This is a genomic window from Sporichthya sp., assembly GCF_013815995.1.
Taxonomy (GTDB): domain Bacteria; phylum Actinomycetota; class Actinomycetes; order Sporichthyales; family Sporichthyaceae; genus Sporichthya.
In genome coordinates this window covers 1-57,671 of sequence record NZ_JACDFE010000003.1, presented here as the reverse complement: position 1 = coordinate 57,671, position 57,671 = coordinate 1, and the positions used below count along the sequence as shown (strand labels likewise).

Genomic DNA, 57,671 nt, shown 5'->3' with positions numbered 1-57,671 from the left:
GGCGCGCACGTGGCGCACGATCTCGGCGATCACCCGGCCGAGCTGGTCCCCGATCGGGATCACCCGGGCCCGGCCGAACTTGGAGGGTTTGATGTGCAGCAGGTAGTACAACCGCCCATCGGGCAGCTGGCGGCGCAGCACATCCAGGGTGGTCAGCTCACAGGCCTCTTCGATGCGCAGCCCGCTGGTCAGCAGCAGCTCGAGCAGGGCCCAGTCCCAGAAGGCGATCCGCTCCGCTCGCACCTTCTGCGCATCAGCGCCGGCGGAATTATCGGCGTCGGAGTCGGTGGCCGGGTCGTCGGTGGCGGCGGTCTCGCCGGCGAGCATCTGTTGCGTCTCGTGCCAGCGGCGCAGCCCGAACGCGCGGATGTTGGGCAGCTCGCGTTCCAGGTCCAGCACCAGGCGGGTCGTGCGGGCCTGGCTGCGGCGTCGGGCCTTGGCGAACCCGGCCGTGGCCAGGTCGTGGCGGGTCAGCGGGACCACCGCTGGGCGGTGGGCGGCGAAGGGGGAACCGTCCTCGCTGCCCCACGCGCCGATATCGGCGAAGAAGGTGCGCACATCGATCAGCCACGCGTGCGCGGTCGTCGAGTCGCCCTCACCGGCATGGCGGCCGCGGCGCACCTGGCGGGAGAGCTCCAAGGCGTGGGTGACGAAGCCGCGGGCCTGGGCCGGGGTCAGCTGCGAACAGCTGGTGACCTGCGGGTGGGTGGCCAGGAGCCAGCTGAAGAAGTGGCCCAGCGCCCCGGCCTTGTGTCGCAGCGTGGGGTAGGTGTCGGACAGGCGCCGGGCGTAGTGCTCCAGGTAGAGCCCGACCAGGTCGGTGAACGGTGCCGGCACCCCGTGCACCACGGCCAGCTGCGCGGGGCTGTGCCGGGGTGTGGTCGCCATCCGGGCCGAACCGCGTTGCGGGGTCCGGTCCAGCACACCCATCTGATGGAGCATCACCTCAAGGGTGTCCGCGCCCTTGCCGCCGGTCACCGCGTGCAGATCCTCATCGGTGAGCTGCTCCAGTTCATCGCAGCCCGTCAGCAGCAGCAGGCGCAGGCCACGGTTGATCGCCGTCGCGCGGATCGGGGTGCTGCCCAGCTGCAGACCGGTGGCGGCCTGACGAAGCCGGTCGTGCGCGGTGATCAAGGGGTCCTCAGCTGGGAGTCGGGCGACCCACTGGCTTGTGCGGGTCTGGCTCAGCAGCGGCCAGGAGGGGCGGACCAGCCGGGAGGTGATCAGGGCCCACGCTCCCCAGGTCCATCTCTCGCCCAGCACCGCCGGGGTGTTCCCGCCCGTCCAGCCCGTCCAGGTCTCGGCCTCGAAGCGCTGCCAACGCTGCCTCAGATCCTGCCCTGGCAGCCGATCCAGCTCACCGACGGTGAAGCCCGCCGCGCGCAGCATCCGGGCCCGGTCACAACGTTCGCGGAACCGGTAGAGGGCGATCTCGTTCTCCAGGTGCCCCAGCACCGCGGCACGGTCGTAAGGAGTGCTCGACAACGCACGGGCGCCGACCAGCTGCCCGGCCCGGCCGCTCACGGTCCGGCTGCTCACGATCCGTCCTCAACGACGCGCGGATGCGCGATCTCGTCCAGCACAGCCAGAGTGGAGGGGTCGTAGTGGAACACATACCGTTGCCCGCTCGCAGCGCTGCGGGCTTCCGCGGGTGTGGGCCGGTCCTCGAAGGCGGCCAGCGCGGCCACCAGCGCGACCCGGTCCACGTGGACGTAGCTGTCGATCGTGGTGCCGACGTGGCGGTGACCGAGCACCCGCTGGGCCACCGCCGCGCCGCCGTGCTCGACCAGGGCCGTGGCGACCGTGTGCCGAAACATGTGCGCGCTGACCGTGACCCCGACTCTGGCGCCCAGGTGCCGCAAGCCCGCCTCGAAGGCCGCGTAGCTCAGCGGGCGGCCCCGTCCTCGCCGGGTGCCGACCCAGGCCGCGTTCGTGGGCGGATCCCCACGTTCCTCGGTCAGGTAGCGATCGAACGCGGTCCAGAACGGCGCGGAGACCGGCACGCAGTGCTCGTCGCGGGCGCCCTTCAACCGGACGATGACCGTGCCGGTGCGTCGATCCAGATCGGCCAGCTCCATGCCCAGCGCGCCGTGCCGGCCATGCAGCTCGCTCCAGTCACCGATCCGGGCCCCGCTGCGCGAAAGCAGCAACAACAACGCCCGGTCCCGCCACGACGGCGCGGCCTCGACCAGGCGCGCGATCACCGCCGGATCGAGATCGCGCGCGATCGCCTGCGGTTCCCGGCGACGCAGCTCCGCGCGCGCCCGGACCGGGACATCGCCACCGCCGGGGCGACCGTGCCGCGGTCCGGCCTGCGGAGCGGCCGGCACCGGGCTGACCCGCTCCCGGGGCCACACCCCGTCAAGGCCGCTCTGGGCCAGGAACTCGAAGAACGCGGCCAGCACGCTCAACCGGTGGTTAACCGTCCGAGCGGCCCGACCCGGGCGCGCCACCGGGCGCCCCGAGTCCAGCTCAACCACGACCGGATCGGTGACCGCGTGTGGCGCCCGGCCCGCGCCGCGCTCGCCGTCGGCGAAGGCCCCGATGTAGTCCTCGATATCTGCCCTGGACACCGAACCCAACGGCTTGTCTCGCTCGGCCAGCCAGCGCCCGAAGTCCAGCACGCCGTAGCGGTAAGCGCGAAGAGTGTAAGAACCGCAGCCCTGACGGGTCAGCTCCGTCAAGAACGCATCCACGACCTCGACCCCAACACCAGACCCGGCCATCGCCGCACCTCCTGCATACCTGACGCTACGAGCCCGCCGCCCAGCCCAGCGCGTGCGACACACCGCGACCGAATCTCAAGAGAAGATCTCGCGCAGACCGAAGGGGAGCCGCTCCCCGAGTGCGGCCCTGAGTTGCTCGCCGGAGATGCCCCCGGACTGCTCGTCACGCGTCTCGTGGAGAGCATCCAAACCTTCGGGTATGCGGTTCGGCGCGGCCCGTGCAGCGGCGGCGCCAATGGCATCACCGACTTCACTGCTCGCACCGTCGTCGTCCGCGACGACGTGTCCGACGCCCAAGCTGCCAAGACCCTCGCCCACGAGCTCGGCCACATTCGCGCCGACCACGAGACCCGGTTCCTCGCCGAGTACGGAAGCTCGCTGGGGTGTCGTGCCCAGGCCGAGGTCGAGGCGGAGTCGATCGCCTTCCTGGTCACCCACGCCGCCGGGTTGACCAGCGAGGCCTACTCGGTCCCCTACCTCGCTGGCTGGTCCGGCGGCGACTCCTCGATGCTTCGGGACGCCGCGACCCGGGCGATCGGCACGGCCCGCGGCATCGTCACCGATCTTCGCCTCGACTGTCCCGCCGCTGATCTGGAGCCACTGCTGCCGGAGTACGACCGGGCGCCGCGCGCTCCTCAGCCGCACGCGGCAGAGCGGGATGGGCCAAGCCCGTGCTGACCGCCACGTCGTCCACAACCCGATCTGCCCCGGCCGGTCATCCACAGATCCGGGCCGCGCCGGGTCTGCGCTCGCCGATTCGCGTCCACCGTCGTCGAAACACACCCCCAACCGAGGAGCACAGATGAACCCGGAACCGATCTTCACCGACCCGCCCGAGGTCGTGCAGTTGGCGCGGCTGGCCCTGGCGAGCGCCCAGCTCCGGCTCGCCCTGGACGAGCACCCGCTGGACCCCTGCTGCGATCTCACCGCGATCGGGCTTGCGTTCCTGAGCTTGGAGTCGGTGTACCCGCCTTACCCGCCTCTGACCGACATCGAGGATTCGGACGACCAGGGGTTCGACATCGCCGATGCCGTCAGGCTTCTCGGAGCGGCCATCGTCTACGCCGACACGGCCGCGGACGTGGCCCGTTATGCGGCGACGATCGCCGACCTCGCCGAACTCGACCTGCTCGCCGACAACCCCGGCTTCGACGTGGGCGGTTGTTCGGCGCAGTGGCCGTGACCGCCTGGGACGAGGTCGTCCTCCGCAGCGCCGTCAGTCTGGCGGCGCTCGCCGGCCGCGGTCCTCGGAGCGGTGACCCCGCCGCTATGGATGTCGAGGTTGCCGTCACCGCGCGGGCCGCGGTCCTGGCCGGTGCCGCGGTCGTCCTGCGGGATCTGGCGCCGGCCGGTGGGGACCGACTTCCGCACGGGCAGCGGGACCTGCTCGCGCTGACCGAACGCCACCCCGTTCGGGCGCTCGGAATCCTCCTGCAAGACCGAGGGCGTCCGCGGGTCTCCAGGGCCCCGAGTGACCTGCTCGATGCCGCCGCCCCCGGAAGCGCAGCGACCCGGCAGTGGGCCGCTGTCGGGCGGGACGCCCTGGTGGCCGACCGAATCTGGTCCGCCGTACCGCGGCAGCCCGAGGGCGATCAGGCCTGGCACGCCGTGCGGCAAGTCGCCGCTCTCACAGAGCTCGTCGCCGCCCTGGACCCCGTGCTCGCGGGGGCGGCGGCAGCGGCGTCCCGGTCTGACGTCGTCGCCTACCTCGACCGCACCGCGGGCCTTCGGCTGGTCGCTCGCGAGGTGCGCAGTCTCGCGGACGCGCCGACCGGCGCCGGCCAGAGCCAGGCGGTCCGGGCCCTGACCATCGGCGGCCCGGAATCGCGTCGGGTCATCACCCCGACCGACGGGCAGTCCGCGGCTGCGGCACTTCGTCGCCTGACGACCCAGATCAAGGCCGCGGACGAACTCGCACCGAACCACGTTCGGGTCGTCGCCACCCTTGGCCGCGACCTGAGCATCCTCGCCGCCAAGGCCGGCGCAATTGAACCTTCGGGCCGGCCGCTACGGGACGATCTCGGCGGGCTCGCCGTGACGCTCAATCAGGTCGTCGCGGGCCGTCACGGTGAAGCGATGCTCGTCGAGTGCCGAGCACCCGCGCTGGAGCATCAGATCCGCGAGCTCTCTTGCTACACCCGCGCGGCCCTCGGCGGCCGCGCTCCGCTGCCCGCCGTTGACGAGGCTTCACGCTTGGCGGGCCGCCTCCCTCGGCTGCTGACCGCCCTCGCTGACAAGGCTCGGGAGCAGGTCGAGCTTCGGCACTGGGCCATACCCGACCGAAGCCAGCAATCCCACCTGCGGCACACCGTCGCGACGACGCAGGACCCGGACCGCACACCGCGGATGCTCACGCAGCTCGACCGCGCGGTCGTCGCCGCTGAAACGCTGCGACCCCACATCGACAGTCAGACGGACGCGGCGGTCCGGGTTGGCGCGCCGTCGGTTCGCTCCGCTCGTCAGTTCCCGCAATCTCCCGCTTACCTGCTGCGACCGCCACACCCTGCCGCACCACAGCGGGAGCACCTGCCGCCCTCGGCGTAACGCCAGCTTGCCCCTCCGGTCGCACTCTGCCTACTGACCGGCTGGCTGCGGATGACTGCCCGGGCACGCGGTGGTGGTCGGAGGGTCCAAGGTGATGATGGGGTCGGACAGGTTTCCTCAGCATCGGTAGATCTCGGTTTGGAGACCAGCGAGATGCTGGACCTCGGTTTCTCGAATGCGCTGTTGTACAGCGCTCTTCGTCTCTCGGTCGTCTTCACGTTGCGGGACGGCAGTAGCGCAAGCGGAAGTGGCACTGGGTTCGTCGTTGAGAATGGGGGTGCTGGCTATTTCCTGGCAACAGCCCGTCACGTCGTCGATCCTCGGCTGGCGATACCCAAACACGTGGGGGCACAGCTCCACGAAGTCGGTGTGTCCGGCTGGAACCATCTCGCGGAAGAGGAGGAGCACTGGATTGAGTTCGTGCCGGTCGCTGCGCCGATCTTTCCGGCTGCGGGCGACCTCGATATCGCGGTGATCCCGCTCAGTCCGCTAGCAACGGCCTCAACGTTCACGGGCGCGCTCCCGCTCCACTGGATCCGCAGAGAGATGTTGGCGTCTGAAGGCGAGTTCGGCGCAGACGTTAGAGCGGGAGACTTCATCGCCTCTCCCGGGTACGCGAGCTTGCCGGGCGTCACGTCAGATCGCCCGGTTCTCCTGACCGGATTGATTGCAGCCGACCCGCGTCATCCAGTGACTGTCGAGCGCGCCGCAGGTGACGCCCGAGCAGTGCTGTATCAGTCCCTGAGCCGTTCCGGCCTCTCCGGTGCCCCCGTCTTTGCGACGCAACGCGGACTGTCTCTTGGAGGGGGTTTGAAAGGGCCTCCACACCGCCCGCTCCGGCTAATTGGCGTGAACACAGGTAGCTTTCGCGACGCACAGGAGCAGCCGTTGCAGTTCTCGTACTTCACTCGATCTTGTGACTTGCTGGACCTTCTCGATTCGTGTGCACCCGGCTGACCTTCCCGTCCAGCCTGGATCTGATGCGCGCGACCGCAAGCCTCGCGATGCGATGAATCGAGTCAGCGGTCCGGTCGGTGGGTCCCAGTACGACAGCCAGTGCGCGACGCCCAGTCAGTCAGTCTTTGTCGGGCGCCGGCGAACTGTGCGTGCCACTCCAGGGGTGCCTCAGGTCGACCGGTGACATTGAACGCAGCGATCCACGCGGTTCGCAGCGCGGACAGCTCTTCGACCAGCGCCCCGTGGTGCTCCCAGCACGGCGGGACGGTGCGGTGGTCGAGGGTGTAGCGCTCGACGAGCCAGGTGATCCAGTCTTCCAGTTCCTCGAGCGAGTCCTCGGTCTCGAGGTCGCTGAGCGTGGCCCAGCAGACCGGGAAGGTCGGGAACAGGTCCGGCGGCAGGTTCTCGGTGTACTCGGGGCTGGTCAACGCTGGATCCCTTCGTGAGTGTGGTGGGCCGGGGTGGCTGGGTGGCATGCGGGCCGGCTGTCCTGGGCTCGCCGGGCTTGTTCTGCCCGGAGTCGAAGAAGGTGCCGGATCTCGTCGGCCGATCGGCCGGTCTCACCGTCGCCTGCCTCGGCCGCTGCGGTGAGGGTGTCGCGGATCGGCAGCAGGTGGCGCAGCGAGGTCGCGTCGTTCTGGCGGCGGCGCAGGGTCGCGGTGGCGGACAGTTCGGCGCCGTCAGTGGCGAGCACCTTGTCCATCATCTGACGCACCGTCGGAATGACGTGCTCGTCGGGTTGCTGGGGACAGGTCGGGTCGAGTCCGTCGAGCGCGACGTAGGCGTGGTTTGCGCCTCGGCCGCGGGTCATCGCGACGTAGAGCTGCTGGCGGGTCATCCCTTCCTGGATGACGGCGTGGCCGCGGTCGACGGTTGTGCCCTGGGCGCGGTGCACGGTGGTGGCGTAGCCGAGCTCGACGTGCGCTTGGACGTACTCGGCGGGCAGGTGGATTGTGTTGGCGGACGCGTCGGCGTGGCTTTCGGCGTTGTGGGCGTCGTCGCCGGTGCGGGGGAGTGGCCGGACCTCGATCGACCCGTCGGGGCTCGCTGCGGTGATCTGCCACAGGGCGCCGTTGCGGACGTGACCGTCGGGGGCCGGGATTCTCCTGTCGTTGCGTCGGGTGACGACGATGTCCCCGACTCCGCCGCTGGTCTCATCGGCGAGCGCGATGCCGTCAGGGTGCACGAGCCCCGCGTCGACGCGGTCGTCGTGGGCACGCCGGTTCAGCGCCGCGACGGTGCGGCGGTCGGTGGCGACCAGGACGGCGGTGCGCCCGGCGGCGATGTCCGCGGCCCACGCGGTGTAGGCGGCGTCCATCATCAGCTCACCGGGCCCGCCGCGCAGCCGATCATGCTCGGCGTAGGCGTCCAGGACGCCGGTGCGCCCGTCCCGCAGGCCACGGGTCGCCTCGGCCTCCCATTGGTGCTCGAACCGCCACAGCGCGCTGAGGTGCACAGCCTGCTGCTGTTCGGCCAACAGCGCGAACGCGCCGCCGGCGCCGACGGCGCCGAGCTGGTGATGATCACCGACCAGGACCAGCTTCGCCCCGGCGGTCGCGGCCTGGGTGGCCAGGGCGTCGAGATCACCGGTGGCGACCATGGACGCTTCGTCGAGGACCAACAGCTGTCCGCGCCGCAGGACCCAGCGCGGGTCGGGGTCGTCGCGGGTGGACTCGTGCAGCCACTTCGCGGTGTTCTCGCACGTCACCCCGAGAGCCGCGGAGAGTTCGGCGGCTGCAGTGGACGAGGGCGCCAGCCCGATGACCGATCCGCGACCGTGAACGTGTTCCCAGCCGGCCCGCAACGCCCGAAGGGTGCGGGTCTTCCCCGTGCCGGCCGGGCCGACGAGCACATCGATACGGCGCCCGGACGAAGCGATCGCGACGACCGCCGCCTGCTGGTCCGCCGACAGCCGCCGCCCGGGTGCCCCCGGCGGGATCCTCGCTGCCGCGGCGGCAAGGTCCTCGGCGTCCACGCGCGCTGCGTCGAGGAGGGTGGTGCCCGCCAGCAGCCGCGCCTCGGCCGCCAGCACCGCGGCGGTCGTAAAGGCGTGCTCGTCGGGACGGGTGAAGGCGCTGGTCCCGTTCGCACGACGGAACCGGGCCGGGGTGTTGAACACCTCGGGTGGATCCAGCGCAACGCACGCGGACAGTGCGGCATCGACGACCCGGTCCAGCAGCGCGATCCGCTCGCTCGGTTCGGCGACGCGCAGCAGGCGTGTGGCGCGGGCGGCTTCGGCGAGCAGGTTCGGCCGGGTCCAGGTCGAGCGGCGTTCCCCGAGCGCGACCAGCGTCGCCTGCGCGAATCGCTCGATCAACTCGGCCGGGACCGCGTCGGCCTGAACCGGGGAGGCGGCGGCGTGAAGCGCGGACGCGGTGATCTCCTCGATGGGCCGACCTGTTGCCGCCGCGGCCTGGGTCCGCCAGCGGGTGAACAGGTCCGGCAGTGGCGCGACGGTCTTTTCCGGGCGGGAGGCCAGGGTGGACTGCTGGCGCAGCCGCAGCATCTCGCGGCGGGTCGGGTCACGTCCGTACTCGGCGCTGAAGTCGGCGAGCAGACCGCGCAGGTGTGCCTCGATCTGGCTGCTGCGCGCGGAGAACAGCGTGAGCAGCACGTCGTCCACGCCGTCGATCTCGAAGGCCGGGTTGCGGCGATCTCCGCGGTCCCGCAGTCCCCAGGTGAGAGGGAGGCGAGCGGCCAGTGCGTCGGCGAGCAGGGTGTCGTACACCTCGGAGCACGCGACGGCGGCGTGATAGATCGCTTGCCCGTCGACCGAGCGCCAACGCCCGTCGGGTCCTTGCACCTTGTTGGCGATCACGACGTGCGTGTGCAGGTTGGGATCGCCGGTCCGGGTGTCCCAGTGTTCGAAGCCGGCGGCGAGCATCCCGCGAGTCGCGACCTGCGCGCACGAGTGGGCGCCGGTGCGGGTGTGCAGGAAACGGTCCTCGATCAAGGACAGCACCGAGGTGACCGCGTCGCGGTGAGCGTCGGCGATGGCCTGCTGCGTGCCCGGGTCGCCGAGCGCCCACAGCACGCTCGCCGACTTCGGCGCCGTGAACGTCAGGTCGAATCCGGCAACCGCAGCCTTCACCGGGCGGGCGCGCTCGCGGGTCTCGATCGCGTCGGTCGCGGCTTGGCGCTCCGCGCCGGTGAGGGTTTCGGGTAGTCGATTGACCGCGTCGGCGATCCGGTCGTCGGCCGTCCGGTACGTGGGGTAGGCGCGGCCGAGTGCCGCCCCGCTGACCGGGTCGTGCCCGCGACCGTAGAGCGCCGCCATCGCCTCCTCGGTGACGGCCGTGCCCGCGGTCAGCCCGCGCCCGCCGTTGAGCCCGGCCAACCCGGAGCCGAACCACCGGCCGGCCGGGTAGCCCGACTCGGCGTAGTACGACGTCAATGACGTCCCGGCATCGCGGGCGCAGTCCCCGCACGCGGTGTGCTTGAGCAGGTACCGGTATCCCGACCCCGCCGACAGGCGCGCCAACGACATCACCGCGGCCACCGGGCTGATGGGTTCGGCGCGAGGCGCGTTTGGGAGGGCTCCACGTCCTCCCTGTGTGCGCGATCCCGGCCAGATCGACGGCGGCCTCACCTTGAGCAAGATGAGTATTCGGCCCGTACGCACTCCGTTCGTCGGCCAGGCTGATGCGGGCGGGCACCCTTCGGCTGGGTGCGCTGGCGGGGGCGAGGTGCCGACGAAGGTGGATCGCAGTGCCCGGCGGCGCCGTTGTCGGCCGTGCGGGCCGTCTCGGCGCGGGGTCCGTAGGGCTGACATTGTCGTCAAAAGACGTGGAGCGGATCAATTCGGATATCGTCCGTGACGATCCGTCAGAGTCCATACCCGTCCGTACTTCGCTGCCGGTATCCGGGGTTGGCCTTGGGCGTCCGCGGTGGTCGGGGCGATGATGGCGGGGTGTCGCCCGGCGACGTCGACGCACTCTGGTGCTGCGGTTCAAGCCCGTAGACGCTCCTATGTCAAAGCCGCCACCGGAACTGGTGCCTGCAGGTCGTTGTGTGCATTGGCGGGGCTTCCGGTGACGCGGGCGGGCTCGTCGGCGCGGAGCGCGGCGAAGACGGTGTCGGAGAGCCGGCGGCGCAGCAGGCGCAGCGCTTCGGTACGGGTCTTGCCGGTGGCCTGGACCTTCTCGATGTAGTTCTTGCCGGGGCCGATGCCGCGGGCCTGGGTGACGGCGATCATGTGCAGAGCGGTGTTGATCGCGCGGTTGCCGCCGCGGTTGAGACGGACCTTGCCACGGCTGGCCCCGGACCAAACCGGGACCGGCGCGGTGCCGGTGAAGCGGGCGTAGGCGTCCTTGTTGCGGAACCGTTGAGCGCCTGCAGTTTCGCCGAGGATCATCGCCGCGCCCAGGGCGCCGCAGCCAGGAACTGTGAGCAGGGTCGGTGCCAGGCGGTGGACCAGGATCCGCAGCTCGCACTCGATCGCGTTGATCGTCTCGGTGAGGTCCCGGCACCGGGTGAGCAGGTCCCGGGCCAAGCGGGCGACGGTGCCTTCGCGTCCGGCCAACCGGGCGGCGAGGGCGTCGATGTGCACGAAACGACGCAGGCCGCGGGCCGGGATGTCCAAGGTGGGGTCGAGTTCGTGCAGGTGCCAGCGCAGCGACCTTCTCGTACATCGTCACGACGCACGCGCCGCCGAGGCCGAGGTTGTGTTGGAGCGCCAGCCGGGCGCCGTCCACCTGACGATCGCCCGCCTGTCCCCGCAGCTGCTGGACCAGCTCGAAGCACTGGGCGAGCCCCGTCGCGCCGATGGGGTGTCCCTTGGAGAGCAGCCCACCGGACGGGTTCGTGACGACCCGGCCGCCGTAGGTGTTCTCACCGGTCATCACGAACTTCTCCGCCGTGCCGGGTGCCGTTAGGCCGAGCGCCTCGTAGGTGAGGACCTCGTTGCTGGCGAAGCAGTCGTGGAGCTCGACCACAGGAATCTCCTCGGGACCGACCCCGGCCGCCTCGTACACCTGGGTGGCCGCAGCCCGGGCCATGTCGTAGCCGACGACGCTGCGCGTGTCCCGCGCCTCGAAGGTGCGCGTGGTGTCCGTGGTCAGCGCCTGGGCGCGGATCGACACGGTGTTCTCGACACCGTGGGCCCGGGCAAAGTCGGGCGTGCAGACGACGGCGGCCGCGGCCCCGCAGGTGGGCGGGGGCAGCACATCAGCCGGGTGATCGGGCCGGCGATGTGTGGGGACTCCAGCACCTGCTCCAGGGTGATCGGATCGCGGAACACGGCGAAGGGGTTGCGCACGGCGTGGGCGCGCGCTTTCACCGAGACCCGGGCGAACAGTTCCGCGGTGCCCCCGAACTCGTCGAGGTACGCCTGTCCCGCAGCGCCGAAATAGGCGGCCGCCAGCGCGTCCGTATTCACGTCAGGGGGCAGCAACTCGGCTGCCGCCGCCTGGAAGCGGTCCATCGGCTGGGGACGGTCGGTCCACATCGCGCTCAGCGCGCCCGGCTGCATCTGTTCGAACCCGAGGGCCAGGGCGCAGTCGACGGTCCCGCTGGCCACGGCCTGGCGCGCGAGGTAGAGCGCGGTCGAACCGGAGGAGCAGTTGTTGTTGACGTTGACGATCGGGATGCCCGTCTGCCCCACGCCGTACAACGCCGCCTGGCCGCACGTGGAGCCGCCATAGCTGTACCCCACGAAGGCCTGCTGCACGGCGGAGTACGCGATCCCGGCGTCGGTCAGGGCGGATCGGGCCGCCTGCTCGCCCATCACGTCGTACGACTCGCTGCGACCGGGCTTGGTGAACGGCACCATGCCGACACCGGCCACGATGGTGGGTGAACCCATTGCTGCTCCGTTCCGCGCCGCGGTTGCGACGGCGATGTGATGGTCGAGGGAACTACCGCGGTCGATCAGGACTTCGGGCCGCCGGCGGCGTAGATGACCTGGCCGGAGACGAACCCGGCCTCCTCGCCGACGAGGAACGCGGTCAGCGCGGCGATGTCATCGGGGCGACCGACGCGGCGGACCGGGGTCTGCGCGGCGACCTTGGCCTGGAACTCCTCCGGGGTGACGCCAAGTCGGACCGCGGTCGCGTCGGTCATCTCCGTGGCGATGAATCCCGGTGCGATCGCGTTGACGGTCACGCCGAACGGACCGAGTTCGAGGGCCAGTGTCCGGGTGAGGCCCTGCAGCCCGGCCTTCGCGGTTGAATAGTTCGCCTGACCGCGATTGCCCAACGCCGAGACGCTCGAGATGTTGACGATGCGTCCCCATCCAGCCGCGGTCATGGACGCCTGGACGGCCTGGGTGACCACGAATGCGCCGCGCAGGTGCACGTTCAGGACCGCGTCCCAGTCCTGCAGGCTCATGTTGTGGAACGAGCTGTCGCGGGTGATGCCGGCGTTGTTGACCAGGATCGTCGGCGGTCCGAGACGTTCGGACAGGGAGGCCACCGCCGCCTGCACCTGCTCGGGATCGGTGATGTCGACGCCCCACGAGTCCGCGGACAGACCACGTCCCCTGAGCTCCTTCGCGGTGGCTGCGGCGGCGGCTTCGTCGAGGTCGAGGAGGGCCACGCGGTGACCCTCGTGGGCGAGCCGGTCCGCGATGGCCGCGCCGATTCCGCGCGCGGCTCCGGTGACGACCGCCACGCGGCCGTTGGATTCAGTCATAGGTGTCTTCCGTTTCGGTGTCAGAGCCGCTCGATGACGGTGGCGTTGGCCATTCCGCCGGCCTCGCACATCGTCTGCAGGCCGTAGCGCCCGCCGGTCGCCTCAAGGTGGTTGAGCATCGTGGTCAGCAGTCGGGTCCCGGACGAGCCGAGGGCGTGGCCCAGGGAGATGGCGCCACCCCACGGGTTGAGCTTGGCGGGATCGGCGCCCAACTCGTGGGCCCAGGCGAGCGGCACCGGCGCGAAGGCCTCGTTGACCTCGTAGATGTCGATGTCATCGATGCCGAGACCGGCGTTGGCCAACACCTTGCGGGTCGCCGGGATCGGGCCGGTGAGCATCAGCAGGGCGTCGTCCCCGACGACGGCGAAGGCGTGGAACCGAGCCCGTGGGCGCAGGCCCAACCGGTTCGCCCGCTCCTCGCTCATGATCAGGACGGCCGAGGCGCCGTCGGTCAGGGGAGAGGAGTTGCCCGGCGTGATCACCCAGCCCAGGTCGGGAAATCGCGCCGCCATTTCGTCCGTGTGGAACGAGGGCCGCAGGTCGGCGAGGCTGTCGGGCGTGGTGGAGGCGCGCACAGTCTCGTCGGTCGTGTGCATCTGACCATCCGTCAGCGGCACCGGCACGATCTCGGGATCGAAGGCTCCACTGCTGATCGCCGCCGCCGCCCGTCGGTGCGACTCCGCAGAGTAGGCGTCCAGGACGTCGCGGTCCAGCTTCCACCGCTGGGCGACGAGTTCCGCCGCGACTCCCTGGTTCACCAGCCCCGCTGAATAGCGCGCGTCGAAGCGCCGACCTCGACTGGCCGGCCGGGCGGAGCCAAGGGGAACCCGACTCATCGACTCCACGCCGCAGGCGATCGCCACGTCATAGGCGCCGGCGAGCACGCCCTGCAGACCGTGCCCCCGGGGGTGTGACCGCCCAGCACAGGCCTTGGCAATCTCAGACTCGGCGGGGCGACACCTGTCGACCCTCGGGTCGGACCGCGCCGTGAGCGCCTCGGTGCGCCCCGCCACCCGGCCTTGTTCAGCAGGCTCCTAGCTGAACGCGGCCTCCAGACATCTGGTCGATGACGGCCACACGTTCCGCGAACTCCACCGGGTTGTACAGCGGCAGCAGAGAGATGGAGGTGCCCAAGGTGATTCGGCTGGTGACGGCGGCGAGGCCGGCTTGGATGATCAGGGGGTCGGGCCAGTCCACCACCCGGGACGCATGATGCTCTCCGAAAGAGACACCGCTGAAGCCGAGACTCTCGGCCAAGATGACCGCCTCGGTCACTTGCGGGAACGTCCCACGGATCCCGAACAGCGATACCGGTACGCCGAGGAATCCCTTGACGGGCGCAGCGGGTGCTTGCCTTGTGAGCGGTTCAGCGACCGACATGGTGCAGCGCCTGCTCCCGCGCCTCGGCGTCCAAGCGCTGCGACTTCAGGCGCGTCAGCAAGAGCCACGACGTCACGGCCATCCATAGCCCGAAGATGGGGAACGGTATCCAGAACGGCAGGAGACCGTTCCAGGTGAACAACCCGCTCTTGGCGTTGTAGGCGAGTGCGCCGGTCTCGAACGTCATTGCCGACCATGCTGTGAAGTAGCCGTACCAGCGGGAGAAAGGCGAGTGCGCTGCGGCCTGCGGACGGAAGCAGATGACCGCCAAGGCCACCCAGGCGAAGATGTAGAACTGGTCCGTGGTGATGAATGTGAGGCACCCCAGTTCGTGCATGAGCTGGGTGACTTCGGGATCCCGGTCCGGCGTGAACGCCGCAACGCCCCAGAACACCGGGGGGAGGACTATGACAACCGTCATCAGCGCCCCGCCGACCACAGCCAGCACGGACCAGATCGGCCGGCCGCGCTCCTGTCGGGACATCTGAATACCGATGACCGCCCAGAACGGGATGAGAAAGGCCGCGGTCCAGGAGGGGCGATGGTCGCGCCGATCTTGATCTGGGTGTCCTGGCCGCGATACCACTGCGCGACCTCCTCCGCGCTCAGGTCCGGGTCGGGTGGCGGGAGCATGTTGAGCAACCAGATCAGTGCTACGGAGAAGATCGCACCGAAAGCGAGTGCCCACCACACGACGATGGTCTGACTCCGCGCCGAGAAGGCAGTGTCATCTCGGTGAGAGTCGGCTGGCTCAGTACGAGGCGGGGTGTCGTACATCCGGACCTTCCGTGTAGGCATGTTGTCTCACGTCAGCGACCCACATACTGCGGTATTCGCTTCTCCACGAGAGCTGCCACGGCCTCTTGGTGGTCGGCGGTCTCCAGGAGTCGGACCAGTTCCGTCGCGCACCAGTGACCGAGGCTGGCCAGGTCGGGGTCGAGCGCCCGGCGTAGGCCGGCCTTGAGCGCTGCGACCGCCAACGGCGGTTGGGCGGCAATCTTGTGCGCGAGCGCCATGGCGGCCGGCATGAGTTCGTCGTGCGGGACCACCGACCGCGTCAGGCCCAGCCGCAGCGACTCCTGCGCGTCGATCTTCGCTCCGGTTAGCATTGCCTCGGTGGCAGCCTCTCGACCGATCAGCTGGGCCAATCGGCTCAAGCCCATCGTGCTGCAGATCAGGCCCCGCTGGGTGAAGGCCGGGTGGAAGACCGCGCGTTCGGACAGAACTCGAAGGTCAGCCATGAGGGCAAGTTCGACACCCCAGCCCACGGCGGCGCCGTTGACGGCGGCGATGACCGGCACATCTGTGTGCTGGAGGGCTTCGGCCGCAGGGATGAGGGCCTTGTGCCTCATGATCTGGGCGACTGCCCCGGGCACAGCGAGGAGAGCGGCCACGTCGTCGCCCGAACAGAAGCCCGGATCAGCTCCCGTGATCACGATGCAGCGCGCATCCGCCCCGCGGACGGCATCGGCCAGCTCGTCGTAAGTCTGAGGCCGCAGCGCGTTCCGAACCTCGGGTCGGTTCAGCGCAATGGTCACGACGTGACCCTCCCGGCTGACAATCAGATCCTCGGGCACACCGGGCTCTCTTTCCATCACGATTGACACCGCGAGTCGGGACCGTACTATATACAGTACCGATTTAGTAGGTCGAGGAGACTGGCTCGTGGACGATCAGAGGTCGCACATCGCGCGGCCCACCGGGTGGTTCTGCATCGGAACGTCCGACGAGGTCCGGAGTGAGCCGCGGCCGCTGCACCACTTCGGTGTCGAGCTGGTTGTCTACCGCGGCGAGTCCGGCCAGGTCGTGGTCTTCGATGCCTACTGCGCGCACATGGGTGCGCATTTGGGGATCGGCGGTCGCGTTACCGGAGACGACATCATCTGCCCGTACCACGGGTGGCGGTGGGACAGGGGGGGCGAGGTTGTCGAGATCCCCTACAGCTCCCGGCTCAACCGGGCCCGCCAGCTCAAGGGCTGGTCGGTCCTTGAGCAGGACGGTCTTGTGTTCATCTGGCACGACGAGTGCGGGGGCGAGCCGGCGTGGGAGCCGCCCTCGTTCGCGGAGCTCGGTGCCGGCGGAGAACAGGTCATGAGGGAAGACACGGTCCGGATGTTCCCCGAGATGGCCGTCGAGACCGCGGTGGATCCGGCGCACGTGGCGTTCGCCTCTGCGACAGCCCTAGGTGCGCCGACGATCGTGGGCAAGGATGAGTACCTCGGAGTCACCCACCATTCGGTCGGCGGAGATGCCACCGCGCCGGTTGTCGTGGAGTGCTGGGGGGTCGGCGTCTCTCGGATGCAGAACGCGACGCCGATGGGCGGGACCTTCTTCACCTTGGCCACGCCGGTCGACGACGAACGAACAGTTCTCCGCACTATCGCCGTGGGCGCCACCGCTGCAGAGGTCCAGCGCCGCTGGGCCCAGCTGGATCGGGACATCGCCATCTGGGAGAACCAGCGTTGGGCTCGGACGACAACGACCGACTCCGAGGATGACGCGGACTGGGCGATTGTCGCCGGCTGGGCGGAGTCGCTCTACTCAGCTGGAGAGGTGGGCCGTAGGTGACCACCGTCCCGATCGAGCAGCGGGCTGACTCAGCAACGCCGTCCGGGCAGTTCCCATACAAGGCCTTCCCGACCGGCTGGTTCCAGGTCGCCTGGTCGGGGGAGTTGAAGCCGGGGGACGTCCGCCCGCTGCACTACTTCGCCCAAGACCTCGTCCTGTACCGGACCGCCGGCGGCGAAGCTCGCGTCGTGGACGCCCACTGCCCGCACCGGGGCGCCCACCTCGGACACGGAGGGGTCGTGCAGGCACAGACGATCACGTGTCCCAACCACGGCTGGCGATGGGACGGCGCCGGCCGCTCACCCGACGCACCCGCGGGGCGGTCGGACGAATGTCGGCTGCGGCACTGGCCGGTCCGCGAGGCCGGCGAGCTCATCTACCTCTGGTACGACGCCCTGAAGGGGCAGCCCACGTGGGAGCCGCTGGTCGTCGAGGCCTACGACAACCCCGACTTCTACCCCGCTTACCCGCACGGCATTGCGATCGATCAGGTCGGATTCCCGCCGCACCTTCTCGTGGAGAACATGGCCGACATGCCCCACGTGAAGTTCGTGCACAAGTGGGTCGACTTCCCCTCGCTCGACGTGTGGACGGAGACCGGGCCGCGGCTGCACACCGTGTTCAGCGGAGAAATTCCGACGGCCAAGGGTCCCACCCATCTCGTGCTGACGAACGACTCGTGGGGGATGGGCATCGTCTTCGCCCACTTCCACGGCCTGCGCACCACAATGCAGGTGATCTCGGTGATCCCGCGAGACCACCACAACTCGGACCTGCGGTTGTCGGTCTGGGTGCAACGTCCGGAGGGCGCCCGGACCGACGAGCCGGACAACCTGGCCCGCGCGATCTGTTTGGCGCAGCACCGGGAGGTCCTTGAGGCCCGGCCCGGGGTCGGTTCCGACCGGCCCATCTGGGAGAACATGCGCTACGTCGCTCAGCCGCCGCTGGCCCGTGAAGAGGCGAAGGTCGTGAGCCAGTACCGCCGGTGGATCAAGCAGTTCTACCCGTACTGACCCCGCGTCACGAACGAGTGGCGCGAGACGCTAGTGGTCCGTCTGCGAATTGATCTGGTTGAGCGTGGCGCGGCCGCGCCGAACCTTGGCGATGATCTCCTCCGCGGTCGCCTTCCAGATGAAGGGCTTCGGGTCGCTGTTCCAGTGCCCGGCCCAGTCGGTGATCGCGGCGGTGAGTTCGGCGACGCTGGTGAACCGCCCGCGGAGCAGACGCTTCTCGGTCAACTCCTTGAACCAGCGCTCGACCAGGTTCAGCCACGAACTTGAGGTGGGGGTGAAGTGCAGGTGCCAGCGGCGGCGGTCCTTGTGTGCGAGCCACTTGGCGATCTCCGGGGTGGAGTGCGCGGAAAGATTGTCCAGGATCACGTGCACGCCCAGTCCGCGCGGGACGGCGGCGTCGATCTGCTTGAAGAATCGCAGGACGTCGGTGCCGGTGTGTCCTTTCTGACAGTGGGTCAGGACCTGCCCGGTGGCGATGTTCATCGCGGCGACCAGGTCGACGGTGCCGTTGCGCTTGTAGTCGTGGGTCATGGTGCCCGCCCGGCCCGCCTTCATCGGCAGCGAAGGCTGAGTGCGGTCCAACGCCTGGCACTGGGTCTTCTCATCGAAACTGAACACCACCGCCCGAGCCGGCGGGTTGAGGTAGACCCCGACCACATCGACCAGCTTCTCCTCGAACCGGGGATCGTTGCTGATCTTGAAGGTGTCGAGCTTCCACGGCTTGAGGTTGTGGTCGGACCAGATCCGGGCCACCGCGTCCTTGCCGATCCCCAGATGCTTGCTCAGCGACCGCGTGGACCAATGCGTCGAGCCGTCCGGCGGGCTCTCGTGCTGAGTCGCGTGCAACACCTTGGCCACCGTCCCCTCGGGCAACCACGCCTTACGCCCCCGGCCCTTGGCGATCACCCCGAGACCGGCCGGGCCAGCCTCGGCGAACCGGACCCGCCACCGGCGCACAGTGTCCGAGTCCACCTCGCAACGCCGCGCGATCTCCTGATTGGCCACGCCGTCCGCGGCCAACAGAAGACCCCGGGCCTGGACCACCGCACGGTGGGGCAACGTCGAGGACCGCGCCATCCGGGTCAACTCGGCACGCTGCTCACTGGTGACCGGCATCGCCGGTGCTGTCTTGATCGGCATGGTCCACTATACCGCGCTAATTCACAGACAAACCACTAGGCGAGGCTCGCAGTCTCCCGATCACCGTCGGCACGAACGCCCGCGATGAGCATCGCGGTGATGCAACGGGCCGTCTCAGGGATGTCGATCTCCCGCTCTCGGAGCATCGCGTCGAGTGCCAATCCCAGGTGGACCCCCATGATGGCCTTCATCGCCACCTCCGAGGTGATCGCCGGAGGCTTCCAACCGGCGGCCTGGGAAATGACCTTCTGAATGCGCCGGAACGGCGACGACCGCGTCGAAGCCACCATCTCGACGAATCGCTTGCCCCGATCGATGTCGGAGAAGAGGACAACGCCTAGCAGGGGTGCGACCTCCACCAGCGCGACGAGAATGCGCTCGTTGACCCGCAGCAAGATCTCCGGTCCGGTGAGCGTCGGATCCTTCGCCACGGTCTCGATCTCGACGGTGAGCAGCTGCCACACCGCACCGGCTGGGCCTTCGACGGCCTCCTGGTAGAGCTCGTCCTTGGAACGGAAGACCCGGAACATGAAGGCTTCCGTAATCCCGGCCGTGCTCGCGATGTCCTTCGTTCGAGCTTCCTTGACACCGGCGGCGACGAACACTTCCCGGGCGGCGCGAAGAATGCTGGCGCGCCGAGCATCTTCCGACATGCGGCGTCGCCGAACTTCGGGACCCGCCGGTGCTGCTGCCTCCGCGGGTGCGGCCGGCCCGTGGAGCATCTGCGTCATCTTCGCCCGGAACGCTTCGACCGATCCGGGATCGCCCTGCTCCCCAGCGGCCGCCGGGAGAGCCTTCGCCTTCGCCCGGCGTCCGGCCTTGGCCCGCGGAGCGGAAGCGGCCGGGACCTCGAACCCTGGGGGCGAGCCGAGAGGAATGCCGCCACCGAAGAGCGTTCCCAGCTGGCGGGCCATCGATCGCTGGTTCTCCGGGCCAGGGGCGAGTAAGCGCCACAGCGCGATCCCGAGGTGAACCCCGAACGTCGCCTCGACGAGCACCTCGAGGTCGACCTCTTGGTCGTGCCACCCTGTCAGCTCGGCAAGGATCGAGCCGATCGCCGCCGAGAACTTCGGGAGGACGAACTCGTTGTAGAGCTCCTTCGCATCGAGCTTGTCCGACAGGAGCGCGACGCCGAGCAACGGTCCGATGTCGGTCATGTAGCGCAACATCAGCTCGTGGAAATGCCGCAGGATCTCCTGGTGCGTCGCGTGCCGACTGCTCATCGCGTTGGATTCCTCGACGAGGTCGTGGATCAGTACCTCGATCGGCTCGCGAATGGCGGCGTGGTAGAGCTCCCGCTTGCTGTCGAAGTGGTAGTAAATGAAGGCGTCGGTGATGCCGGCCCGAACGGCGATGTCGTGGATCCGCGCGCCGCCGTAGCCCAGCTCGACGAACAACGCGCGAGCCTCGTCGATGATCTGCGCCCGGCGGTCCTCCGGCGACATCCGGACCCGCCTCGGCCGATCCTTCGTGGCCTTCGCGGACGCTGCTTCCTTTGGCATCGGCGGCAAGACTACAGCTTGATCGCGCAGCCCCCGGGCACCGACATCATGCGACAGCGAGGGGGGCTGAGACACCTTCACGCCACTGGCTCGCGGGGCAACCCGAGGACGCGCTCGGCCAGGATGTTGCGCTGGATCTCGTCGGTTCCTCCACCGATCCGCAACCCCGGTGCGGCCACTGCGGCGTGGCCCCAGGCGAAAGTTCCCCACTGCCCGGTGTCGGCGGTCATTCCCGGTCCGACCAGGACGCCGGCCGCGTCGAGCGCCTGGCTCAGGACGTCTTGTCGCATCAGCTTCACCGCGGACATCTCAGGTCCCACGGCTCCGGTCCGCTCGGCGTTCTGCAGGAAGCGCGCGCTGGTCAGGTCGGCCACCTTGCTCAATACATACGCCTTGACCACGGAGTCTCGCGCGGCCGGGTACGAGATGGGTGAACGGCCGTGCTCGTGCTGGGCCAGCGCGAGGAGGCGGTCCACGAGTACGGAGACGGGGGCTTCCTTGCTGTCGCCGACGGCTTGGCGCTCCGTCATGAGGGTGGTCACGGCAACGCGCCAGCCCTCGTTGATCTCTCCGACGCGCGCGCCGTCGGGCACCGCGAGGTCGTCGAGGAACACCTCGTTGAAGTTCGTGCTCCCGGTCATCTGGCGGAGAGGTTTGACATCGATGCCCGGGGATCTCATGTCCACCAGGAACATCGTCAGCGCTGAATGTTTGGGTGCCGCCGGGTCGGTCCGCGCCAGGAGCAGACCGAAGTCGGAGTAGTGCCCGCCGGACGTCCAGACCTTCTGCCCGTTGACGACCCAGCCTTCGCCCTGCCGGACGGCTTTCGTCTTGACGCCGGCCAGGTCGGAGCCGGCCTCGGGCTCGGAGAACAGCTGGCAGGCGACGAGGTCGCCTCGCAACAGCTTCGGGAGAAACTGCCGCTTCTGCTCCGGCGTGCCATGCGCGGCGAGAGCTGGGACGACGATGCGCAGCGACACCAGCATGGTGTCGAGGCGAGGGATTTCAAACTCGGCCTCGAGGCGGGAGAAGGCCTTGGCGTGGCCGGCGGGCAGTCCCCGCCCGCCGTGCGCGGGGGGACCGTCGATCCAGGCGTAGCCGGCGTCGAAGAGGGTGGCTCTCCAGGCGCGGGCCTGTGCCAGGTCGGCCCGTTCCTGCGCCTCGTCAGGTGCGTCGAGGACGGGGACCTCGTCATCGCCCTGCCCCCACGCGCCCCCCGTGGCGAGCCGCCGCGGTGCCGAGCAGGCGAGGAATGCTCTGGCCTCAGCGAGGAACTCGGCCTCCGACGGTGGGGTGCTGGCAGTCACCGTGTCTCCCGATCCTGGCCGTTCTCCTAAAGAAGTACTATACAAAGTAGCGGCCTCGTTCCTAGATTGAGCGAGCATGGGACGCGTCACAGTCAGGGCAGCCGCCGGTCCACCCTCCGCTGCCGGACCGAGCCGACCGTTCGATGCCCATCTCGGGCCGAGGTGTTGACGCCCGAACCGGTGCGCTAGGGGCCATCTCGGGGCCAGGAGCGCCGCTCTCGCGATTGACACTAATACAGTACTAGATATAGTAAGAACGCCAACGGCGGCAGCGGATGGACTGAAATCGAGGGATCGACATGCAGGTGGCGACCAGCGAGTCGGAGATCAAGTACGACCCCTTTGACCCGGCGTCCCAGGCTCGGGCCTTTGAGCTCTACGCGCAGCTGCGCGACGAGGCTCCCGTCTACAAGACCGATGCCGGGTACTGGGCGGTGTCGCGCTACGCCGACGTCAAGGAGATCTTCACCAACCCCGAGCGCTTCTCGTCCTCGGCCAACCAGGCCGAGGGGCTGGGCCTCGACACGAACATCGACCCAGACGCCGACCCCGAGTTCCTCACCCGACTCATGACCGTGGCCGGCACGATGCAGGTCGACGTCATGGAGCTCTTCTCGGCCCGCGCGATCGTGGCGGCCGACCCGCCGCACCACACTCGGTTGCGTCGGATCGTGAATCGCGGCTTCGTCCCGCGACGCATTGCCGAGCTGCAGGACAACATCGCGCAGATCGTCGAGAGCTGCCTCGAGGGGATCGGCAGCGCGACTTCCTACGAGGTCGTATCCCAGCTGGCCGTGCCGCTACCGGTGCGGGTCATTTCCGATCTCCTCTCGGTCGACCGGGACAGCCACGGGGACATCAAGCACTGGTCCGACCTGCTCATGGAGGCCCAGGGCCCCTTGCGCGGAACGCCCAGGGCGATGGAGGCGCTGCTCGGCGTATTCAAGGGGCTGAGCGACTACTTTGTCCCCCTCATCGAGGACCGTAGGACGAGCCCGCAGGACGACCTGCTCAGCGACCTGGTCCGGGCCGCGGAGTCCGACATCCTGACGACCGCGGAGACGCTCCTGTTCATCCTCTCGCTCATGGCGGCGGGCAACGAAACAACGACCAGCGCCATCTCCAGCCTCGTCGTGGCCTTGAAGCAGAACCCCGACCAGGAGGCGCTGCTGCTGGAGAAGCCCGAGCTCCTGCCGAACGCGGTGGAAGAGATCGTTCGTTACCGCGCTCCGATCCAGGTCGTCTTCCGCACCCCGATGCAGGACGAGGTCCTCTCCGGCGTGACGATCCCGGCCGGAGCCACCATCGCCGTGCTCATCGGCGCCGCCAATCTGGACCCCCGTCAGTTCCCCGATGCGGATCAGTTCGACATCACCCGTGACACCAGCTCCGCTACGGGCTTCGGTCAGGGCGTCCACTACTGCCTCGGGGCCCACCTCGCTCGCACCGAGATTCGCACGGCGATGGCAGCGCTGCTGCCGCACCTGGAGCGCTTCCGCCTCAGCGACCAGCCGCTCGCGCTGCGGCCCAGCTACATGATCTACAACCTCGAGGCTGTCGAGCTCGTAGCCCGCTGATCACCGCGCTTCACCCACTGAGGAAGGACACACCATGGCGGTCCCGGACCTTTCGGCCACGCCCCTGCAGGATCTGTACTCCCTGACCGGGCGGGTGGCCGTCGTCACCGGAGCTGGGCGTGGCGTCGGCGCCGGATGCGCCCGCCGGCTGGCCGAGGCCGGGGCCAGCGTCGCGGTCTGCGACATCGACCCGACCACCATCGAGACGACGGTCAAGGAGATCGAGAGCGAGGGCGGGCGCGCCCTCGGCGTCGTCATGGACGTTTCTGACGCCGCGGCCATCCAGCAGGGCGTGGAGCGGATTCTCGCGGAGCTCGGGCAGATCGACATCCTGGTGAACAACGCCGGGATCTTTCCGCCCTGTCCCTTCCTCGACGAGAACGACGAGCACTGGGGACGTGTCCTGGGCGTCAACCTCGACGGCGTGATGCGGTGCAGCCAGTCGGTCGCGCGTCACCTCGTCGCGCGCGGGGCCCCCGGCGTGATCGTCAACATCAGCTCCATCGAGGGTGAGAAGCCCGGGACGGCGGGAGCGGGCGCCTACGTCACCTCGAAGGCCTCGGTGACCGGGCTGACGAAGGCCCTCGCCATCGAGCTGGGACCGCTCGGAATTCGGGTTCTGGCGGTCGCGCCGACCCTGGTCAACACCCCAGGCGTGCAGGAATTGATGCCGATGATGGAAGCCGCCGGCATCGGCAACCTCATCGAGGCGCTCAGGGTCAAAGTGCCGCTGGGCCGGGCCGCGGTGCCGGACGACGTCGCCCGCGCCGTGACCTTCGCTGCCTCGGACATGTCGATGCTCATGACCGGCAGCACCCTTTACGTCGACGCCGGGGCAATGACGGTCTGACGCCCGGCACGCACACCACAGATCAGGAGAACGCATGAAGACACTCGACGGCCGGATCGCGATCATCACCGGCGCGGGCCGCGGACTGGGCAGGGCACATGCGTTGCTCTTCGCCGAGCTCGGGGCACGCGTGGTCGTCAACGACAACGGCGCGGGCACCGACGGCAGTGGTGACGACGCGAGCCCGGCCCACGAGGTCGTCGCCGAGATCGCCCGGGCCGGGGGAGCGGCCGTCGCCCACGTGGGGAGCGTGTCCAACTGGGACAGCGCCGCCGCGATGGTCCAGCTCGCGGTCGACACCTTCGGGGGTCTGGACATCCTCGTCAACAATGCCGGGATCCTCCGCGACCGCTTCCTGATCAACATGTCCGAGGGCGACTGGGACTCCGTGATAGACGTCCACCTCAAGGGGCACTTCTGCCCACTGCGCCACGCGGCCGCCTACTGGCGTGCGCGGAGCAAGCAGGGCCACCCGGTGTCCGCCTCCGTGATCAACACATCCTCCGGCTCGGGTCTGCGCGGGAATCCGGGGCAGATCAACTATGCCGCTGCCAAATCGGGCATCGCGATGATGACGCTCGTCGCCGCGCGCGAGCTCGAGCGCTACGGCGTGCGGGTCAACGCCATCGCACCCGTGGCCCGCACGAGGCTCACCGAGTCGGTCCCCGGCCTGGGTGACCGGATCAGCGCGGACGACGGAGGGTTCGACAAGTGGGCCCCGGAGAACGTGTCGCCGCTCGTCGCCTGGCTCGCGAGCAAGGACTGCCAAGCCTCCGGCGAGGTCTTCAACGTCGTCGGCGGGCACGTGGGGCGGCAGCAGTGCTGGCTCGAGCAAGAGTCCTTCGTGTCGGACGCCCGCTGGACGGTCGAGGGTCTGGCGGAGGCGCTGGCCAAGATTCCCGCGGGTCCCTCGCCCTGGATGGCCTCGGCGTGACGGCAACCCACCTGGATCCCCAGAGCCTGATCGGCAAGGCCCTGCCGACCTTCACCGCTACGGCCGAGCGCGGCCGGCTCCGCTTCTTCGCCAAGGCGATCGGGGAGGTCGACCCGGTGTACACCGACGTCGCTGCGGCCCGGGTCGCCGGATATGGCGATCTCCCCGTGCCGCCGACGTTCTTCTACAGCCTCGAGCTCGGACGTCCGGACCCGCACGGATTCCTTCGCGACATCGGGGTGGATATGCGCCAGATCCTGCATGGCGAGGAAGGGTTTACCTACCACCGCGTGGTCGTCGCGGGGGAAGAGCTGACCTTTCGGCCCCGGATCGTGGACTACTACGAGAAGAAGGGCGGCGCGCTGCGGTTCCTGGTCCGGGAGACGCAGGTCTTCGCCGCCCAGGAGCTGGTCGCCGAACTGCGCAACGTCATCGTCGTCCGCCAACTCGAGCTGGTCTGATGAGCGCGTCGCCCAGCATCGACGTCGGGACCGAGCTCGCCCCGCTGGAGCTGCCCCCGCTCAACCGCACCACCCTGGCGCTGTTCGCCGGGGCCTCCGGCGACCACAACCCGATCCACATCGACATCGACGTGGCCCGCAGCGCCGGCCTGGACGACGTCTTCGCCCACGGGATGCTGTCGACGGCCTATCTCGGCCGCCTTCTGACGCGCTGGCTCCCGCAGCAGCAGCTGCGCTCGTTCCAGGTCCGATTCGTGGCCATCACCCCCGTGCACGGGCAGCCGACCTGTACCGGCCGAGTGGCCGAGGTGGCCGAGGTGGACGGCGAGCGGCGCGCGAAGATCGAGCTCGAGGCGCGTCTCGCCGACGGCACGGTCACCCTCAGCGGGGTCGCGACGGTGGCGCTCGGGGCGGCCCGGTGAGCGCCGTGCGGTCACCGTGGATGACCGAGGACATGGCCGACCTCTACGACCTGGCGTGGTCGTTCCTCTCCGACGAGGTGTCGAGGAACGAGACCCGTTGGGCTGAACAGCAGTGCGTCGATGTCGACCTGTGGCGCAAAGCCGCCAAGTTGGGGCTGCTGTGCGTTTCGATTCCCGAGGAGTACGGCGGTGGCGGTGGTTCGTTCCTGCACCATGCCACCGTCGCCATGGCCTATGCGCGCACGGGAGACCGCTCGTGGGGCAACTCCGTGCACAGCGGGATCGTCGCCCACTACCTGCTGAGGTACGGGACCGCGGAGCAGAAAAGCACCTGGCTGCCGCTCATGGCCAGCGGGGAGGTCATCGCTGCGATCGCCATGACGGAGCCCTCGGCGGGTTCTGATCTCAAGTCGATCCGCACCCGCGCGGTGCGTGACGGCGACAGCTTGATGATCGACGGCGCCAAGACCTTCATCACCAACGGATCCCACGCGGACCTGATCGTCGTCGCGGTGCGGACGGGCGACCGCGGCCGTTCCGACGGCATCTCGCTGGTCCTGGTCGACGCGCGTGACTGCGAGGGATTCCGCCGCGGCCGGGTCCTGGACAAGATCGGGCAGCACGGGGCCGACACCTCGGAACTGTTCTTCGACCAGGTTCGCGTTCCCGCGGGCAACCTGCTCGGAGCCGAGGGCAAGGGCTTCTCGATGATGATGGAGCAGCTGCCTCAGGAGCGGCTCATCATCGGGATCAGCGCGGTCGGCGCGATGGAACGCGCACTTCAGTTGACTGTCGACTACGTCAAGCAACGTGAGGCCTTCGGGGCTCCGCTCCTCGCGTTACAGAACACCCGGTTCGAACTCGCCGAGTGTGCCACCCTCACCCGCGTCGGTCGGGTGTTCCTCGATGACTGCATCACCCGGCGCATGGCCGACGGACTGGACCACGCCACCGCAGCGATGTGCAAGTGGTGGCTCACCCAGATCCAGTGCGAGGTCATCGACAAGTGCCTGCAACTTTTTGGCGGCTACGGCTACATGCGGGAGTACCCGATCGCCCGTATGTACGCCGACGCCCGGGCCCAGAAAATCTACGGCGGGGCCAACGAAATCCAGAAGGAACTGATCGCACGGTCCCTCTAGAATTTGGCGCTCCACTTGGTATAGTACTCATTTAGTAAGAGCTTTCTGCCGGAGAGGACGCGATGAGCCGCCGCCCGGCCCGCACCGTCGCGGGTCCTGATTCTGAGAGTGCACCGGTACAGCACGAGGTGCTGATCGTCGGCGCCGGCTTCGGTGGCATCGGCGTCGGCATCGGCCTGCAGAAGATCGGCATCCACGACTTCGTGATCCTGGAGCAGGCGGATGGTGTCGGCGGGACCTGGCGGGACAACTCCTACCCCGGCTTGGAAGTCGACGTCCCGTCCTTCAGCTACAGCTATATGTTCGAGCCGAAGGCGGACTGGTCCCAGCTCTACGCGCCGGGCTCCGAAGTCCAGGCCTACGCCGAGCACTGCGCTGACAAGTTCGGACTGCGCCGCCACATCCGCTTCGGCCGCCAGGTGATCCAGGCCCGGTTCGACGAGGCCAACGCGCTCTGGCGTGTCTCACTGCAGACCGGCGAAGAACTGACTGCGCGTTACCTCGTGAACGCCTGCGGCTACCTCAGTGGGCCGCGGCTTCCGGAGATCGACGGAATCGACGCCTTCGCGGGCAAGATCATGCACACGGCCCGTTGGGACCACGACTATGACCTGACCGGCAAGCGGGTCGCGATCATCGGGACCGGGGCGACCGGAATCCAGGTGGCACCAGCCATCGTCGACAAGGTCGCGCACCTCGACGTCTATCAGCGCACCGCGATCTGGCTGGCTCCGAAGATCAACCCCCCGATTTCCCGGCGGGCCCAGCGCGTGATGCGGCGTGCCCCGGTCCTGCAACGCGCCGCGCGGGCCTACATCTGGTTCGTCTCCGAGTTGTTCTTCCGGGTCGCCTTCCAGAACCACCGGCGCTACCACCGGGTTACCGAGGCGGTGGAGCGGTTCCTCATCAAGTCGATGCGCAAGAAGGTCGACGATCCGGCCACCCAGGAAAAGCTGATCCCGAACTACAGCTTCTTCTGCAAGCGCCCTAGCTTCTCCAACACCTTCTACCCGATGTTCAACCGGGACAATGTCGATCTCGTCACCGATGGCATCACCCACGTCACCGAGCGGGGCTTGGCCACAGTCGGCGGTGCCGAGCGTGAGGCCGACGTCCTGGTGTGCGCCACAGGATTCCACGTCTTCGACCGCAGCTCCGCACCGATGTTCGAGATCATCGGTGAAGGGGACACCAACCTTCGGGACTGGTGGGACGAGAACCGCTATCAGGCCTACCTGGGGACGACCGTCCCCCAGTTCCCCAACCTGTTCCTGATCTTCGGACCATATGCGGCTTCCGGTTCGTCGTACTTCGACATCCTGAACAACCAGGTCGTGCATATTGGGCGTGTACTGCGGGCCGCGAAGAAGCGGGCGAGCAACTACGCCGTCGTCAGGCCCGAAGTGCACGAGCGCGACTTCGCCAAGGTGCAGCGCAAGGCCCAGAAGATGGTGCTCTACAGCGGCGACTGTGCGACGTCGAACACCTACTATTTCGACGGCAAGGGCGACAGCCCCGCGGCGCCACGGCCCTCATCGATGCTGGGCCTGTGGTTGACGACCCGGTTGTTCCGCCTGGACAACTACCGCTTCGAGCTGCGCACCGGGCGGCCTGTCCACACCGATCATGCATCCCAGGAACGAACGGGCGCGGCGTCGGCCGGCACCCGTAGCGTCGTTGGATCGGAAGCTCCGATCCTGCACACAGAGCTCTCTTAGAGCTGTCGTAGATCTGATGCGAGGAGCGAGCATGCTGAACCGACGTGCACGGGGACGGGTAGCCCTCCTCGTGGCGGGTGTCTGCCTCGCGGGCACTGCCTGCGGGATCCGGGTGCCCGATTCCGAGGTCAACGCCGCTGAAGGCAACTCCGGTGCGGTCGCCGCCGAGGGCACCACCGTGGCCGGCTCGGATGCCGCCATTCCCACGGAGGCGACCGATGTCACCGTGCCTGGCCCGGCAACGACGACGGCGGGCACGGGGGCCGCGGCGCCCACCGGGTCGACGGGCACCGCCCCGAGCACCACCACAGCCACGGCCGGTACCGCCGGCAAGGGGAACAAGCCCGCAGCGACCGCGGCGCCGACGGTGGGCGGTGCCTGCACGAAACAGTTGGAGCCGATCAAGCTGGGCCAGACCGGTGCCTTCAGCGGCCTGCTGGGCCAGGCCTCCGGGCTCATCCGTCTCGGCCTGGCGGTCTGGGCCCGGGACGTCAACGCACGCGGCGGGGTCCAGTGCCACCCGATCCAGCTCTTCCAGGTCGACGACGGCTCCGACCCGGCCCGGACCGCTTCCAACGTCAACGACCTCGTCCAGACCAAGGGCGTCGTGTCGATGATCGGCTCCTACGTCCCGATCACCCTCGACGCCTACCGGCGAGAGGTCAACCGGCTGAAGGTACCGACCGTCGGCGGCGACGGAATCCTGCCGCCCTGGAACGAGGACCCGCTGCTGTTCCCCGCGGGCACGAGCTCGGACGTCATCTACACGGCCACGGCCAAGGTCCTGGCTCAGGCCACCGGCAAGACCAAGTTGGGCGTCATCTCCTGCGTCGAAGCATCCGTCTGCCCGTTCATCGCGCAGCAGGTCAAGGACGCGGCCAACGCAGCCAAGGGCGGCTACCAGGTCGTCGCCCAGCAGTCCTCGTCGATGACCCAGACGGACTTCACGGCCGAATGTCAGAACATGAAGAACGCTGGGGCGGAGTTCCTGTGGCTGGCACTCGACGGCGCCAGCGACCAGCGGTTCGCGCGCTCCTGCCTCGCGATCGACTACAAGGTGCCTTTCGCGACGGTCCCGATCGCCCTCGGTGCGGCCAGCGCTCGTGATCCGAACGTGCGGGATTTCGGCGTGTACTTCGCGTCGTCGTTGGCCCCGTTCCCGGCCACCGATAACCCCGGCCTCAAGGAGTTCCACGCGGCCATGGCGAGGTTCAACCCCGGCGGGCCGTTCGACGGATCGGCCATGCTCGGGTGGGCCGCCGGCAAGCTGTTCGAAGCGGGCATGGCCAAGGTTCCGCAGGCGCGCACCGGGCCGGTGGCTACCGCCCTGGTGCTGCAGGGGCTGTACTCCCTGAAGAACGAGACCCTGAACGGACTGAGCCCGGGCGTCACGTTCCGCGCCGGTCAGGGCGCGGCCAAACAAAACTGCTACTACACGATCTTGTTGAACAGCTCTGGGTTCACCGCGCCCAACGGCAGCAAGAAGGATTGTTTCTGACGCCGATCTAGGCAAACTAGTACAGTACTGCATATAATAGCTGCCTAAGATGAGCGGTGTCGCTCGGCAACGAGGAGGTCGTACATGAGACTGGGACGCGCACGCGGCGCCCTGCTGGCCGGCCTGGTCGGGGTGAGCCCCCTGATGTGGGTGGTGTTGCCCGGCAGCTCGGCCCGAGCCGACTCGACGTTCGAGGGCTTCGCTCAGTCCTTCGGCGTGCAGGCGACGCTCACCAATGCCTCGCTGCCGCTCGGGCTCACGGCCGAGCTCAACGTGCCGTTCTCCTCGGCGCACCTCAATCGCCTGCAGCAGTCCGACGCCACCGCCTCCTCGATCTACCCGGGTGATGTGGTGGCCGCTCTGCCGGGGATGGGCGGGGCGCTGTTCTCGGTGCCCACCCCGCGCTATCCCGTCATCGTCACCACGCAGTACGGCGACGATCCCAAGGACGCAGTGTTCCCCGGGGCCTCGATGCATGCCGAGAGCGGTTCGGAGCACGCCTATTCCAAGGGACAGGTGGGGAGCGATCCCAGCGGCAGCACCTCGACCTCGCGGGTGCAGGTCGCCGATGGCGGATCGGTCGTCTCGACGGCCGAGTCCACGGTCGATGGCCTGGTTTTGGGTGACGACCAGTTCAAGCTCTCGGGTCTGCAGACCCGGGTCCGGGTCGTTGCCGACGGAGGCACCGGAAAGCTGACCCGCAGCTCCTCGATCACGATCGGCCGGATCAACGTCCCGGCGCTGTCGATGCGCATCCCCTGCACCACACCCGAGACCGTTCCGCTGTTCGTCCCGGCCCCGGGCGTGCCGCAGCCGGAACCGGCGAAGTTCCCGGTCGTGGAGATCCCCGCGCCGTTCGGCTGCAACCAGATCCAGAACCCGGACATCGGCTTCAAGGACGGCTCGTTCTTCGTCGCGTTGCCGAGCGCCGGCGCTCCGGTGAACGTCCCGCTGGCCGCCGAGACCGTGTTCGATGCTTTTAAGGCAGCCGGGATTGAGATGAGCTTCCAACCCGCGGTCGACTCGGAGACCGGGCTGACCGGGGTCGGCTTCACCTTCAAGACGCAGATCTCTGAGGCGCCGGACAACCAGTACTTCAAAGGCCCCACCCCGGTGACCTTTAAGGTGGGTCAGGGGGTCGCGACCGTCGACTTGCGGCCCCTGAGCCTGGGCAGCGATGCGTCGGGCATCAGTCCGGTTGATGCGACCGGGACGTCGGGGGACACCTCCGGCTTGCCCTCCACCTCCGTTGACGCCGCGGGCCTCGGCGCCGGCGCTCTCCCCAGTGTCGATACCGGCGGAGTGCTCCCGGTGGACATCACAGCGGCGCAGCCAGCTGACTCGATCAGTAGCGCCGCGACACGGAACGAACGGACGACGAAGCTTGCGTCCTACTACCGCGGTGGCAGTGACACCGCCGACAACATCTATATCGCCCTGGTGCTCACCGCTGCCGTCGCGTTCGCGGCCACCTCGATCATGCGCGTGTTTGGAGTGGGATTCCGATGGAGCTCATGAGCGTCCTGCGGTCGCAGTGGGACCGCATCGCAGCGTCGGTCGCGATCGGGGCCGGGCTGCTGTGCCTGATCTTCGGCTATCTCGGGATCAGCGGGACCGCGCATGTCGCGAAGCAGCTGCCCTACATCATCTCCGGCGGTTTGATGGGTGTCTTCCTGCTGGGCCTGGGCGCGATGCTCTGGCTCTCGGCGGACATGCTGGATGAGTGGCGTGAGCTACGCGGGATGCGCCTGCTCCTGGCCGAGGATGTGGCGTTGCGTGGTGAGGACGCCTCCCTACTGGCCAGCGCGGGGATCCGGCGGTCCATGCCCTTGGGTGACGATGAGCCGGCCGCGGCCTTGGCGGGCACGCCTCGGCGGCGCACCAGCTTCGCCTCCGAAGGGTCCCGCGCGCCGGTCGGCTCCACTTCCGCGAAGTCCGTCGGGCAATGAGCAATGCCGGGGCCGAGCCGGGCTGGATCGCGGACACTCCATGGCGCAGCCGCAGCCTCGTCCTCATGGCGGGGCTCTCGATCGCCGGGTTGATCGGGATCTGGGTCTGCTACGGCGGCTGTCGCGACGCTGATCGCTGGGCCACCCAGCTCAACTGGATTCTCGGCGCCATCGCCTGCGCCGGGATCGCCGTCCTGGGCATGTTCTCTTGGCTGCTGGCCGGCCTGCGGGCGGTACGGGCGGAGAAGCGTTACGTGACCCGCAATCTGATGCCGATTCTCCCCCGGCGTGGCCGCGCCGACGGGCCGTCGGCGCCGGGTGAGCTCGGTTACTGGGCGGACGCCCGAATGAAGCGCTACCACCTGTCCACCTGCCTGCTGGTGCGCGGCAAGCACCCGTTCTCGATGAGTCTTGACGAACTCGCCGCGACCGGACGGACCGCCTGCGGAGTCTGCCTCCCTCTGGAGCGCGTGTCATGAAGGACTACATCCCGTACATCATCTTCGGTCTGACCTCCGGTGCCATCTACGGCATCTCCGCCATGGGTCTGGTCCTGACCTACAAGACCGCCGGCGTGTTCAACTTCGCGCACGGCGCCGTCTGCGCCGCGGCTGCGTACGCGTTCTACGACCTGCGCGAACTCCAGGGTCTGCCCTGGCCGGTGGCGGCCGCCCTTGCCGTGCTGGTCTTTGGGGCTTTGCTGGGGCTGATCCTCGAGCGGATGGCGCTGGTGCTCGCCAACGTCTCGACGGCCTACAAGATCGTGGCGACGGTTGGTCTGCTCGTCGCGATCCGCTCCTGCATCGTGCTGCGCTACGGCGCAGAGGCCCTGCCCTTCCAACCTTTCCTGCCGCAGGAGACGGCGTTCCGGATCGAAGGCGTCCGGGTCAACTACGACAACGTCATCGATCTGCTGCTCGGCATCGCCGCCGCGGTCGCTCTGTTCGTGTTCTTCCGGGCCAGTCGACTGGGCACCGCGATGCGCGGGGTGGTCGACGACGCCCCGCTCTTGGACATGACTGGCCAATCGCCGGCTGCGGTGCGGCGCAGCGCCTGGATCATCGGCTCGGTGTTCGCCGCGGCCTCCGGCGTGCTGTTCGCCTCGGTGCAGCAGCAGTTGGACGTCAACATCCTCACGCTGCTGGTGGTCCAGGCATTCGGGGCCGCGGCCGTCGGCCTGTTCCGTAGTCTCCCGCTGGCGTTCGTCGGTGGGCTCGCCGTCGGTCTGCTCCAGAAGCTCGCAGGCAAGGAGGTGGCCTCCCACGCGGAGCTACAGGGCATCGACACCAACATGCCGTTCCTCGTGTTGCTCCTCGTGCTGCTGGTTGCTCGTCGTCAGCAGCTCGTCGAGGTCGGGCGTCATATCAAGGAGCGGGCGGTCCCGCCCAGCCCGTTCCCCGCCTGGGTGCGCACCGCAGGATTCGCTGCGCTGACCGTCTTCATTCTGCTCGTGCCTCAGATCGTCGGCACCAAGCTCGCGTTCTGGAACGTGACGGCCACCCAGGTGATCCTGTTCCTGTCCCTCGGGCTCCTGGTCCGAACCTCCGGCCAGATCTCCCTGTGCCACATCGGTTTCGCCGCAATAGGGGCGGCGGGCTTCGGACACATGCTCCAGCACGACGTGCCCTGGGGCCTCGCCGTGCTGATCGGCGGAGCGATCGTCATCCCGATTGGCGCCATCATCGCCCTGCCGGCGATGCGCCTGCCGACGCTGTATCTTGCGCTGGCCACGCTCGGTTTCAACATCATGTTGGCGCAGTATGCCTTCGGCAAGAGCTACATGTTCGGATTCGGCCGCCTCGACGCCCGACGCCCCGACGTGTGGGGCATGGAGGACGACAAGCGCTACTACTACCTTCTGGTCACGATCGCCTTCCTGTGCCTGCTCCTCGTCCTGGCCGTCGAGCGCTCCCGACTGGGCCGCCTCCTGCGGGCCATGTCGGACTCACCGACCGCCCTGACGACCTCGGGCATGAACGTCAACGTCACCCGGGTCATGGTCTTCTGTATCTCCGGCTTCCTGGCCGGCATCAGCGGTGCGCTCTACGCCTCGCTGTTCGGTTCGGTCAACCAGGACAGCTTCAACTACCTGGACTCCCTGGTGGTCCTCGCGATCCTGGCGATCTCCGGTCGGCGCACGATTACGGCTGCGCTGGTTGCCGCCTTCCTCTACAAGGGCCTGCCGGGCTACGTCGACACCATCGCCTCGGCCCTGGGCGACCAGGACCCGGTGCAAGTGCAGACCTGCCTCAACATTCTGTTCGGTGTGCTCGCCATCGCGGCCGCCGCGCTCTCGCAGGGCCAGTTCCAGAACTGGCTGTCCGATCGGGGCACCGTGTGGGAGGAACGGAGCAGCGGTCCGCGCGAGCTCCGGTACCAGACGGTGGTGGCGGCGCGCCGGGCCAAACGGCCGCGGACCGAAACGGATCGCTCCGACGAGCTCGTTGGAGCGGGGTCGGGCGGACGACATGGCTGAAGCTGCGCCGACTCCCGGGGTGCTCGCCTACGGCGCGTACATCCCGACCGCCCGGCTGCAGCGGTCCGCCCGCGGAGCCGTACTCGGCACCTCGGGTGGCAAGGGAACCCGGGCGGTTGCCTCCTACGACGAGGACACCACCTCGATCGGCGTCGAGGCGGCCCGCCTGGCGCTGCGTGGGCGGGGCGTCGTACCCGACCAGCTGATCTTCGCCACGGCCTCGCCGGCGTACTTGGACAAGACCAACGCGACCGCCATCCACGCTGCCCTGTCCTTGCCGCGTAGTGCGCTTGCCTTCGACGCGGGTGGTGCTGTGCGCAGTGGCGTGGGAGCGGTGTTCTCAGCGCTGCGGAGCAACGGACCGACTCTGGTCGTCCTGTCGGACCTGCGCGGCGGTGTGCCGGGCTCGGCCGACGAGGTGGCCGCCGGCGATGCCGCGGCCGCGCTGGTGGTGGGTACCGGCGGCCCCGAGGCCCCGGTGCTTGCGGAGGTCCTTGGCCAGGCCAGTGCGACCGCGGAGTTCCTCGACCGGTGGCGTCTGCCCGGGCAGGCCCACCCGGGAACTTGGGAAGAGCGCTTCGGCGAGCACGCCTACCTGCCGTTGGCGGACGAAGCCTTTGCGGCGGCGCTGAAGGACGCGGAGCTCACTCCGGACCAGGTCGATCACCTAATAGTCGCCGGCACCCACGGTCGGGCCTGCAGGGCGTGGGCGACGCGCAGTGGGGCGGCCGCCGAGGCAGTCGTCAACGACCGGACCGCGGCCATCGGTAATCCGGGCACGGCCCAGCCGTGGGTACTGCTGGCCGACGTCCTGGACCGCGCCGGCGGGGGTGAGGTCATCGTCGTGATGGTGCTCGCCGATGGGGCGTCCGCTCTTGTGCTCCGCACTACCGACGCGCTGGCCGCTGGCCGGTCGGCGGTCTCGGTCGCCGCGCAGATCGCAGGAGGGGACGACACCCTGGCCTATGGCGCTTTCCTGACCTGGAAGGGCTCCCTGGACCGTGAGAGTCCACGCCGTCCGGACCCAACGCCGCCGGCCGCCCCGCCTTCGCTGCGCACCTCGGCCTGGAAGTACGCCTTCGAAGGATCCCGCTGCACGGCCTGTGCGACCCGGCACATGCCCCCGGCGCGGGTCTGTCGGCGCTGCCACGAGGTCGACCAGATGGTGCCCGAGCCGATGGCCGACGTCCCCGCCGCAGTTTCCACCTTCACGATCGACCGCCTCGCGTTCACCCCGAGCCCGCCGCTAATCGGGGCTGTCGTGGACTTCGACGGCGGCGGCCGGACGAACATCGAGCTCACGGACTGCGATCCGGCGTGGGTCGCGATCGGCCGGCGCGTCGAGCTGACCTTCCGTCGGACGCTGACCGCCGGGGGAATCCACAACTATTCATGGAAGGCCCGCCCGTTGCGGAGCTCCACCGACCCGGGGCAGGCGAGCTGAGATGGGTTCTCACGGGATCCGCGACCGAGTCGCGATCGTCGGCATGGGTTGCACCCCCTTTGGGGAGCATTGGGACAAGAGCACGGCCGACCTGTTGATCGACGCCGCGCAGGGCGCCATGGCCTCGGCCGGGATGGGCCGCGACGACATCGACGCCTACTGGCTGGGCACGATGGGCAGCGGTCTCAGCGGGGTGACACTGTCCAGGGCGCTGCGGGTGACCAAGCCGGTGACTCGCGTCGAGAACTTCTGCGCCACCGGTTCCGAAGCGCTGCGCAACGCGTGCTACGCCGTCGCCTCCGGGGCCTACGACGTCGCGATGGCGATCGGCGTGGAAAAGCTCAAGGACTCGGGCTTTTCGGGCCTGGTGTCTCCGCCGCAGCCGTCGGACGGCACCGCGGTGGAGATGACCGCGCCGGCCGCGTTCTCCTACCTGGCGCCGGCCTACGCGAAGCGGTACGGCCTTGACAACGACGAGATGCGGGACGTCCTCACGCGCATCGCGTGGAAGAACCACCAGAACGGTGCGCACAACCCCCGAGCACAGTTCCGCAAGGAGGTCGCCAAGGAGACCATCGGCAACGCCCCGCTGATCGCCGGGTCTCTGGGCGTGTTCGACTGCTCGGGGGTCAGCGACGGCTCCGCCGCCGCCATCGTCGTCAGGGCCGAAGATGCGTACCGCTACACCGACTCCCCGCTGTATGTGAAGGGGTTGTCGTTCGTCGCGGGCGACGCCACCGGCGTGGTGGACGACACCTACGATTACACGACTTTCCCGGAGGTCGTGCTGAGCGCCCAGGACGCCTACGCGCAGGCCGGTGTCACCGATCCGCGAGCGCAGATCGCGATGGCTGAGGTGCACGATTGCTTCACACCGACCGAACTCGTGCTGATGGAGGACCTCGGGTTTGCCGAGCGCGGCTTCGGGTGGAAGGAAGTCCTCGCGGGCACCTTCGACCTCCGCGGTGACCTGCCCGTGAACCCCGACGGTGGGCTCAAGGCCTTCGGTCACCCCATCGGAGCCAGCGGCCTGCGGATGATGTTCGAGTGCTGGTTGCAGCTGCGCGGCGAAGCGCCCGAGGACCGTCGCATCACCAGCACCGCGCATGGCAAGACTCTCGGCCTCACGCACAATCTCGGGGGCCGCCCGGGCGAGTGCGTGAGCTTCGTCAGCATCGTGGGATCGGAGCCCAGCGCATGAGGCAGACGAGCGACGTGGACGGCCTGAGCGTCGAGGGCCTGGTGGTGAAGTACGGCGGATTGGTCGCCGTGGACGGCCAGAACCTGACCGCTCCCCGCGGCCGGATCACGGGACTGATCGGACCGAACGGGGCGGGCAAGACCACGACGTTCAATGCCTGCACCGGCATGGTCAAGCCCGCGGCCGGCAAGGTGCGGCTCTTGGGGGAAGACATCACGGGGCTGGCGCCCCACGTGCGTGCGTTGAAGGGCATGGGTCGGACGTTCCAGCGGATGGAGTTGTACGACACCCTCACCGTGCGGGAGAACGTCGTGCTGGGCAAGGAGGCCGGCATGGCCGGCGGCAATCCCTTCCGGCACCTCCGCGCCACCCGGTCGCAGACGGTGCAGCTGCGGCGCGTGGCTGCCGGGGCGATGGAGATGTGCGGGATCAGTGGGCTGGCCGCTCGGCGTCCCGCGAACCTGAGCACGGGGCAGCGCCGGCTGGTCGAGCTGGCGAGATGCATCGCGGGGGAGTACCCGTTGATGCTTCTGGACGAACCGAGCAGTGGACTGGACGGCGCGGAGACCGAGGAGTTCGGTCGGATCCTGAAGTCCCTGGTCGCGGAGCGCGGAGTCGGGATCCTGATCGTCGAACACGACATGGCCTTGGTCATGTCGATCTGCGACTACATCCACGTCCTCGACTTCGGCAAGCCGATCTTCGAGGGCAGTCCCCGGGAAGTCGCCACCTCGAAGTTGGTACGCGCCGCGTACCTGGGCAGTGAGGCCGATGGGATGGCCAAGTTCGAGAACGACGAGGAGCGTGCTCGTGTTTGAGCTGCGGGGCATCCACGCCGCATATGCCGGGACCAAGGTTCTCCGCGGGGTGGATCTGGTCGTTCCGCCCAGTTCGGTGGTTGGCCTGCTGGGCCCGAATGGGGCCGGGAAAACCACGCTGCTGAGAGTGGCGAGCGGATTGCTGAAACCCACCGCGGGGCAGTTGGTCGTCGACGGGAAGGATCTCACCTCGGCGAGCCCCCACCGGTTGGTGGACCATGGCGTGTGTCACGTGCCGGAAGGCCGTGGGATCTTTCCCAGCCTGACAGTGCGCGACAACCTGCTCCTGCAGTCGGTGAAAGGGAAAGAAAACGAGGCGGCCGAAAAGGCGGTCGGAGCGTTCCCGCGCCTTGGAGAGCGGATGTCCCAGCTGGCCGGAACGCTCAGCGGTGGCGAACAACAGATGCTCGCCCTCGCCCGCGCCTACGTGCAGAACCCACGCTTTGTCCTTCTCGACGAGGTGTCGATGGGCCTGGCACCCAAGCTGGTCGATGAGATCTTCGAGTTCCTCGACCTCCTTGCCAAGACGGGGACCTCGCTGCTGCTGGTGGAGCAGTACGTGACACGGGCGCTGGCTGTTGCGGACTATGTGTACCTGCTCAACCGCGGCGAGGTCGTCTTTGCCGGCGAGCCCTGCGAACTCGACGCCGACGCGCTCGCCGAACAGTACGTGGGCGCGGGTCACTGACGCTGCCCAGATGAGTACGGACTCCACTCGGGCGGCGATCCTCGACGCGGCCCGAAACGTGCTCTTGGACGAGGGCTGGGAAGCGGTGTCCCAACCGCGGGTCGCCGAGGTCGCCGGGGTAGGGCGGGCCACCGTTTACCGGTACTGGCCGCAGCGATTACAGCTGATGCAGGACGTCTGCTCGGCCGAGGCGCCGGTAACGCACGCCGAACCGAGCGGGGACCTGCGCGCGGATCTGCTGACCGAGCTGGAGGCATTCCGTCGGGCGATGCAGGAGCGTCGGGCCGGTCGGGTGCTGATCGCCTTGGCGCACAGGGCGATGTGGGAGCCGGGGCTGGCCGAGGTCAAGGGCCGCTTCGTCGACGAAGGGTTGTCAACGCTGCGACGGATCCTCGAAACCGGCGTCAAGGAGGGCAGCCTCGATCCGGAGGCTGATCTCGATGGTGCGCTCGCCGAGCTCGCCGGCGCTCTGGTCTACCGGCAGTTGATCCTCGACCAGGACCTGACGTCCGCCATGGTCGAAAGCAGGCTCGACGCCTTCCTGATCTGTTATGGGCGCAACCCCAGTGGAGGTCCGAGCAGGGTCTTGTGACCGTGCGTCCGGAGGCTGGTTTGCAGGCGGCAGCCGGGTCTTCAGTCCCGGGCGAATCGAGGCTTGCGCTTCTCCTTGAAGGCCTGGCGCGCCTCGGCATAGTCGGGACCGTACTGAGCAAGACCCTGCGTGGTTGCTTCCGCGTCGAGCTGTTCTTCCAGGGTGCGGTCGGCGCTCTCGTGCAGTAGCCGGCGGATCGCCCCGACGCTCGAGGAGAGCGCAGCGACGGCGTGCGCCAACTCCAGCGCCTGACCCAAGGTTTCGCCGTCGGGGACGACGCGATTTACCAGACCCCAGGCCAAGGCCTCCTCCGCCTGGACGGCTCTGCCCAGCAACGCCATCTCGGACGCGCGCGCGGTCCCCACGATGCGAGGCAGCAACCAGGTCGCGCCTGCGTCGGGGACAAGGCCGACATTGACGAAGGCCAGCCGGAAGGTCGCCGTGGCTGCAGCGACTCGGAGGTCGCACGCCAATGCAAGCGAGACACCTGCACCGGCCGCGACGCCGTTGACAGCGGCGACCAACGGCTTCTGAAGCCCCATCAGATCGCGGATCAGGGGGTTGTAGAGGCGTCTCAGGACGTCTTCCGCGTCGCTCGGACCGCCCTGCAGATCAGCCCCGGCGGAGAAGGCGCGGCCCGCGCCGGTCAGGACGATGGCCCGCACGTCCCGCCGTTCATCTAGAACGGCGACCTGGGTGCGCAGCTCCCGCAACAGGTCGTGACTCAACGCGTTCAGTCGCTCGGGTCGATCCAGGGTCACGACTGCCACAGGTCCGTCGTGATCGACGCGCACCGGCGGTTGTTCCTCGGTCATGACGCCCCTTCCGACGGGACCAGGACGTGGTGGGTGCGATCGAAGGTCATCGAGTCCCCGCGGCGGTTGCATTGACCGGGGATTGAGGCGAGTCTATTATATACAGTACCCAATTAGTAATGTCACGAGGTGATCGTGTAGTGGCCGATCACCGCAACACCGCCCACGCCGACCTCGTGCGCAGAGGAAGCGAGAGCCTCGCGGCCTGGCGCCGCGAACACCCCACCCGTCGCCTGGATCTGCGCGGTGCCCAGCTGGCCGGCGAGACATTGACCGGAATGGAGCTGCGGCGGGCCGACCTCCGGGAGGCGAATCTCCGCGGGGCTTGCCTGCGCGGCTGTGACCTCGTGCGAGCCGATCTGAGTGACACCGACCTCAGTGAAGCGGATCTGACCGGCGCAGACCTGCGCGAGGCCGCGCTGTCGGGTGCCCGCCTGACCTCTGCGTCCCTGGAGGGCACCAACCTCGGCGGCGCGTCGGGCCACAGCGGAACCACCCTGCTTCGTGGAGCGAACCTGCGCGACGCACGACTTGTTGGGTGCGACCTGCGCTCCGCCGATCTCGGCGGCGCCGACCTGGAAGGTGCCGACCTGCAGGACGCGGATCTGTCGGGCGCCGATCTTCGCGGCGCTGTCCTGCGGCGGGTGAGCGTCGGTTGGTCGAGTGTCTTCGCACGATCTCCGGCCGACTGGCGTCGGATCTCGCCCTCGGCGCGCTTCGACGATGCCGATCTGCGGGGCGCGGACCTGGAAGGCGCCGACCTGGTCGCCGCATCGTTCGTCGGCGCGCGTCTTGAGGGTGCGCGGTGTCGGTCGGCCAACCTGGCCGGCGCGACGTTCTTCGGTGGCGACCTTTCGGGAGGCGACTTCTCCGATGTTGATCTCACGGGAGCGGAGCTGGTCAACGTGTGCGCTCGCCGGCTGGGCCTTGCGCGAGCCGTCCTGGTCGGAGCCCGGATCCAGCACAGCGATCTGCAAGCGGTAGATCTCACCGAGGCGTGGTGCGGCGGCACGCTTGCGGTCGACGTGCGTATCGACGACGCGATCGGGCTGAGCACTCTGCGTCACGTGGGACCCAGCTGGGGCCCGGTCTGCGGCCAGGACCTGGGTCGGACGGGGCCGCGGGGATGGCTGGTGACCGGGGGCCAAGGTCATGGTGCGCTGTTGGCCAGCCAACTGCAGTCCCGGGGCGTGGCCTGTTGGAGCGGGCCCTTCGAGGAGTGGCTTGCTCTCCGGCCCCGATTGCGAGCGGCGCAGGCGTTGCTCGCCGTCGACGGAGTAGTGCACGTGCCCGGACCTGAGGGCGCGACATGGTCGGCCTTCTGGGCGGAGATGGCGGCGTCCTGTGGTCGTCCGCTGCGCGTGTTCGGCGATGCGGACGGCCGGTGGACCGAGCGCCAACTGATCGCGTTGGTCGACGACTTCAGAGGCTTGACCACCGGTCCCTACTAGGTATCGTACTCATTTAGTAAATGGAGGAGGATGTCGTGACTGTTCGCGTGGGTCAGACCGATCGGCCGTTGTTCCTGCGACAGCTGAGCACGGACGAGTACCTGCCTCAGCCCTACTCGGATGTCGACAAGCTCGTGGTCGCCAAGACGGTCGACCGCATCGAGACAGCGAGTGCCGAACGTCGCCGCGACGTCAGCGACCTGGCGGACGGTCGGGCGGGAACTGCCGCCGGCCTGCGGGAGCTCAACGCGGAGTGGGGGGAGACCTACTACGACGTCCCCGAGGATGCGGTCCGCGACGACGACGCCGCCTCGGACGTGTTCGACGGGCCGGAGTTTGTCATCGACGTCCAGACCCACTTCATGGCCCCGCACGGGGTGCGGTCCTTCCCCACCCAGATGCTGATCGACCTCTACCGCGCGACGATGCCGACCTGGTGGACCCAGCTCGACGACATCGTGGCGATGGATCTCGCTTGCTACATCCGCAACGTGTTCCTTGAGTGCGAGACCGGCGTGGCCGTGCTGACCTCCGGTCCGGGCGTGGACGACTGGCGAAACCTGTTCAACGACGAGATGCACGCGACCCGCATGCTGATCGACGGTCTGGCGGGAACGGGCCGCCTGCTCAACCACGCTGTCGTGCACCCGAAGATCGACCACGAGCTGGAAGGCATGGAGGCCTTCCGCGACGAGTTCCAACCGGCGGGCTGGAAGGTCTATACCCTCGGCGTCCTCACCGAGCAAGGGCCCCAGGAGGGCTGGGCCCTGACCGACGACGAAGGCATGCGCTTCCTGGAGAAGGCGCGCGCGCTCGACGTCAGGCTCGTGTGCGCTCATAAGGGGATTAGCTGGCTCGCCAACAACGGGTCGCCCGCCGACATCGGTCCGGCGGCCAAGGCGTTCCCCGACCTCGATTTCCTCATCTATCACTCGGGCTACGAGATGGAGTCTTACGGCGCCCCGCCGGAAGGGCCGTTCACCGAGGAGACGGCCGACGACGGCATCAACCGGCTGATCAAGAGCGTGCGGGACGCCGAAATCGATCGCACCAACGGCAACGTCTACGCCGAACTCGGCACGACCTGGTTCTCCGTCATCCGCCGTCCGGAGGAAGCAGCTCACGTCATGGGCAAGCTCCTCCTGCACTTCGGCGCGGACAACATCGTCTGGGGCACCGACAGCATCTTCTACGGGTCGGCGCAGCCGCTGATCGATGCCTTTCGCACCTTCCAGATTCCGGACCGCCTGTGCGAGCAGTTCGGCTACCCCAAGCTCACCGCCGAGGCGAAGGACAAGATCCTCTCCCGCAATGCGGCGCGGCTGTACAAGGTCGACGTCCCCACGATGCAGGAACGGGTCAAGAACGATGATCTTTCGTGGGCGCGCGACCTGCTGCGCGAGGTCGAGAAGCACGGCTTCGCGGGACTTCGATGACAGTGACAACTCAGCCGAGGCCAGTGACATCGCTCGTGCAGCGCTACCTCGTCGACGGGATCATGGGCAAGGACCTTGCGGTATTCGGGCAGATCCTGCACCCCGACTACGCGTTCACCTCCGCCGGCGGCACGATCTCCGGACGGGACGGCGCCTACGTCCCCATGGTCCGGGACTACCTGGCCAAGGAACCAACGATCGACGTCGTCATCCACGACGTCGTGGTGGGTGACGGTGCCGTCGCGCTCTGGGTCACCAAGCGCACGACCGCGCCTCGAACGGCTGCCTGGCCCGCCATTCTCATCTACCTTGCTCACGAGGGCCGCCTCGTGCACTGTTGGTCCGAGCAGGACTGGGCTAGCCATCGCCGCCAGGTGCGTGAAGGCGTGCTGGCTCCCGTAGTGCTCGACGCGAGAACCGACCCCTGGTTGACGACGCCGGTCGCGGCGGACGCGTCCACCGAGCTGGTCGCGTTCGAGTGGCTACGGGCCGGTGGTTGGCAGGCGGACGATCTGGTCCTGGACGACGGCGGCGCGATCTCGCCCGAGCGACCTGAGCTCGCTTTTGACCGGCTGACCCTTAGTTGCTGCTTCACCGCCGGCGACAGGTTCGCCTTCCACGCCACCCAGCACGGTCGCTACCTCGGCGGCCCGCGCGGTCGCGGTGCCCCACCCGGTTCCTACGCGAGCCTCCCGGCCGCCGGCATCGGGACCGTTCGGGACGGCCGGGTTGTCCAAGCCCGGGTCGTGACCGACCGCACCGCGTTCGCGAGATCTCTCGTCAGCTCGGCCAGTTCCTGATCAGCCCTGTCGAAACCACCGAAACGAAGGACACCGAGATGGCGACGACCAGCTTCGGCCCCGGGCCGCGCGTCGTGGACCAGCCCTTCTTCACCAGCTCTCCGTTCGAGCCCACGCGTCCCCCGGTCGAGCGCATCGAAGACGTTGATCTCACCGATCCCACGCTCTACCTCGACGGCGACCCGCACGCCACCTGGAAGGTGCTGCGCGACACCGCTCCGATCTTCTGGCACGAGAAGGGGACGCTAGGTACGCGAGGGCAAGGCTTCTGGGTCGCCACCCGGCACGCGGAGTTCGTCCAGGTGACCAAGACCGAGTCCCGGATCTTCAGCAACGCCGAGACCCCGTTGCTCGACATGACCGGCGAAATGTTCGGTGACCAGATTTCCGTCATGGACGCGCCGCGGCACCTGGCCTATCGGCGCATCATCCAGCGCTACTTCACGCCGAAGGCAACGATCGAGTGGCAGGACGAGGTACGCAGGATCGTCGACGACATCCTCGACGAGATCTGCGAGAAGGGCGAATGCGACTTCGCGGAAATCGCCCTGAAGATCCCCGTACCCGCGACCGGCGCCCTGATGCGACTGACCGCCTCCGAGTGCGCGCAACTCCAGCCGGTGCAAGAAGCGCTGCACCTTGCGGACACCCCCGAAGCCCTCATGCAGTACTCGCAGGCAGGCCTCGGTCTGTTCACCCAGATCGTCAACGACCGGCGGGCCAATCCGAGAGCAGACTTCATCGGAGCGATCCTCGCGGCGGAGCCCGAGGGAGAAGCGCTGAGCGATGAGCAGGTGCTGATGTACCTGTGGATCTTGTTCATCGGCGGCCTCGACAGCACGGTTCACGCGATGAGCGCCTCCCTGCTCACTCTCTTCCACCACCCCGACCAGTTCGCCCGGCTCAAGGCCGACCCGGGCCTGATGCCCACCGCGGTGCAGGAGATGCTTCGCTGGACTGCGGTCTCCCAGCACCTCAAGCGGCTCGCGACCGAGGACACCGTGGTGGCCGGGCAGCAGGTCAAGGCCGGTGAGTTCGTCGTCGTCTTCGACCCCTCGGCCAACCGGGACGAGCGGGTGTTCCCCGAGCCATTCCGGTTCGACGTGGGCCGCAGTCCCGGTCCGATCTGCACCTTCGGGATGGGACCGCACGTCTGCCCCGGCTTGCACTTCGCCGCGCTCGAGATGGAGGCGCTCTTCGGCGCCGTCGTCAAGCGTATGCCCGACATCCGGCAGGCGGGACCGGCGGAGCGGGCGCTCGCGTTCAGCATCCTGCTGCCCCCGATCAAGCACCTGCCTGTTTCCTTCACGCCGTCGAAGAAGGTGGAACGATGAAGGTCGACCTCCAGCCCGATGACACGGTCAACCTCGCCCTCGAGCGGGCCGTGCGGGCCGTGCCCGACCGGTTGTTCCTCGACTTCAGTGGCGAGCAGTACACCTACGCCGAGTTCGACGTCGAGGTCGGTCGTCTGGCGGCAGCGCTGGTCGAACTCGGGGTGGGGTTCGGCGACCGGGTCATCACCCAACTCGACAACAGCCCCGACGTCGTCAAGTCGTGGTTCGCGATCAACCGCATCGGCGCGGTGTGGGTTCCGATCAACACGGAGTACGTCGGGGAATTCTTGAGTCACCAAGTCTCCGACTCGGGAGCCCGCGTCGCCATCACCGAGGCCAAGTACCTGCCTCGGTTCGAGCTTGTGCAGGGCCGGATGCCTGAGCTGCGCACCGTGCTCCATCGCGACGAACTGACACAGCCGGCGGGGGACACGACCTACACCCTCGCGCCCCTGGCCGATCAGCTTGTGGCGGACCGCACCGTCGATCCGGCGTTGGTCCAGGGCTCGGACCTGGCCGGGCTCTTCTACACCGCGGGAACCACCGGGCCGTCCAAGGGCTGCATGATGAGCCACCACTACCTGCTCCACGTGGGCCGGCTCATGGTCGCCTCAGCGGACCGCGAACCGGACGAGGTTCTGTTCACCCCGCTTCCGCTGTTCCACCTGGGCGCCACTGCCCTGGTGCTGTCCACCGTGCAGATCGCCGGGTCGGTCGCGGTGGCCCCCGGGTTCTCTGTGCGCGCGTTCTGGGCCGAGGTGGAACGCACCGGGGCACAGGTCACGTGCGTCATGGCCTCGATGATCCCGCTGCTCGCCCAGGCCCCCGACAGCCCGGAGATGCTGCGCTGCAAGGGCCAGATCCGCGCCGCGCTCGGCGTTCCGTTCACCGCCGAGCTGCAGGAGGTCTGGCGCTCACGGTTCGGTGTAACGATCGCGGGGTTCAACCAGTACGGCCTCACCGAGGCCGGCTCGGCGACGATGGTCGAGGGTGGTCGGGACGTCAAGCCCGGGACCTCGGGCCGGGTGCACCAATGGCTCGACGTCCGGATCTTCGACGAGAAGGACCGCGAGGTCCCGGTCGGTACGACGGGCGAGATCGTCCTGCGACCGCTCGAGCCGCACGTGATGTTCGAGGGCTACTGGAACCGCCCGGAGGCCACGCTTGCACAGCTGCGCAACCTCTGGTTCCACACCGGCGACCTCGGGCGGTTCGACGAGGACCGGTTCCTGCACTTCGTCGACCGCAAGAAGGACTACATGCGCCGCCGCGGTGAGAACATCTCCAGCTTCGAACTGGAGTCGACCTTCCTGCAGCACCCGGACATCAGCGAGGCGGCCGTGCACGCCGTCTTCTCCGAGCTCACCGAGGACGACGTCAAGGTCACCGCTGTCCTGCACGAGGGCGCGACCCTGGAACCGCAAACGCTCTATGAGTGGTCGAGCGAGCGCATCCCGCGCTTCGCTCTGCCGCGGTACATCGAGTTCCGGACTGAGCTGCCCAAGAACCCGGTCGGTCGCGTCCTGAAGTACCAGTTGCGCGACGAGGGCCGAACCCCGAACACGTGGGATCGCGACGTCGCGCCCGCCAACCCCTAGATCGCGCGCCGCCAGACAGGAGCAGGGACATGGATTTCTCTTTCACCCCGGAACAGGAAGAGCTTCGGGCGCGCGCGACCGACGCCGGCATGGAGTGGCGCGACGAAGCCGCGGTCTGGGACGCCGAGAACGACGCGCCCTACGAGAAGCTCAACGAGCGTTTCCGCGACCTCGGTCTGCTAGGTCTGACCATGCCGAAGGAGTACGGCGGCAAGGGCGGCACGGTGATCGACTACGTGATCGTCACCTCGGCCCTGTTCCGGGCGTCCCAGAGCTGGGTCTGCGGAGAGCCGCCGTTCTGCACCTCCGGTCCCGGCCCGTCGATCGTGCTGATGGCCGAGCGGGAGGAGACGCGACAGAAGTTCCTGCCGGACATCGTCACCGGGAAGAAGGGCTGCGCCCTGGCGCTTTCGGAGCCGGCCCACGGCTCGGACCTCACTCACCTGGAGACGACCGCGGTGCGGGACGGCGACAGCTACGTCCTCAACGGCAGCAAGCGCTTCATCACCGGCGCCATCTTTAATGACCTCTATGCCGTGTTCGCCCGGATGACCGACGAGCCGGGGGCTCGAGGCATCGGCGCGATCATCGTAGAGAAGGACACGCCCGGCTTCACCATGAACCGGGGCCCGGAGTTCGTGGCCTCCCGGGGAATTCCCCACGGCGAGCTCTACTTCGACAACTGTCGCGTTCCGGCCGAGAACCTTGTCGTGGGAGCCGGGAAATTCGCCGACCTGATGACTGCTTTCAACATGGAGCGGATGCACAACTCCGCTTACAGCCTCGGCTTCGCGGAGGCGGCGTACGACGAGGCTGCCAAGTACGCGCAGCAGCGGGTGTCCTTCGGCCGGGAGATCATCGAGTTCCAGTCGAGCTATCACATGCTCGCCGACATGTGGGTGCAGATCGAGGCGCACCGGCTGCTGACCTACAAAGCGGCCGCGACGGCACGAGATGGCCGGTTCCCCGAAGGGATGGAGTCGACCATCTCCAAGCTGTACGGGGCGACCATGTTGCCTCAGCTGACGCTGAACGCGATTCAGCTGCACGGTGGAGACGGCGTCACGATGGACTACCCCGTCCAGCGCATCCACCGCGAATCGCTGATCAGCCTCGCGGCCGGTGGCGCGCCGCCGCTGCTCCGCAACACCATCGCCAGCCGGCTGTTCCCGCACCGCCGCTTCTCCCAGACCCGGTCGTGATGTTTGTACGGCATCTGACGGCTGCACAGGGCGCGAACGCTTCGGGAGGAGGCCGTCCATGTTCGAACTGACTGAGGAACAGCGCGAGCTCAAGAAGCTGGCGGCCCAGGTGGCCGCGGAGCGTTTCGCACCCAACGCCATCGCATGGGACAGCAACCGCACGACCCTGCCGGCCGAGGAGCGAAGGCTCCTGGGCCGGCTGGGATTCCTTGGCCTCACGTTGCCCGAGCAGTACGGCGGTGACGGCCGACCGCTGATGGACGCCCTCGTGGTGATCGAGGAGTTCGCCAAGGTGAGCCTCATCCCGGCGTGGACGGTGTTTGAGGCCGGGGTCGGGCCGGCCCGGGTCCTTCAGTTATTCGGCACGGAGCACCAGCAGAAGCGCCTGCTGCCCGACGTGATCAGCGGAGAGCTGACGATCGCCGCGGCGATCTCCGAACCTGACGCCGGGTCGGCGGCGACCGACGCCGCCGTGTCCGCCCGGATCGAGGGCGGCGAGGTGGTCATCAACGGCACCAAGCGGTGGTGCTCCGGTGGTGGCCAAGCGGAGTGGTACCTGGTCTTCGTCCGGTTCTCCGCCACGCCCGGGGCCAAGGGGATGGGCGCCGTGCTGGTCCCGCGCGACTGTCCCGGTCTCAGCTTCGGCGTGCAGGAGGAGCTGATGGGCTTCCGGGGCATCGGGTCCGCGGACCTTCACTTCGACGACGTGCGGGTCCCGGTCGATGACATCGTCCTGGGCGAAGGCGGCTTCAACAAGCTGTTCACCGCATTCTCGATCGAGCGCCTCGGCAACGCCACGATGTCCTTGGCCCTGGCCCAGGCGGCCCTGGATCGATCGGCACGTTACGTCCGCGAGCGCCGACAGTTCGGTCGCGAGATCGCCGAGTTCCAGATGGTGCAGGCGGCGCTGGCAGACATGGTGATGCAGGTATCGGCCGCCCGGTTGCTCATCGCGCAAGCGGCGAGCCACGCGGGTGACGGTGCCCCGTCCGCTCTTGAGGCCTCCGTGGCCAAGTGCTTTGCCAACGAGATGGCCAAGCGAGTCACCGATCTCGCCATCCAGCTCCACGGTGGTTACGGGTACTCCAAGGAGTACGAGCTCGAGCGGATGCACCGGGACGCACACGGATGGGCGATCGCCGGCGGCACCACGAACATGCAGCGGATCCGCATTGCCTCGGGGTACCTGGGACGAGCCTTCGACCAGCGGGCTGGTGCCACGCCGTGATCGTCTTCACCGAGGAACAGGAGGACCTGCGCAAGGCGGTGCGTGCGCTGTGCGACGAGCGCTCGCCCGAGTCCGAGGTCCGACGCCTGATGGACACCGACGGGGGCTACGACGAGGTGGTCTGGAAGCAGCTCGCCCAGATGGGCCTGCTCGGCCTGGTCATCCCCGAGGAACACGGCGGCGCCGGTGCGACGTGGTCCGATGTCGGCATCGTGCTCGAGGAAACTGGCCGGGCGCTGCTGTGCTCCCCCTACTTCTCGACGGTCGTCCTGGGCTGCGGTGCGCTGTTGTTCTCCGATGACAGCGCGGCCCAGGCGGAGTACCTTCCCCGGATTGCCGCCGGTGCCCTGAGGGCGACGTTCGCGGTGACCGAGGACTCCGGGCGCTGGGACACGGAGGGTGTTCAGCTCGCCGCTCGCTGCAGTGACGGTGCGTGGGCGTTGGACGGGCACAAGTGCTTCGTCCTCGACGGCCTCACTGCAGATCTGCTCCTGCTGGTCGCGCGCACCGATCTCGGCTTGAGCCTGTTCGCGGTCGATGCCGATTCGGCGGGGCTCACCCGCACCCCGCTGAAGACGATGGACGCCACCCGTAAGCAGGCCCGTCTGGAGTTGCACTCGACGCCAGCCCAGCTGATTGGCATCGACGGTCAGGGCTGGGCGGTAACGCGCATCGTCCTCGATCTGGCTGCAGCAGCTTTGGCGGCCGAGCAGGTCGGAGGTGCGCGGAAGGCGCTCGAGACAGCCGTGACCTACGCCAAGATTCGTCACCAGTTCGGTCGACCAATCGGCTCATTCCAGGCGATCAAGCATGCCTGCGCCGATATGTTCCTGCAGGTCGAAGGGGCCACGAGCGTGGCCCACGAGGCCGTGCGGGCGATTGGCTCCGGCGGCGAGGACGCAGCGCTGCTCGCCAGCCTGGCCAAGGCCTATTGCTCGGACGCGTTCTTCAACGTCGCCGCCAAGAACATCCAGATCCACGGCGGGATCGGGTTCACCTGGGAGCACCCGGCCCACCTCTACTTCAAGCGGGCCAAGACCGGCCAACTGCTCTTCGGCGACTCGCATTACCACCGGGCGCTGCTCGCCGACCGGTTGGGGATCTGATGACGGTGGACGCGGTTCGGCCTGCGTCGACCGCGCCGGCGGACGATCCGACGCGTCTCCGGCTGAAGATCGTGGCGAAGGAAGCGCTCGCGGACGGCGTGGTCGCTCTGACGCTGCGCGACCCGCAGGGACTCGACCTCCCCGCGTGGACGCCCGGCGCCCATCTCGACCTGGTCCTGCGCCCGGACCTCATCCGGCAGTACTCCCTGTGCGGTGATGTGGGGGACCGGGCGAGCTGGCGCGTCGCCGTGCTGCGCGAACCCGAAGGCCGCGGCGGCTCCGCCTACGTGCACGACCTAGTGACGGAAGCGGACGAGCTGGACGTCATCGGGCCGCGCAACCACTTCGCCCTAAAGCCGGCTCCCAGCTACGTCTTCATCGCGGGTGGGATCGGCATCACCCCGATCTTGCCGATGATCGCCGCCGCGGAGGAACGCGGAGTTCCGTGGCGGCTCGTCTACGGCGGGCGCACGCGTACGTCGATGGCCTTCCTCGACGTGCTGAGCGACCACGGGAGCGCCGTGCTGCTCCGTCCCCAGGACGAGCACGGTCTCCTTGACTTTGGGGGCCTGCTCGCCGACATCCCGGCGGACGCACAGATCTACGCCTGCGGTCCCGGTCCGATGCTCGACGCCCTGACGGAGCACAGCGCGAGCCGGGGCCTGGCCGCGCCGCGTGTGGAGCGCTTCTCCGCCGGGTCGGTGGCCGTTCCCACCGATGCCGACCAGGCGTTCGATGTCGTCCTGCACCAGAGCGGGCGGACGATCAGGGTGGCCGCAGACCAGAGCATTCTCGACGCCCTCGAATACGAGGGTCTGGACGTGCTCTCCATGTGCCGCGAGGGCATCTGCGGCACCTGCGAGACCCGCGTGATCTCCGGAGCGATCCTGCATCGCGACCAGATTCTCGACGAGGCCGACCGGGCCGCCGAGGACACGATGTTCATTTGTGTCTCCCGTGCGGCCGGGGACTCGTTGGAGCTCGACCTGTGATCCGCATGGTCCTGTCCTTGACGGGGCGAGTCGGTGCGGTGGTCGGGATAGTTGCCGGCCAGGCAAAGCAACACGTCGTCAGCAAGGTGGTTCGACCGAGAGAACCCAACCGGAGAAGGGATCGCACATGACATCGCTCGCATCCGAGACCGAGGCCAGTCGTGCGTTGCTGGTCAGCATGTACGACGCCGTCGGCCAGGGCGACTTCGCGACAGTCCTCGGCCTCCTCGCCGAGGACATCTTGGTGACCGAGCCGTCGTTCCTGCCCTACGGCGGGACCTACAAGGGGCGCGAAGCCTTCCAGGCTTTTGCCGGGGACGCGATGCAGCACCTCGACGTGGCCAAGATGGTCGTCGAGCGCATCATCGCCGACGGAGACCGCGTGATCGCGATTCTGCGCGTGCGGGCCCTCGGCACCGGCGAGGACGTCGTGCTGGCCGAGGAGTCGCTGGTCCGCGAGGGCCAGATCGCCGAGATCCGCGTCTACTGCCACGACTCGCAAGGGCTCCACCAGGGCTGAGCGCAGCTCCGCTTCTGCCCCATTCAGAACTCCCGAGGAGTCGAACATGCGTGACGCCGTCATTGTTGCTGCCCTGCGCAGCCCGGTCGGGAAGAGGAACGGCGGCCTGGCTGCCGTCCACCCGGCGGACCTGTCCGCCTTCGTGCTGGAGGCACTAGTGGAGCGCACCGGCCTGGACCCCGCGAGTGTCGACGACGTCATCTGGGGCTGCGTCGGCCAGATCGGGGAGCAGAGTTTCGACATCGCTCGGACCGCGCTGCTCTCGGCCGGGTACCCCGAGTCCGTCCCGGGGGTGACCGTGGACCGGCAGTGTGGGTCGTCCCAGCAGGCCGTGCACTTCGCAGCGGCCGGCGTCGTGAGCGGTCAGTACGAGATCGCCGTCGCGGGTGGGGTGGAGTCGATGTCCCGGGTCCCCATGGGATCGGCCGTCACGGCCAACCCGCTCGGCGAGAAGTACGCCGCCCGCTACGGCGCTGACTTCCCGAACCAGGGTTTGGGTGCGGAGCAGATCGCTGAGGAGTGGGGGTTTTCCCGGCAGCGGCTTGACGAGTTCGCGCTGGCATCGCACGAGAAAGCGGCGAGCGCGATCGACGAGGGGCGCTTCGACGACCAGATCGTGCCGATCCCCACCGAGGCGGGCCAGGTGTGCCAAGACGAGGGCGTCCGGCGCGGTGGCACCATCGAGAAGCTCGCCACGTTGGTGACGCCCTTCAAGGAAGACGGCGTCGTCACCGCCGGCAACGCCTCGCAGATCTCCGACGGCTCAGCCGCACTGCTGATCATGACCTCGGAGCGCGCGCGCTCCCTGGGGCTCACGCCGATCGCGCGGGTGCACACCGCGGTCGTGTCCGGGTCGGCACCGATGCCGATGCTCACCGGCCCGATCCCCGCGACCCACAAGGCCCTGGCCAAGAGCGGACTTCCCTTGTCGGAGATCGGTGCCTTCGAGTGCAACGAAGCGTTCGCATCGGTGCCTCTTGCGTGGGCGCGGGAGATCGGTGTGGACGAGAAATTGCTCAACCCGAATGGCGGGGCGATCGCCTTGGGGCATCCCCTGGGCGGCTCCGGCGCGCGACTGATGACGACCCTGGTCCATCACATGCGCGACAAAGGCATCCGATTCGGCCTGCAGACGATGTGCGAGGGCGGCGGCCAAGCCAACACCACGATCCTCGAGCTGCTGTGAACTCCCGGGAGGCAGTGACGATGGGCCGCCTCAGTGTGCGCGCCTATACGCTCTTCCTGGCTGCCGCCGTCGGATAGGCGGAGGGCACGAGGGTCGGCTGTTGGCCATCCAGCAGGGTCAATGAATTTCGCGCCGCCCCGAGATCGATCAGGAGGCCCGGATCGGTTTGCTCATGGGTTCGCATCGAGGCGGCCAGGGGCTCAAATCCCCTCAGCTCCACCCCATCAGTGCAGGTCAGAGACCGGTTTCGGGATTACCGGAACTGGCCCTTTTGATCGTTTTGGTAGCAGTTCGGCAGCGGACCTGTCGAGAGACGCCGACGGACGGGCGCACACGACGGTGGGCCCGGGCGGACACGTCCTCGCGCTCTCGGTGCCCGCGCCGCCGCCGCGGCAGGCGGCAAGAACGACTCGGGTATGTGTGGGCACCCTCTCGAGCTGCGAATTGCTCGGCTTACGCTCGCCGCGGTCGGGCGACCGGATCCGTTCCGTTGCGGTGCTCAGTCGGCGGTTCGCATAGCCCAGTCCCGCGCGAGCTCGACGGGGTCGGCGTAGCCCCGGGCGCCGTTGGGGGTGCGCTGCAGGTGGTGCTGCAGTGCGTCGAGATCGAGGTGCGCGAGGCCGCCGCCTTGGCCCACGATCCACTCACAGCGGTACGCCATTTCGTTCATCGACCCGAGGACGCCGCGGTCGGCGGTCTTGGCCAGGTGCAGCTCGTCATGGCCGTGTCAACCTGAGTTGGCCCCAGGGGGACGGGGTCAGGGCCATCGTCAGGATCGAGGTGGCCGAGGGCGTCGGTTCGCAGACCCTCGGCAGCCAGGGTGGCGTGGATTGGGCCGATCAGGAACGGGCCGAGAGGGCGCAGGTCGCCGACGAGGACGTCTGGCGCGAACACCGAAAACAAGGTCCTGCGTGGGTCATGAGCAGGCACTTGCGCCCGTCTATCCAGAGCAGGTTGGCGTGCCAGTCCTCGGGGGAGGCGGGGTGCTAGTCGATCCGGCGGCGGGCGACCCGCAGCAGGGTGAACAGCCTGGCCGTGCAGCGCAGGATCACGAGCAGACCGTAGTCAACGCTGGCTGTGCTGAGCTCGAATGCGGCGCGCCATCGGACAGACTGGGGAGATGCGCTCGGAGGCAGCTGACATCAGCCGGGTCCTCGACGAGCTGTCGGCGCCGCCGCAGTTGTGGAGCCGCGCCGAGGTGCTGCACACCCCATGCCCGGTGCCGACAGGGGCCGGCATCTACGGATGGCATTTTGACAGCGGCCACGAGAAGCTGCCCGGAGACGGCCACGAAACTGCCCGCTGGCGGCCATGAGAACTGCCCGCTGACGGTCATGGGATCTGCCCGACACGAGTTCATCTGCCTCGCCGCGTCCCGCGGCTGAGGCCCCTTCTCGGGTGCGGTGACGGTGCTGAAGCGCCGCCCACCCGAGAAGGGACACCGTGAAGTGTGCAGGGGAGATCATGGAAATTCTGGAAGCGTTCGATCTGACCGGGTCGTTGCGGGATGCCGCTGAGTTGGCGGGGTGTTCGCATCACACCGTGGCGCGCTACGTCGCCGCGCGGGAAGCCGGCGGCCGTCTGGACCGGGCCGCGGTTCGTCCGCAGCTCATCGATGAGTACCTGCCCAAGGTCGAGGAGTGGGTGGTGCACTCGCGCGGGAAGATCCGCGCGGACAAGGCCCACGAGAAGCTCCTCGCCCTGGGCTACCGGGGTTCAGAACGCACCACCCGCCGAGCGGTGCACGAGGCCAAGGCCGTGTTCAACCTCGGCCGGGCCCGGGTGCACCGCCCTTGGGTGACCGAGCCGGGCATGTGGCTGCAGTACGACTTCGGCGATGGCCCGGTCATCGCCGGGCGCAAGACGGTGTTGTTCTGCGCCTGGTTGGCGTGGTCGAGGTTCCGGGTCGTGCTGGCCTTGCGGGATCGCACCGCCCCGAGCGTGTTCGCCGCCCTGGATGTCACGCTGCGGCGCCTCGGTGGCGCGCCGACGTATGTGTTGACCGACAACGAGAAGACCGTGACGGTGGCTCACATCGCTGGGATGGCGGTGCGCAACCCGCAGCCCGTCGGCTTCGCCGCGCACTATTCGGTCACGGTGCACACCTGCGAGCCGGCCGACCCGGCGTCCAAGGGTGGCAGTGAGAACACGGTCAAGTTGGCCAAGGCCGACCTGGTCCCCACCGAGACGAACCTGTTGGAGACCTACGGTTCCTTCGCCGAACTGGAGAGCGCGTGTGAGGTGTTCTGCGACACGGTGAACGCGCGGGTGCATCGGGTCACCCGCCGGGCGCCGGTGGAGATGCTCGCCCACGAACAGGGCCGGCTGCACCCGCTGCCGGCCACGGCGCACACGGTCGCGTTCGGGGTGACCCGCATGGTCGCCGCGCGGACCCCGATGGTGTCCTTGGACGGCGCGCAATACTCCGTCCCGCACACCCTGCTCGGCCAAGCGGTGTGGGTGCGGGTCCACGGCCAAGGCGCCGACGAGCAGATCGTCATCGTCCACGTCGGGGCGGGCGGGCCGGTCGAGGTGGCCCGCCACCACCGCGCGAGTCCGGGCAGCCCGAAGATCGATGACGCGCACTTCCCGCCGGCCCCTGCCGGGGCGCTGCAACGTGGCCCGAGGCCCAGAACCCATGCAGAGGTGGAATTCCTCGCCCTCGGCGACGGTGCCCGGCTGTGGTTGACCGAGGCCGCCGGCGCCGGCGCGGGCCGGATGCGGGTCAAGATGGCCGCCGCGGTCGCGCTGGCCAAGCTCGGCGATCCGGTCGCGGTGGACTGGGCCCTGGGCCACGCCGCAGTCAACGCCCGCTTCGCCGAGACCGACCTGGCCTCGATCCTGGCCCACCGCGCCCGCACCAGCGGCGGGGGTGTCCATCAGGCCGGCGAGGACCGCAGCCTGTCCCAGGGCACCGCCCCCTGGTCGGCCCTGCCCGGCCCCTGCGGCCCAGGCGCCCACGGTGAATCTGGACCTGACCGCGTGGGCATCGCCGAGCTGGGCATCACCGAGCTGGACATCGAGGTGACCCAGTGACCGCGGCCACCAAGGTGAGCGCGACCGGCAAGGCGGCCGGCATCGGGCGGGGCACGCAACTGAGCCCGGCCGCCGGGGTGCCCACGGCACCCCCGCTGCCCGATGACCTGGAAGCACTACTGCGCACCCTGCGCCTGCCCCACATCCGCCGCCACGCCCCCGAGGTCCTGGCCACCGCCAAGGCCCAACGCTGGGACCCGGCCGAGGTGCTGCGGGCGCTGCTGGTCGAGGAGGCCGCCGGTCGGGCCCGCTCGGCGTTGGCGACCCGCCGCGCCGCAGCGGCGTTCCCGACCGGGAAGACCTTCGCGGCCTGGCAACCCGCGGCCAGCTCCGTCCCGGCCCCGACCCAGCAGGCGTTGCGGACCCTGGAGTGGATTCACCGGCGGGAGAACCTGGTGATCTGCGGGCCCTCGGGCACCGGCAAGACGTTCCTGCTCGAAGCCCTCGGCCAGCTCGCCGTGGAACAGGGACTCAAGGTGGCCTGGTTCACCCTGGAACAACTCGGGGTCCTGGTCAGCCGTCACCGCGCCGATGACAGCGTGTCCAAGGCCATCGCCCGAGTGCTGCGCGCCGAGCTCGTGGTCGTTGACGACGTCGGCCTGCTGCCCGTGGCCCAGGACGCCGCCGAGGGCCTCTACCGCCTCGTCGACGCCGCGTATGAGAAACGCTCGGTCGCGCTCTCGTCCAACCTGCACCCCGCCGCGTTCGATGAGCTCATGCCCAAGACCCTGGCCACAGCCACGGTCGACCGGCTGCTACACCACGCCCACGTCTGCCAGACCACCGGCGACAGCGTGCGCCTGAGCCAAAGCCCTCGCCGGGAAAGGAGTCCAGCCGCTGACCTGACCCAAGAGCGACCGGTGATGGTCGGCCCAGGGCAGATCCCACGGCCATCACCGGGCAGTTCTCGTGGCCATCACCGGGCAGTTCTCATGACCGCCACTGGGCAGATCCTCGTGTCCCTTGACAGCATTTCAGCGCAGCACCCGATCCGCGGGTTGCCGCCGATCGGCTCCTCTACGTCGGCATTGCAAGTGGTGTCCCGCAGAGTGGTGTACGACCCGGGTCTGCTGCACGAGTAGGTGACATCTGAACTGTGGTGCCGAGAGGTGCCGCTGGAAGGATGTGCACTGTGCCGAAACCCCACCCCAAAGAGTTCCGCGACGACGTCGTTCGCGTCGCCCGCAGCCGTGAGCCCGGCCAGGAGCTGCGGCAGATCGCGAAGGACTTCGGGATCAGCGAGTCCTGCCTGCACAACTGGCTCAAGGCCGCAGACGTCGAGGACGGGCGCAGGCCCGGAACAAGCGCGGCGGAGAACGCCGAGTTGCGCGAGGCCCGCAAACGGATCCGACTGCTCGAGCAGGAGAACGAGGTCCTGCGCCGCGCCGCTGCGTATCTGTCCCAGGCGAACCTGCCGGGAAAATGATCTA

The 57,671-nt window shown here is 68.5% G+C and carries 51 protein-coding genes and 3 pseudogenes (1 of these 54 running past the window's edge); 38 read left to right on the top strand and 16 right to left on the bottom strand.

Annotation, left to right across the window (positions count from 1 at the left end):
• Together H0X00_RS00895 and H0X00_RS00890 are read right to left on the bottom strand one after the other, a co-directional pair.
• Positions 1-1,539: the 5' portion of a site-specific integrase gene (locus H0X00_RS00895; RefSeq protein ID WP_293766635.1), read on the bottom strand. It extends 735 nt beyond the left edge of the window; only the first 1,539 of its 2,274 coding nucleotides appear in the window; it begins with the start codon at positions 1,537-1,539; its stop codon lies off the left edge, out of view.
• Positions 1,536-2,726: a tyrosine-type recombinase/integrase gene (locus tag H0X00_RS00890; RefSeq protein WP_293766634.1), complete on the bottom strand. Its 1,191-nt coding sequence runs from the start codon at positions 2,724-2,726 to the stop codon at positions 1,536-1,538. Before H0X00_RS00890 ends, H0X00_RS00895 begins: the two co-directional genes overlap by 4 nt.
• A gap of 174 nt (positions 2,727-2,900) precedes the next feature.
• Here H0X00_RS00890 and H0X00_RS00885 point away from each other — a divergent pair, with 174 nt between their 5' ends.
• The 4 genes from H0X00_RS00885 (at position 2,901) to H0X00_RS00870 (ending at position 6,227) form a co-directional block, all read left to right on the top strand.
• Entirely contained in the window at positions 2,901-3,404 is a 504-nt protein-coding gene (locus tag H0X00_RS00885; RefSeq protein WP_293766632.1) for an ImmA/IrrE family metallo-endopeptidase, read from the top strand.
• 124 nt (positions 3,405-3,528) lie between these two features.
• Positions 3,529-3,909 carry a hypothetical protein gene (locus H0X00_RS00880; RefSeq protein WP_293766630.1) on the top strand — a complete coding sequence of 127 codons (381 nt, stop codon included), beginning with the start codon at positions 3,529-3,531 and terminating at the stop codon, positions 3,907-3,909.
• A complete protein-coding gene (locus H0X00_RS00875; RefSeq protein WP_293766628.1) occupies positions 3,906-5,270 on the top strand; it encodes a hypothetical protein in 1,365 nt (454 codons plus the stop codon). The genes H0X00_RS00880 and H0X00_RS00875 overlap by 4 nt, the downstream gene beginning before the upstream one ends.
• A 138-nt stretch (positions 5,271-5,408) precedes the next feature.
• Positions 5,409-6,227 carry a trypsin-like peptidase domain-containing protein gene (locus H0X00_RS00870; protein ID WP_293766626.1) on the top strand — a complete coding sequence of 273 codons (819 nt, stop codon included), beginning with the start codon at positions 5,409-5,411 and terminating at the stop codon, positions 6,225-6,227.
• A gap of 62 nt (positions 6,228-6,289) precedes the next feature.
• Here H0X00_RS00870 and H0X00_RS00865 read toward each other — a convergent pair whose 3' ends face one another.
• The 9 genes and pseudogenes from H0X00_RS00865 to H0X00_RS00820 form a co-directional block, all read right to left on the bottom strand.
• Complete coding sequence (locus tag H0X00_RS00865) at positions 6,290-6,655, bottom strand: hypothetical protein (protein ID WP_293766623.1); 366 nt, start codon at positions 6,653-6,655, stop codon at positions 6,290-6,292.
• Positions 6,652-9,726 carry a MobF family relaxase gene (mobF, locus tag H0X00_RS00860; protein ID WP_293766621.1) on the bottom strand — a complete coding sequence of 1,025 codons (3,075 nt, stop codon included), beginning with the start codon at positions 9,724-9,726 and terminating at the stop codon, positions 6,652-6,654. Before mobF ends, H0X00_RS00865 begins: the two co-directional genes overlap by 4 nt.
• Positions 9,727-10,194: 468 nt before the next feature.
• The gene (locus H0X00_RS00855) at positions 10,195-10,809 is read right to left on the bottom strand and encodes an IS110 family transposase (protein WP_293766619.1); all 615 of its coding nucleotides are present in this window, start codon (positions 10,807-10,809) and stop codon (positions 10,195-10,197) included.
• Between the two features lie 34 nt (positions 10,810-10,843).
• Positions 10,844-12,030: pseudogene (locus H0X00_RS23570) on the bottom strand (lipid-transfer protein); the annotation flags it as partial.
• 65 nt (positions 12,031-12,095) lie between these two features.
• Entirely contained in the window at positions 12,096-12,857 is a 762-nt protein-coding gene (gene fabG / locus H0X00_RS00840; protein WP_293766615.1) for a 3-oxoacyl-ACP reductase FabG, read from the bottom strand.
• Between the two features lie 20 nt (positions 12,858-12,877).
• Positions 12,878-13,870 (bottom strand): thiolase family protein, encoded by a 993-nt coding sequence (locus H0X00_RS00835; protein ID WP_293766612.1) that lies wholly within the window; start codon positions 13,868-13,870, stop codon positions 12,878-12,880.
• A gap of 10 nt (positions 13,871-13,880) precedes the next feature.
• A complete protein-coding gene (locus H0X00_RS00830) occupies positions 13,881-14,132 on the bottom strand; it encodes an LLM class flavin-dependent oxidoreductase (RefSeq protein WP_293766610.1) in 252 nt (83 codons plus the stop codon).
• Between the two features lie 91 nt (positions 14,133-14,223).
• Positions 14,224-14,823, bottom strand: a complete 600-nt coding sequence (locus tag H0X00_RS00825; protein ID WP_293766608.1) for a hypothetical protein — start codon at positions 14,821-14,823, stop codon at positions 14,224-14,226.
• A gap of 223 nt (positions 14,824-15,046) precedes the next feature.
• The gene (locus H0X00_RS00820; RefSeq protein WP_293766606.1) at positions 15,047-15,775 is read right to left on the bottom strand and encodes an enoyl-CoA hydratase-related protein; all 729 of its coding nucleotides are present in this window, start codon (positions 15,773-15,775) and stop codon (positions 15,047-15,049) included.
• A 127-nt stretch (positions 15,776-15,902) separates the two neighbouring features.
• On the opposite strand from H0X00_RS00820, the gene H0X00_RS00815 reads away from it, so the two are divergent.
• Together H0X00_RS00815 and H0X00_RS00810 are read left to right on the top strand one after the other, a co-directional pair.
• The gene (locus tag H0X00_RS00815; RefSeq protein WP_293766604.1) at positions 15,903-16,805 is read left to right on the top strand and encodes a Rieske 2Fe-2S domain-containing protein; all 903 of its coding nucleotides are present in this window, start codon (positions 15,903-15,905) and stop codon (positions 16,803-16,805) included.
• Entirely contained in the window at positions 16,802-17,818 is a 1,017-nt protein-coding gene (locus tag H0X00_RS00810; RefSeq protein ID WP_293766602.1) for a Rieske 2Fe-2S domain-containing protein, read from the top strand. The genes H0X00_RS00815 and H0X00_RS00810 overlap by 4 nt, the downstream gene beginning before the upstream one ends.
• 30 nt (positions 17,819-17,848) lie before the next feature.
• On the opposite strand, the gene H0X00_RS00805 is transcribed toward H0X00_RS00810, so the two are convergent.
• The 3 genes from H0X00_RS00805 to H0X00_RS00795 all read right to left on the bottom strand — a co-directional run bounded on the left by H0X00_RS00805 (position 17,849) and on the right by H0X00_RS00795 (position 21,767).
• The gene (locus H0X00_RS00805; RefSeq protein ID WP_293766600.1) at positions 17,849-18,958 is read right to left on the bottom strand and encodes an IS630 family transposase; all 1,110 of its coding nucleotides are present in this window, start codon (positions 18,956-18,958) and stop codon (positions 17,849-17,851) included.
• Positions 18,959-18,993: 35 nt separating this feature from the next.
• On the bottom strand, positions 18,994-20,403 hold the full coding sequence (locus H0X00_RS00800; protein WP_293766598.1) for a TetR/AcrR family transcriptional regulator: 1,410 nt from the start codon (positions 20,401-20,403) through the stop codon (positions 18,994-18,996).
• Between the two features lie 134 nt (positions 20,404-20,537).
• Entirely contained in the window at positions 20,538-21,767 is a 1,230-nt protein-coding gene (locus H0X00_RS00795) for an acyl-CoA dehydrogenase family protein (RefSeq protein WP_293766596.1), read from the bottom strand.
• Between the two features lie 299 nt (positions 21,768-22,066).
• On the opposite strand from H0X00_RS00795, the gene H0X00_RS00790 reads away from it, so the two are divergent.
• The 17 genes from H0X00_RS00790 (at position 22,067) to H0X00_RS00710 (ending at position 39,537) form a co-directional block, all read left to right on the top strand.
• The gene (locus H0X00_RS00790) at positions 22,067-23,344 is read left to right on the top strand and encodes a cytochrome P450 (RefSeq protein ID WP_293766594.1); all 1,278 of its coding nucleotides are present in this window, start codon (positions 22,067-22,069) and stop codon (positions 23,342-23,344) included.
• 34 nt (positions 23,345-23,378) lie between these two features.
• Complete coding sequence (locus H0X00_RS00785; RefSeq protein ID WP_293766592.1) at positions 23,379-24,194, top strand: SDR family NAD(P)-dependent oxidoreductase; 816 nt, start codon at positions 23,379-23,381, stop codon at positions 24,192-24,194.
• A 34-nt stretch (positions 24,195-24,228) separates the two neighbouring features.
• On the top strand, positions 24,229-25,128 hold the full coding sequence (locus H0X00_RS00780) for an SDR family oxidoreductase (RefSeq protein ID WP_293766590.1): 900 nt from the start codon (positions 24,229-24,231) through the stop codon (positions 25,126-25,128).
• The gene (locus H0X00_RS00775) at positions 25,125-25,589 is read left to right on the top strand and encodes a MaoC family dehydratase N-terminal domain-containing protein (RefSeq protein ID WP_293766587.1); all 465 of its coding nucleotides are present in this window, start codon (positions 25,125-25,127) and stop codon (positions 25,587-25,589) included. The genes H0X00_RS00780 and H0X00_RS00775 overlap by 4 nt, the downstream gene beginning before the upstream one ends.
• Positions 25,589-26,011, top strand: a complete 423-nt coding sequence (locus H0X00_RS00770) for a MaoC/PaaZ C-terminal domain-containing protein (RefSeq protein WP_293766585.1) — start codon at positions 25,589-25,591, stop codon at positions 26,009-26,011. The genes H0X00_RS00775 and H0X00_RS00770 overlap by 1 nt, the downstream gene beginning before the upstream one ends.
• A 20-nt stretch (positions 26,012-26,031) precedes the next feature.
• A complete protein-coding gene (locus H0X00_RS00765) occupies positions 26,032-27,153 on the top strand; it encodes an acyl-CoA dehydrogenase family protein (protein WP_293766583.1) in 1,122 nt (373 codons plus the stop codon).
• A 62-nt stretch (positions 27,154-27,215) separates the two neighbouring features.
• Positions 27,216-28,871, top strand: a complete 1,656-nt coding sequence (locus H0X00_RS00760; protein WP_293766581.1) for an NAD(P)/FAD-dependent oxidoreductase — start codon at positions 27,216-27,218, stop codon at positions 28,869-28,871.
• Positions 28,872-28,902: 31 nt separating this feature from the next.
• Complete coding sequence (locus H0X00_RS00755; RefSeq protein ID WP_293766579.1) at positions 28,903-30,369, top strand: ABC transporter substrate-binding protein; 1,467 nt, start codon at positions 28,903-28,905, stop codon at positions 30,367-30,369.
• Between the two features lie 84 nt (positions 30,370-30,453).
• Positions 30,454-31,887, top strand: a complete 1,434-nt coding sequence (locus H0X00_RS00750; RefSeq protein ID WP_293766577.1) for a hypothetical protein — start codon at positions 30,454-30,456, stop codon at positions 31,885-31,887.
• Positions 31,884-32,318, top strand: a complete 435-nt coding sequence (locus H0X00_RS00745; RefSeq protein ID WP_293766575.1) for a hypothetical protein — start codon at positions 31,884-31,886, stop codon at positions 32,316-32,318. The genes H0X00_RS00750 and H0X00_RS00745 overlap by 4 nt, the downstream gene beginning before the upstream one ends.
• Positions 32,315-32,797, top strand: a complete 483-nt coding sequence (locus H0X00_RS00740; RefSeq protein ID WP_293766573.1) for a hypothetical protein — start codon at positions 32,315-32,317, stop codon at positions 32,795-32,797. Before H0X00_RS00745 ends, H0X00_RS00740 begins: the two co-directional genes overlap by 4 nt.
• Complete coding sequence (locus H0X00_RS00735; RefSeq protein ID WP_293766571.1) at positions 32,794-34,794, top strand: ABC transporter permease; 2,001 nt, start codon at positions 32,794-32,796, stop codon at positions 34,792-34,794. The genes H0X00_RS00740 and H0X00_RS00735 overlap by 4 nt, the downstream gene beginning before the upstream one ends.
• Positions 34,787-36,238: an OB-fold domain-containing protein gene (locus H0X00_RS00730; RefSeq protein WP_293766568.1), complete on the top strand. Its 1,452-nt coding sequence runs from the start codon at positions 34,787-34,789 to the stop codon at positions 36,236-36,238. Before H0X00_RS00735 ends, H0X00_RS00730 begins: the two co-directional genes overlap by 8 nt.
• 1 nt (position 36,239) lies before the next feature.
• Entirely contained in the window at positions 36,240-37,439 is a 1,200-nt protein-coding gene (locus H0X00_RS00725) for an acetyl-CoA acetyltransferase (RefSeq protein WP_293766566.1), read from the top strand.
• A complete protein-coding gene (locus tag H0X00_RS00720) occupies positions 37,436-38,257 on the top strand; it encodes an ABC transporter ATP-binding protein (protein WP_293766565.1) in 822 nt (273 codons plus the stop codon). Before H0X00_RS00725 ends, H0X00_RS00720 begins: the two co-directional genes overlap by 4 nt.
• Positions 38,250-38,945, top strand: a complete 696-nt coding sequence (locus tag H0X00_RS00715; protein WP_293766564.1) for an ABC transporter ATP-binding protein — start codon at positions 38,250-38,252, stop codon at positions 38,943-38,945. The genes H0X00_RS00720 and H0X00_RS00715 overlap by 8 nt, the downstream gene beginning before the upstream one ends.
• 10 nt (positions 38,946-38,955) lie before the next feature.
• Complete coding sequence (locus tag H0X00_RS00710) at positions 38,956-39,537, top strand: TetR/AcrR family transcriptional regulator (RefSeq protein ID WP_293766563.1); 582 nt, start codon at positions 38,956-38,958, stop codon at positions 39,535-39,537.
• A gap of 41 nt (positions 39,538-39,578) precedes the next feature.
• Here H0X00_RS00710 and H0X00_RS00705 read toward each other — a convergent pair whose 3' ends face one another.
• The gene (locus H0X00_RS00705; protein WP_293766562.1) at positions 39,579-40,352 is read right to left on the bottom strand and encodes an enoyl-CoA hydratase-related protein; all 774 of its coding nucleotides are present in this window, start codon (positions 40,350-40,352) and stop codon (positions 39,579-39,581) included.
• A gap of 140 nt (positions 40,353-40,492) precedes the next feature.
• On the opposite strand from H0X00_RS00705, the gene H0X00_RS00700 reads away from it, so the two are divergent.
• The 11 genes from H0X00_RS00700 (at position 40,493) to H0X00_RS00650 (ending at position 53,205) form a co-directional block, all read left to right on the top strand.
• Entirely contained in the window at positions 40,493-41,803 is a 1,311-nt protein-coding gene (locus H0X00_RS00700; RefSeq protein ID WP_293766561.1) for a pentapeptide repeat-containing protein, read from the top strand.
• A 35-nt stretch (positions 41,804-41,838) separates the two neighbouring features.
• The gene (locus H0X00_RS00695; protein WP_293766560.1) at positions 41,839-43,239 is read left to right on the top strand and encodes an amidohydrolase family protein; all 1,401 of its coding nucleotides are present in this window, start codon (positions 41,839-41,841) and stop codon (positions 43,237-43,239) included.
• Between the two features lie 23 nt (positions 43,240-43,262).
• Positions 43,263-44,039: a nuclear transport factor 2 family protein gene (locus H0X00_RS00690; protein WP_293766558.1), complete on the top strand. Its 777-nt coding sequence runs from the start codon at positions 43,263-43,265 to the stop codon at positions 44,037-44,039.
• Between the two features lie 38 nt (positions 44,040-44,077).
• The gene (locus H0X00_RS00685) at positions 44,078-45,373 is read left to right on the top strand and encodes a cytochrome P450 (protein WP_293766557.1); all 1,296 of its coding nucleotides are present in this window, start codon (positions 44,078-44,080) and stop codon (positions 45,371-45,373) included.
• Positions 45,370-46,971 carry an AMP-binding protein gene (locus H0X00_RS00680; RefSeq protein ID WP_293766555.1) on the top strand — a complete coding sequence of 534 codons (1,602 nt, stop codon included), beginning with the start codon at positions 45,370-45,372 and terminating at the stop codon, positions 46,969-46,971. The genes H0X00_RS00685 and H0X00_RS00680 overlap by 4 nt, the downstream gene beginning before the upstream one ends.
• Before the next feature lie 29 nt (positions 46,972-47,000).
• A complete protein-coding gene (locus H0X00_RS00675; RefSeq protein WP_293766554.1) occupies positions 47,001-48,173 on the top strand; it encodes an acyl-CoA dehydrogenase family protein in 1,173 nt (390 codons plus the stop codon).
• 58 nt (positions 48,174-48,231) lie between these two features.
• Positions 48,232-49,401 (top strand): acyl-CoA dehydrogenase family protein, encoded by a 1,170-nt coding sequence (locus tag H0X00_RS00670; protein ID WP_293766552.1) that lies wholly within the window; start codon positions 48,232-48,234, stop codon positions 49,399-49,401.
• Positions 49,398-50,507, top strand: coding sequence for an acyl-CoA dehydrogenase family protein (locus tag H0X00_RS00665; protein ID WP_293766551.1), 1,110 nt, complete (start codon positions 49,398-49,400; stop codon positions 50,505-50,507). The genes H0X00_RS00670 and H0X00_RS00665 overlap by 4 nt, the downstream gene beginning before the upstream one ends.
• Positions 50,507-51,499, top strand: coding sequence for a PDR/VanB family oxidoreductase (locus H0X00_RS00660; protein ID WP_293766550.1), 993 nt, complete (start codon positions 50,507-50,509; stop codon positions 51,497-51,499). The genes H0X00_RS00665 and H0X00_RS00660 overlap by 1 nt, the downstream gene beginning before the upstream one ends.
• A 127-nt stretch (positions 51,500-51,626) precedes the next feature.
• Positions 51,627-52,019, top strand: coding sequence for a nuclear transport factor 2 family protein (locus H0X00_RS00655; protein WP_293766547.1), 393 nt, complete (start codon positions 51,627-51,629; stop codon positions 52,017-52,019).
• Positions 52,020-52,065: 46 nt separating this feature from the next.
• Positions 52,066-53,205 (top strand): acetyl-CoA C-acyltransferase, encoded by a 1,140-nt coding sequence (locus H0X00_RS00650; protein ID WP_293766545.1) that lies wholly within the window; start codon positions 52,066-52,068, stop codon positions 53,203-53,205.
• Between the two features lie 499 nt (positions 53,206-53,704).
• Here H0X00_RS00650 and H0X00_RS00645 read toward each other — a convergent pair whose 3' ends face one another.
• Positions 53,705-53,875 (bottom strand): hypothetical protein, encoded by a 171-nt coding sequence (locus tag H0X00_RS00645; RefSeq protein ID WP_293766543.1) that lies wholly within the window; start codon positions 53,873-53,875, stop codon positions 53,705-53,707.
• 450 nt (positions 53,876-54,325) lie between these two features.
• Here H0X00_RS00645 and H0X00_RS00640 point away from each other — a divergent pair, with 450 nt between their 5' ends.
• The 4 genes and pseudogenes from H0X00_RS00640 to H0X00_RS00625 all read left to right on the top strand — a co-directional run.
• Positions 54,326-54,520, top strand: a complete 195-nt coding sequence (locus H0X00_RS00640; protein ID WP_293766541.1) for a hypothetical protein — start codon at positions 54,326-54,328, stop codon at positions 54,518-54,520.
• A gap of 128 nt (positions 54,521-54,648) precedes the next feature.
• Complete coding sequence (gene istA, locus H0X00_RS00635; protein WP_293766538.1) at positions 54,649-56,241, top strand: IS21 family transposase; 1,593 nt, start codon at positions 54,649-54,651, stop codon at positions 56,239-56,241.
• 59 nt (positions 56,242-56,300) lie between these two features.
• Positions 56,301-57,087: pseudogene (istB, locus tag H0X00_RS00630) on the top strand (IS21-like element helper ATPase IstB).
• A gap of 286 nt (positions 57,088-57,373) precedes the next feature.
• Positions 57,374-57,646: pseudogene (locus H0X00_RS00625) on the top strand (transposase); the annotation flags it as partial.
• Positions 57,647-57,671: the final 25 nt, after the last annotated feature.

What these genes read in the sequence shown, in the direction of transcription:
- H0X00_RS00890 (WP_293766634.1), bottom strand. Translation starts at nt 2,726, where the DNA reads ATGGCCGGGTCTGGTGTTGGGGTCGAGGTCGTGGATGCGTTCTTGACG.
- H0X00_RS00880 (WP_293766630.1), top strand. Translation starts at nt 3,529, where the DNA reads ATGAACCCGGAACCGATCTTCACCGACCCGCCCGAGGTCGTGCAGTTG.
- fabG (WP_293766615.1), bottom strand. Translation starts at nt 12,857, where the DNA reads ATGACTGAATCCAACGGCCGCGTGGCGGTCGTCACCGGAGCCGCGCGC.
- H0X00_RS00805 (WP_293766600.1), bottom strand. Translation starts at nt 18,958, where the DNA reads ATGCCGATCAAGACAGCACCGGCGATGCCGGTCACCAGTGAGCAGCGT.
- H0X00_RS00800 (WP_293766598.1), bottom strand. Translation starts at nt 20,403, where the DNA reads ATGTCGCCGGAGGACCGCCGGGCGCAGATCATCGACGAGGCTCGCGCG.
- H0X00_RS00790 (WP_293766594.1), top strand. Translation starts at nt 22,067, where the DNA reads ATGCAGGTGGCGACCAGCGAGTCGGAGATCAAGTACGACCCCTTTGAC.
- H0X00_RS00785 (WP_293766592.1), top strand. Translation starts at nt 23,379, where the DNA reads ATGGCGGTCCCGGACCTTTCGGCCACGCCCCTGCAGGATCTGTACTCC.
- H0X00_RS00780 (WP_293766590.1), top strand. Translation starts at nt 24,229, where the DNA reads ATGAAGACACTCGACGGCCGGATCGCGATCATCACCGGCGCGGGCCGC.
- H0X00_RS00770 (WP_293766585.1), top strand. Translation starts at nt 25,589, where the DNA reads ATGAGCGCGTCGCCCAGCATCGACGTCGGGACCGAGCTCGCCCCGCTG.
- H0X00_RS00765 (WP_293766583.1), top strand. Translation starts at nt 26,032, where the DNA reads ATGACCGAGGACATGGCCGACCTCTACGACCTGGCGTGGTCGTTCCTC.
- H0X00_RS00760 (WP_293766581.1), top strand. Translation starts at nt 27,216, where the DNA reads ATGAGCCGCCGCCCGGCCCGCACCGTCGCGGGTCCTGATTCTGAGAGT.
- H0X00_RS00755 (WP_293766579.1), top strand. Translation starts at nt 28,903, where the DNA reads ATGCTGAACCGACGTGCACGGGGACGGGTAGCCCTCCTCGTGGCGGGT.
- H0X00_RS00750 (WP_293766577.1), top strand. Translation starts at nt 30,454, where the DNA reads ATGAGACTGGGACGCGCACGCGGCGCCCTGCTGGCCGGCCTGGTCGGG.
- H0X00_RS00745 (WP_293766575.1), top strand. Translation starts at nt 31,884, where the DNA reads ATGAGCGTCCTGCGGTCGCAGTGGGACCGCATCGCAGCGTCGGTCGCG.
- H0X00_RS00740 (WP_293766573.1), top strand. Translation starts at nt 32,315, where the DNA reads ATGAGCAATGCCGGGGCCGAGCCGGGCTGGATCGCGGACACTCCATGG.
- H0X00_RS00735 (WP_293766571.1), top strand. Translation starts at nt 32,794, where the DNA reads ATGAAGGACTACATCCCGTACATCATCTTCGGTCTGACCTCCGGTGCC.
- H0X00_RS00730 (WP_293766568.1), top strand. Translation starts at nt 34,787, where the DNA reads ATGGCTGAAGCTGCGCCGACTCCCGGGGTGCTCGCCTACGGCGCGTAC.
- H0X00_RS00725 (WP_293766566.1), top strand. Translation starts at nt 36,240, where the DNA reads ATGGGTTCTCACGGGATCCGCGACCGAGTCGCGATCGTCGGCATGGGT.
- H0X00_RS00720 (WP_293766565.1), top strand. Translation starts at nt 37,436, where the DNA reads ATGAGGCAGACGAGCGACGTGGACGGCCTGAGCGTCGAGGGCCTGGTG.
- H0X00_RS00710 (WP_293766563.1), top strand. Translation starts at nt 38,956, where the DNA reads ATGAGTACGGACTCCACTCGGGCGGCGATCCTCGACGCGGCCCGAAAC.
- H0X00_RS00705 (WP_293766562.1), bottom strand. Translation starts at nt 40,352, where the DNA reads ATGACCGAGGAACAACCGCCGGTGCGCGTCGATCACGACGGACCTGTG.
- H0X00_RS00685 (WP_293766557.1), top strand. Translation starts at nt 44,078, where the DNA reads ATGGCGACGACCAGCTTCGGCCCCGGGCCGCGCGTCGTGGACCAGCCC.
- H0X00_RS00680 (WP_293766555.1), top strand. Translation starts at nt 45,370, where the DNA reads ATGAAGGTCGACCTCCAGCCCGATGACACGGTCAACCTCGCCCTCGAG.
- H0X00_RS00675 (WP_293766554.1), top strand. Translation starts at nt 47,001, where the DNA reads ATGGATTTCTCTTTCACCCCGGAACAGGAAGAGCTTCGGGCGCGCGCG.
- H0X00_RS00670 (WP_293766552.1), top strand. Translation starts at nt 48,232, where the DNA reads ATGTTCGAACTGACTGAGGAACAGCGCGAGCTCAAGAAGCTGGCGGCC.
- H0X00_RS00660 (WP_293766550.1), top strand. Translation starts at nt 50,507, where the DNA reads ATGACGGTGGACGCGGTTCGGCCTGCGTCGACCGCGCCGGCGGACGAT.
- H0X00_RS00655 (WP_293766547.1), top strand. Translation starts at nt 51,627, where the DNA reads ATGACATCGCTCGCATCCGAGACCGAGGCCAGTCGTGCGTTGCTGGTC.
- H0X00_RS00650 (WP_293766545.1), top strand. Translation starts at nt 52,066, where the DNA reads ATGCGTGACGCCGTCATTGTTGCTGCCCTGCGCAGCCCGGTCGGGAAG.
- H0X00_RS00645 (WP_293766543.1), bottom strand. Translation starts at nt 53,875, where the DNA reads ATGAACGAAATGGCGTACCGCTGTGAGTGGATCGTGGGCCAAGGCGGC.
- H0X00_RS00640 (WP_293766541.1), top strand. Translation starts at nt 54,326, where the DNA reads ATGCGCTCGGAGGCAGCTGACATCAGCCGGGTCCTCGACGAGCTGTCG.